Genomic DNA, 57671 nt, shown 5'->3' on the forward strand with positions numbered 1-57671 from the left:
AAACACTAGAAAGTGAGTTGCCATTTACCCCCGAAGAATTACAAGGTGATGATTTAGACGGTGAGGCGCAGGGAGTCGCTTCCAGCCAAGCTGAGCAGGACTTATCAAATGCGCTTTCTGAAAATAATGATTTAGATAGTTTAGAAGACGATTTTGATGATGAAATTTTAATTGAAGACGATTTTTCTGACTTAGATGTTGAGTTTGACGAAGATATTTTAGAGCAAGCGCTAACTGATGAGTTATCAGACGAGCAGCAAGAGCAAACAAATGCAGAGCGCGAAGCACAGTTAACAAACTCAGATGAAGCAGGTAGCACTAATATTAGCTCTGACGATGAACTTGATGAAGAGTTTATGTCAAATTTGACGCAAACTGATTTTGATTCATTACTTAGTGAGTTAGCGGAGCCTGAAGAATTAAGTGCTGAGGATAGCAGTGAATTTGATGTCGACTTTGACAGCTTGCTAAAAGAAGAATTAGAGGAAGATGACTCATTAACTACAAAAGAGCCACTTGTTGAAAGTAGTGATATTGAGCAACTTGATAATGATGAATTTGTAGATATAGATTCATTATTAGAAGAAAGTGAAGAGGCTGAACTTGAACACGAACCTTACACCGACGTTAATATGGATGTCGGTTTGAGTGAGTTTGATGCATTACTTGCTGGTGATAACCCAACCGATGTTGATGCTGAAAGTGGTGGTTATTCAGCTAAACTAGATTTAGCGCGTGCTTATATTGAAATTGATGATTTTGATTCTGCGCTCAAGGTCATTGAGGATGTCATCAACAAAGGCCCAGAAGAAGTTCAAGAAGAGGCACTTAGTTTAAAAGCGAAACTAAAATAACAAATTGTTAAAAAAACCCTTAATTGGTTATTCTAATTAAGGGTTTTTTTTATGGATGTTAGTTTAATTATAACAAGGGAAAGCAACGCATTAATGAAGCGGATTTTATAGTATGTAATTGTTATAAAAGAATAATTTACATCGTAATTATTAAGTTATTTGATTCATTAAAATGCTCATGTTTTTAATAAAAAGGGTATTACCGCACACCTCCTTTTATTGCGTCGAGAGATAGCATAAAATGCCGTGTTCATTAGCACAGTAGGTAAAGCAGTAATTATGCGAGTAGCACTTGGAGTTGAATACAACGGCGTACGCTATAGTGGGTGGCAACGTCAATCACATGTTAATAGCGTACAACAAGAAGTAGAAAAGGCATTGTCGCGTATTTGTAATCACCCAGTTGAAGTAGTATGTGCGGGGCGAACTGATGCGGGTGTGCACGGTACAGGTCAAATAATACATTTTGAAACTGAAGCTTCGCGTGACATGGTCGCATTTACAATGGGTATGAATACCTTATTGCCTAAAGATATTGCTATTCGCTTTGCACAACCAGTTGCTGTCGATTTTCATGCTCGTTTTAGTGCAACAGCTCGCCGATACCGCTATATTATTTATAACTCTCCTTTTCGAGGAGCGGTGTTAAACGAAGGGGTTACGCATTTTCATCACCCATTAGATGAAGTTAAAATGCAGGAAGCCTGTCAGTATTTGATCGGGACACACGATTTTACATCTTTTCGAGCGATCCATTGTCAAGCAAATACACCGACTCGCACTATTCATCATTTATCGGTACAGCGCCAAGGGTGTTACGTTATTATTGATATTAAGGCGAATGCGTTCTTACATCACATGGTACGTAATATAACGGGGAGCTTGATGGATATTGGCATACATAAGCAACAGCCCATTTGGTTGAAAGAATTACTTGATTGTAAAGAGCGTGCTAAAGCAAGTGCTACAGCTAAAGCTGCAGGTTTATACTTGGTTGATGTCGATTATCCTGAAGAGTTTAATATTCCTAAAATGCCTTTAGGTCCATTGTTTTTACCTGACGCTGAAATTTAGTTATGGTTGCCGTTAGTGTTTTTTATGAACACTTTTAACTACTAAGACCAGTTTTTTATACCGCGTTAGTGTAATTCATGTTTTAATTGAAAAAATTTGTCTGCTAATTGCTATTGGCAGGCTCGCGACACAGAACAGCATTAAGAGAGTTGCAAATGAGTTGGCTAGAAAAAATCTTACCTAAAACGACAAAATCATCAGGTCGTAAAGAAATCCCAGAAGGTGTTTGGGCTAAGTGCACATCGTGTGATTCAATTTTATATAAAGCTGAATTAGAAAAGTCATTAAACGTATGTCCTAAGTGTGACCACCACATGCGTGTTAGTGGCCGTAAGCGCCTGGAGCACTTTTTAGATGAAGGTGACCGTCAAGAGCTTGGCACACAACATGAGCCTAAAGACATTCTTAAGTTTAAAGATTCTAAAAAATACTCTGATCGTATCAGTGCAGCCCAAAAAGCAAGTGGTGAAAAAGATGCACTTGTAGCTATGAAAGGCCGATTAAAAGGTATTCCAGTTGCAGCAGTAGCATTTGAGTTCTCATTTATGGGTGGCTCAATGGCTTCTGTTGTTGGCGCTCGCTTTGTTGATGCTGTTGATCAATGTTTAGAGCATAACATGCCGCTTATTTGTTTTTCTGCATCAGGCGGTGCACGCATGCAAGAAGCGCTTATGTCGCTTATGCAAATGGCTAAAACAAGTGCTGCACTTGCAAAAATGACTGAAAAAGGTCTTCCGTTTATTTCAGTCATGACTGACCCAACTATGGGTGGTGTATCTGCATCGCTTGCTATGCTGGGCGATATTAACGTTGCAGAACCTAAAGCATTAATTGGTTTTGCGGGTCCTCGTGTTATTGAGCAAACTGTTCGCGAAACACTACCTGAAGGCTTTCAGCGTAGTGAATTTTTGCTTGAACACGGTGCAATTGACATGATTATTGACCGCCGTGAAATGCGCGATACCCTTGCACGCATTTTAGCTAAATTTATGAACTTGCCTTCTACGGAACAAGAGCATAGAGTAGCGTAAATTTCAGCTTTACTGATTACACGCTATGACAAAAAAAACTCCTAGCCAATCATCAAGCCTTGATGATTGGCTTTTTTATTTAGAAAGTGTTCACCCAGCTAACATTGCTATGGGCTTAGAACGAGTTGCTAATGTTGCTAACAATATTGGCCTGTTAAACACTCCAAGTAAAATTATTCTTATTGCCGGTACAAACGGTAAGGGCACCACAGCACGCTGCTTAGAGTCGCTATTGCTAGCGCAAGGTTTCAATGTGGGTACTTACGCATCTCCACATTTAATTCGTTATAACGAGCGTGTACGAGTTAATGGGGAAGAATTGGCAGACCAATTTCATATAGATGCTTTTCACCAGCTTGAGCAAGGCCGTAAAGACACTGCTCTGACTTATTTTGAATATGGTACTTTGGGGGCGTTGGCAATTTTTAAACGCTGTAACGTCGATTATGTATTACTAGAGGTTGGTTTAGGTGGACGCTTTGACGCTACAAATATAGTCACTCCCTTTGCAAGCGTGATCACCACTATAGACTTAGACCATAAAGAGTACTTAGGTGATACCCGTGAGTTAGTGGCTTATGATAAAGCCGGTATTTTTCGTGAAAATACGCCCGCTATTATAGGGGATTTAAATATTCCTCACACAATGACTGATTACGGCAAAGAAATTAATGCCAACATGACGCTGTCGGGCAGTGACTTTATTTTTAAAGAAAATGCTGAGAGCTTTAATTGGCAATATAAAGAACATAATCTTGAAATAGATAAGCCTGCAATACCGTGTCAAAATGCAGCTACCGCATTAACTACGCTAAGTGTTTTAAACTTATTACCTAGTGAATCAATTATACGAAGTTGTTTAGCTAATTTAGTTGTCGAAGGGCGCTTTCAACAGTTAAGTGTTGAGCCTTTAGTCTTTACCGACGTAGCACACAACCCTGAGTCGGCGCGTTATTTAGCCAATAAGTTATCAAGCTATAAAGATAAAGGCTTTAAAATTCATGCATTAGCCGCTATGCTTGCTGATAAAGATAAAGCGGGTGTATTTAAAGAAGTAAGTCACTTGGTCGATGAGTGGTCATTAGCGAGCTTAAGTGGTCCGCGAGGCGACACTGCAAGTAATTTACAAAATGCACTGCACGAATTGTCTCATCATAATACTATTAATAGCTATGATAGTGTGGCACAAGCACTGAATGTAATTTTACCAGAACAACAAAGTGATACTATGTTGATTATATTTGGTTCATTTTTCACAGTTGCTGGCGCTATTAATTACTTTAAAAAATAGAGAGGATGTCGGTGAACTCAAGTTTTATTAATCGCTTAGTCGGAACAAGTATAGTGGTGATCGCAGCAATTGTGTTTATCCCTAATATACTCGATGGCGAAAAAGTGCATTATAAAGAAGGCTTTAAAGCGATCCCAGACCGCCCTGAGTTCAAAACAATCGATCTTCAAGAGTCAATTGATGAAAATATGGCTAATGCTGAGCCACTAAAGCAAGATGAAATTGAAGACATTCAAGCTGACGATGAAGCTTTTGAGCAGCAAAGCGCGATGGATGAGAGTGATTACGCTGTGGAAGATAAAGTTGTTGAAGCAACTATAGAACCCAAAGCTACACCAATTACAAAAGCGCCTGTTCAAGCTAAGCCAGAGCCAATTGCACCACGTAAAAGTGATGAAAACCTAACGAGTATGGCCTATGTTATTCAATTAGGTAGTTTTTCACATGTTGCAAACGTTAAAGCATTACAGGCTAAATTAAAGGCTGAAGGGTTTAAAACGTTTACTAAACCGATTAAAACCCCAAATGGGACACTAACCAAAGTATTTGTTGGTCCTTCGCTTGATAAAAGTGAATTACAAAAGCAGCTCCCCCAGCTCAAAGAGCTTACTAAATTAAATGGTAAAGTTACGCAGTACGAAGTAACAAAATAATTTTAAAAAGGCTTGTATAACAAGCCCTTTTTTTATTTATTTATTTTTTTTTCATCATTATCTTTATCTCACAATACCTACACTAGAATGTTAATTTTTTGTATTAACTACAACCCAGTAATCTCCCGTTTAAACTTGCATACTAACGATGTTTGGGTATAGAATGCGCCCCAAATTAGCGACTAATTGGTTCTTATGATCTGGGTTGATTACGCCATTATTGGCATCATTGTATTGTCTACCATCATCGGTTTAATACGCGGCTTTGTAAAAGAAGCAATGTCATTAGCGGTATGGGCTGGCGCCTTTATCATCTCTAGCTTATTTTACCAATATTTAGCTTCCTTCCTAACAACCATTTCTGAACCCCTTTTAAGAAATGCGGCGGCCATAGCCATATTATTCTTTGCGACGCTACTGTTAGGCGGTTTACTAAACTACATTTTAGGTGAACTTGTACATCGTACTGGTTTATCGGGTACCGACCGTGTCTTTGGCATAGTGTTTGGTGCTCTACGAGGCGTGTTGGTCGTGAGCGCGTTACTCTTCTTTCTTGATGCTTTTACTGGTGCACCCAATACGCACTGGTGGGGCAATTCTATTTTGATTCCAGAATTTGGCTTTGTTGTTGAATGGTTCTTTTCGTACCTAGAAAACAACTCGAGCTTTTTAAATTCAGTAAACCGTTAATCGGCGAGGATAAATTACATGTGTGGTATCGTTGGAATAGTCGGAACATCCCCTGTCAATCAGGCGATTTATGATGGCTTAACTGTTTTGCAGCACCGTGGTCAAGATGCCGCGGGTATCATTACCATTGAGAATAATACGTTCAGCTTACGCAAAGCAAATGGCTTAGTGAAAGATGCCTTTCACACTCGTCATATGAAACGACTACAAGGTACGATTGGTCTTGGCCATGTGCGCTATCCTACAGCAGGGTCTTCAAGCTCATCTGAAGCACAGCCTTTTTATGTTAACTCACCGTTTGGTATAGCACTTGCCCATAATGGCAACCTTACTAATGCAGAAGCTTTAAAAGAGCAGTTATTCTCAGAAGCACGTCGTCATGTAAATACAACATCTGATTCAGAAATCTTACTCAACATCATGGCACATGAACTAAGTAAATCTGATAAGTTGCATTTAGACCCTGAAGATATATTTACTGCGGTAACCGAGGTAAATAATAAAGTAAGCGGTGGTTATGCAACAATTGCTATGATTATTGGTCACGGTATTGTTGCTTTTCGCGACCCTAATGGTATCCGTCCACTTGTATTTGGCAAACGTGAGACTGCAAAAGGCACTGAGTACATGTTCGCCTCTGAAAGCGTTGCGTTAAAACCGGACGGATTTGAGTTTGCACGTGATGTTGCCCCTGGTGAAGCTATATATGTTACAGAAGAAGGTGAATTTCATTCACTTAGTTGTGCAGATAAAGCATCTTACTCGCCGTGTATTTTTGAATTTGTTTATTTTGCTCGACCTGATTCAACAATAGACCGTATGTCTGTTTATGCAACACGCGTAAACATGGGGACAAAACTAGGCGAAAAAATTGCACGCGAATGGGCTGATAAAGACATTGATGTAGTTATCCCAATCCCAGAAACTTCATGCGATGTAGCACTGGAAATTGCACGTGTACTTGATTTACCGTATCGCCAAGGTTTTGTTAAAAACCGTTATATCGGTCGTACATTTATCATGCCTGGCCAAGAGATGCGTAAAAAATCAGTGCGTCAAAAGCTAAACGCAATTGATCGCGAGTTTAAAGGTAAAAACGTATTATTGGTTGATGACTCAATTGTTCGTGGTACAACATCAGCACAAATTGTTGAAATGGCTCGAGAGTCTGGTGCTAAAAATGTTTACTTTGCATCCGCAGCGCCTGAAATACGCTTCCCTAATGTGTACGGTATTGATATGCCTTCAGCAGCTGAGCTTATTGCTCACGGACGTGAAGTTGAAGATATTAATGCAAGTATTGGTTCTGACGGTTTAATCTTTCAATCGTTAAAAGATTTAATAGCTGCGGTTAGCCAAGAAAATCCTGAAATTACTAAGTTTGAAACCTCAGTATTTGATGGGCAATATATTACAGGCGACATTGATCAAAACTATTTAAATCGTATTGATGAGCTACGTAACGATTCAGCAAAAAGCACCCGCGAAAGTGCGATGTCTTCAAGTTTAGAGATTCACAACCAAGACGAAAACGAAGCTGATTAATAATTAGTTAATAAAAAGTCGTTACATAAAAAAAGGAGCTAATTAGCTCCTTTTTTGCGAAGGAAAGAAAGGGAACATTTCTATCAAACACGACTCTTTTTTAGCTAAACTTTATTAAGTAAACATTGGACTAACAATCCCATTTGTCCAAAGCATAGCTGTTACAGCTAAAATAATAACTAATAATATTAATCCGCACGTTACAACCGAGCTGGCATAAATAAAACCACGCTCTTCTGGAATATGCATAAGTATTGGTACGCCGGTATAAAGTAAGTAGACCGAGTAAGCTAGTGCAATAATTCCAATACACACTACAAACCAAAGTACAGGCCAAAAGGCGGCAAGCGCCGACATAAACACAGGTGTTGCAGTATAAGCTGCAAGTTCAAGTGTTTGTGTAAATGTAGGCTTAGAGCCAAATGTAACGGCCATCCAATGAGCCAAATACGCCAATGCAAAAACACCAGCTATTAAAGCAAAATACATTGCAACTGCAATTAATAGCGCACTATCGTGCGTTAAAAATACAGGATCGCCTGCGCCTATACTCCATCCTAAATAAACAGATGAGTAATAACCCATTATTGAAGGAAACAAAGCAATCAGTAAAATATGCGACAAACTATAGGTTAGACTTTCATGGCGATTATCTATTGTTTGCCATTCTTCAAGTGGGTGAGCATAAATGCCCCAGAGGTGATTTAGTATCATAGTGCTTACTCCATAAAAGGAACGTATTACTGTTTTGGTTGGTTTATTTTTATACAGTCTACGTACAGTTATGGTTCACTTATTTTGCAAAGTCAAGTTAACTCACTATTAACATTTTTGCACAGGTTAGGGCTTTGATTTATCCCAAACAAAATTTCGTGTTAAAATAATGGCATATCAAATTTATTTAGTAATGAGCAGTCAACGTGCCACATAGCCAACTTTTAGAGCCGATCAATAACTTTTTAGTGTGTACAACCCCACAGCAGTGGGTGGAGCAGGCAATTAAAAAAGAGAACTTATCAGTAATCTTAATCGATCACTTAATTTGTGAGTTAAAAGCGGCTCAAAGTGCGATGTTTTTAATACGTAAATACGCTGTTGATAAAGAGGGCAGTGATGCCTTACTCGAGTGGCTAAAGCCATTTGAAACGCTTATTTATAAGCGTGAAGGAAATTGGCGTGATCTCGCCGCTAAAAATAAGCTAACTAAATCAATAATTCCTAAATCTAATTCGCCATATGGACAAGATTTAATTGATAAAATGGTATTGTTGATAAAAGAAGAGTTGCATCATTTTTACCAAGTGCTCGAAATTATGGACGAGTACGGTGTAGAGTACCAAAGCATTACACCATGTCGTTATGCAAAAGGCATGCTTCGTCATGTTAAAACGTTTGAGCCAAACGCCCTTGTTGATAAATTAATTGTAGGCGCTTACATTGAGGCGCGTTCATGTGAGCGTTTCGCAAAGCTTGCGCCGCATGTTGACAAACGTTTAGGTGATTTTTATATTTCGCTGCTGCGCTCTGAAGCCCGTCATTACCAAGATTATCTAACTTTAGCGCAAGAAATTGCTGATTTTGATATTACCGAACGAGTTAAAGAATTTGGCGAGATTGAAGCCGAATTAATTTCATCACAGGATGAAGATTTTAAGTTTCATAGTGGCCTGCCAATAGCAGAAAGCTAATTTTCTTTTAAAAAATTAATGTATTCAGCTGTTTTTTGATTGCTGAAATTGTGTTTCTTCATGATTTCAGCAATGCTTTCGTTTTCAATTATTATATCAATCCCTCTATTAAACTTTTGTAAGTACTCTTTTGCCCTGTAATTTGATTTAGAGACAACTAAATATAGTTTATGAGAAGCAATATCTGGCAATAAGTACTCAATTTTATTCTTATCTAAATCAACTTCGTTATTGTGCTCAAGCCAATACTTCCCTACTTCTTTAGTGCCTGCGACCAAATCAATACGTCCTTGTTGTAGCAGGTATAAACTTGTAGGAAGGCTTTTAGTGGATGTTATTGCCAGCTCAGTATTTCTTGTAAACTCTTGGCTTACAAAGGCATTGTCTTCTGTACCAATACTATAAGGTATTAATGATTTAACTGTACCATCGAAGTTAATAGCACTCTCTTTGCGTTTAAAAATTCCTGAATGAGCAACTGCAAGTGGGCGAGAGTAGTAAAAAACTTCATTTCTTTTTATTGAATAAAAAGCGCCTAAAATAGCTGTTTTTCTCTTTTTTTCTAATAGCTTTAGGGCGCGGTCCCATGTCGTAAACTCGGCTTCGCTATTAATGCCTTGAGTTTTAAGGGCTGATTGAGTGATTTCATATAACCAACCGTTATCAGGAAGGTTTTCGCTAAAATAGGGAGGGTAGTTTTCAGTAACAATTTGCCATGTTTGCTCGCTAAATACTTTGGTAGGAATGGCAATTACTACGATGAAAATTAACAGCTTAATCATTAAACCTCTCACTATTATTCAAATATATAGTTAAATAATAGTCAGGATTTTAAATTATGCGAAAGGCGTGCTAATTAATTCTTGTGATTGAGGGGTAACGACTAAATAAGAGCCTTGGGTATACCAGTCACCTAGCACTGTACGAGTAAGCGTTTGTTCATTAACTTTATAGGTATGAACATTAGGGCGGTGAGTATGACCATGAATCATATTAGTAACGTTATGTTTGGCAAAGGTGGCAAGCACGGCTTCATCTACAACGTCTAAAATTTCGATAGGTTTATCAGCTTGGCTCAACTTACTTTTTTCACGGGCATTACGCGCTATTTTTTTACGATACCAAAGTGGCATTGCAAGCATTAATTTTGGCCACCACCAACCACGGCTTTTTTTACGAAATTTTTGATACTCAGTATCTTGAGTACACATTTCGTCGCCATGTAAAATAACGGTAGGCGTACCATATAAATCAATGACTGTTTGTTCATCGAGTAAAGTCATTGCGGCCATGTCTGCATATTGCTTGCGCATGATGAAATCACGGTTGCCATGTATAAAATAAACAGGTGTCCCACCATCATTAACGGCGCTTAAATGCTTTGCTACATCGGCACTCAGCGCTGTAATGTAGTCATCTCCAACCCATACTTCAAAAAAATCACCCAAAATATAAAGTGCATCTACATCTTTATTTAGTATATGCGTATTTAAAAAGTCAAAAAATGCAGCGCTAATGTCGGGGCGGTTTTCGCTTAGGTGTAAATCTGCAATAAAGTAAGTTTGGCGAGTCATAGGTCAGTCTTTTCGATATAAATAAAGCGGGCGTATACACATTGGTAAATGCCCGCTGATACTCCACATTACGCGGGTAAACTTACTATTAGCTAACAGTAACGCTTTCGATGATCACATCTTCAAGAGGCACGTCTTGGTGAAAACCAGTACTACCTGTTGCTACGCCTTTTATTTTATTTACTACGTCCATGCCTTCTACTACTTCAGCAAAAACACAGTAACCCCAGCCTTGCGATGTTTCGCTGCTGTGGTTTAAAAAGTCGTTGTTATTCACGTTAATGAAAAACTGCGCTGTAGCTGAATGAGGATCAGGTGTACGTGCCATTGCTAAAGTACCTATCTTGTTAGATAGGCCATTATTAGCTTCATTTTTAATTGGGTCGTTAACTTCTTTTTGTTCCATACCTGGTACAAAACCACCGCCTTGAACCATAAAACCATCGATTACACGATGAAAGATAGTGCCGTTGAAAAAATCAGCATTTGCATACTCTAAAAAGTTTTTAACAGTGTTTGGAGCTTCTTGCTCAAACATTTTAATGGTGATGTCACCAAAATTGGTGTGTAGAACAACCATGTGTTTTCCTATATCTGGTTTAAATATTGGCGCTATTTTATCGTAGTTGGCTAAGATTAACAAAGTAGATGTTTGGTTTGTTATAAAGCGCTAGAGCAGGGGCTTTTCAAGTGGTAACATAACTGTTCAAGTAAATAGTCAAGGACTCAAAGTAAATGGTAAATATATACAACACACTCACGCGACAAAAAGAGCAATTTAAACCTATGGTCGAAGGCAAAATCGACATGTATGTGTGTGGTATCACCATTTATGATTACTGCCATATTGGACACGCTCGTACTTTTGTTGGTTTTGACGTTATTGTGCGCTACTTACGTCATATTGGTTACGATTTAAAATATGTACGTAACATTACAGATATCGACGATAAAATAATTAAACGTGCAAATGAAAATGGTGAGTCAATAAACGACTTAACTGTGCGCATGACTAAAGCGATGCATGAAGATTTTGATAGCCTAAATATGCTACGCCCAGATGTTGAACCAACAGTTACAAGCCATATGGATGAAATTATCGTTATGGTTAAGCGCTTGATTGAAAAAGGCCATGCCTATGTTGCAGCTGATGGCGATGTTTTGTTTGATGTATCAACGTTTGAGCAATATGGTGCGCTTTCTCAGCAAGATTTAACTATGTTGCAATCGGGCTCTCGCGTAGAAGTGGCTCAAGATAAAGACGATCCGCTTGATTTTGTGTTATGGAAAAAAGCCAAAGCAGGTGAGCCATCATGGTCATCACCGTGGGGTGAAGGGCGTCCTGGTTGGCATATTGAATGTTCGGCAATGAGCTCAAAACACTTAGGTGAGCATTTTGATATTCACGGTGGGGGGTCTGATTTACAGTTTCCACATCATGAAAACGAAATTGCCCAGTCGTGCTGTGCAAACAACGGCAAGTATGTAAATACATGGATACATACTGGCATGGTGCAAGTAAATAAAGAAAAAATGTCTAAGTCGTTAGATAACTTTTTTACTGTGCGTGAAGTTTTAAAAGCATACGATGCCGAATCTGTTCGTTACTTTTTAATTTCAGGGCATTACCGCAGCCAATTAAATTACTCACAAGAAAATTTAGACCAAGCGCGTTCATCACTTGAACGCATTTATACAGCGCTTCGTGATGTCGTACCGGTAGAGTGCGACTTAGAAGGCAATGAGTTTGTTGCTAAGTTTAGAAAAGCAATGAATGATGACTTTAATACACCAGAAGCACTACCTGTGTTGTTCGAACTTGCTAAAGAATTAAACCGCGTAAAAGAAAGTGACGCAGGTCAAGCTGGCAAGTTAGCGTTTATACTGCGTAGCCTCGGTGAAGTGTTAGGTGTTGCTCAACAAGCACCGGAAGCTTTTTTACAAGGTGGGCAAGATGACGACGAAGTTGCGACAATTGAAGCATTAATTGTAAAACGTAATGAAGCACGTGCTAGTAAGGACTGGGCTGCTGCTGATGAAGCACGTGATGCACTTAATGCATTAGGTGTAATACTTGAAGATTCAGCTGGTAAAACAACGTGGCGTAAAGCGTAAGCGTTTAAAGTTATTCAGGTCAAACTAAAAAAGGGTTGCCAAATGGCAACCCTTTTTTGATTTTTTAACAGCTTAGCTGTGATACTTTTCACACGCTTCAAGTGTGTTTTCAATTAAGCTTGCGACAGTCATCGGGCCAACGCCACCTGGTACAGGTGTAATAAAATGCGCTTTTTGTTCGGCCACACTGTATTGAACATCACCGACTAATTTACCCGTATCTAAGCGGTTAATGCCCACATCGATAACAATAGCGCCTTCTTTTATCCAATCTCCCGGTATAAATTCAGGTTTACCGACAGCCACAACTAATAAGTCAGCGCGGCGAACATGTGTTTCTAAGTCTTGAGTAAATTTATGGCACACAGTGGTAGTACAACCTGCTAATAAAAGCTCTAACGACATTGGACGACCAACAATATTTGACGCGCCAACGACAACTGCATGCATCCCTTTATAGCGTACACCCGTTGAATCAAGTAATGTAATAATGCCTTTAGGCGTACATGGGCGAAGGGCAGGCATACGCTGTGCTAATCGACCAATGTTATATGGATGAAATCCATCAACATCTTTATGTGGGGTAATACGTTCTAAAATCTTTTCAGCATCAAGACCTTTTGGCAGTGGTAACTGCACTAAAATTCCATCAACTTCGGCATCATTATTTAGCTCGTCAATTAAATCTAAAAGAGTTTGCTCTTGTGTGTCTGCTGGTAAATCAAATGATTTAGAGATAAAACCGACTTCTTCACAGGCCTTACGTTTTGAACCAACATAAACTTGGCTTGCTGGATCAAGTCCTACAAGTACTACTGCAAGTCCTGGTGCACGTAAACCATTTGCTACACGTTCACTTACGCGTTCTGCTACAGCGCTACGTACTTGTTTTGCGATTGCCTTACCATCAATGATGTTTGCCGTCATGGGTGACCTTTAATTGGGGTTAATTAACTAGATACCGATACTCTAAAAACGAATGCATAATAAAATAGGGGTAAAAATGCTAATAAAGAAAAATACGCTCTTTATTTAACTCGTTTTATAATGTGCCTACTATTTTCGCAGAAAAGCATAGCAGCGCCAAGTTGCTTTTAAGGTATATAACGTTTGAGCTGTTAAATAGTTTAAAATTCAGCCGACTATTGTAATATTTAACCATTGTGCACTAAAAATGAGCACTTGATTGGTTTTCTTAAAAAAACGTTTGACCTAACCCCGTCAAATCACTATTATGCACCCCGTTGTCAACGAGGTCACTCGCTAGCAATAATAAGTTTCGGCGATTAGCGCAGTTTGGTAGCGCACTTGGTTTGGGTCCAAGGGGTCGCAGGTTCAAATCCTGCATCGCCGACCATTTTTTTATAATTTTTTATAATCGAATAGCTTATTGGTAAACTATGAAGTTTTCGATGCGCCCATAGCTCAGCTGGATAGAGCAACGCCCTTCTAAGGCGTCGGTCGAAGGTTCGAATCCTTCTGGGTGCACCATTTGAAAACATGTAAATATAGCGGTGATTGTAGCTCAGTTGGTAGAGCCCCGGATTGTGATTCCGGTTGTCGTGGGTTCGAGCCCCATCAGTCACCCCATTTACAACGAATATCGGCGATTAGCGCAGTTTGGTAGCGCACTTGGTTTGGGTCCAAGGGGTCGCAGGTTCAAATCCTGCATCGCCGACCATTTTCTTAAAATGGTCTTAAACTCTCAGTTTAAGTGTTCAGTATGAAAAAAGAAGTTAACTCTTCAATGTCGGCGATTAGCGCAGTTTGGTAGCGCACTTGGTTTGGGTCCAAGGGGTCGCAGGTTCAAATCCTGCATCGCCGACCATTTTCTTATCCAATAAGAACAATAAGTAAACTCCTCTAAGTTATAAATCTAAATCTGTTAGCCTATAATTCTATTAAATAATTTCTATTTTATTCTATTTAGTCCGTAGTTAGCCTGTTTTTTATTCAGTTAGTCTTTATAGTCCCTTATCTAGTCCAAATAATTGCCCCCTATACTCGACTATCATAAATATTAGGTTATAATGCCGCGTCTATTGTTTAACATAGTGCCCGAAGGGCAAAGCAGCAATGGTGTCTCATGGTAGCGACGGATGCTTTTAAGTGTGGAAAACCGCTTAAACTTTATCAAGACTCATGCAGAACACTTTGTTTGTAAAGGAAGGCGAACAGTCGCCAAAATTGAATATTGAGGTAAATCATGCAAGTTTCTGTTGAGACGACCCAAGGCCTTGAGCGCCGTATAACTATCACCGTTCCTTCAGAGAACGTTGAGACCGAAGTAAAAAAACGCCTACAACAACTGTCAAAAACACAGCGTATAGATGGTTTCCGTGCTGGTAAAGTTCCAGTATCTGTAATTAACAAGCGTTTTGGCCCTGCAGTTCGTCAAGAAGTTGCTGGCGAAGTAATGCAACGTAATTACATTGAAGCAATCGTTTCTGAAAAAATCAACCCAGCTGGCGCGCCTACATTCGCTCCTAAATCACTTGAAGCAGGTAAAGATTTAGAATTCTCAGCAACGTTTGAAGTTTACCCTGAAGTTGAAGTTCAAGGTTTAGATAAAATTACTGTTGAAAAACCAGCAGTAACAGTAACTGACGAAGATTTAGCTAACATGCTAGAAACACTTCGTAAGCAACACGCAGCGTGGGCTGATGTTGATGCAGCTGCTGGCGAAAACGACCGTGTAACAGTTGATTTCGTAGGTACTATCGACGGTGAAGTATTTGAAGGCGGCAAAGCTGAAGACTTCCCATTAGAACTTGGCCAAGGTCGTATGATCCCAGGTTTTGAAGATAACATCGTAGGTAAAAAAGCAGGCGAAGAAGTAGTTGCTGATGTAACTTTCCCTGATGATTACCACGCTGAAAACTTAAAAGGTAAAGCGGCTCAATTCACTATCACAGTGAAAAAAGTTGAAGCGCAAGAATTACCAGAATTAAGCGAAGAGTTTGCAACTAAATTCGGTGTTACCGAAGGCGGCGTAGACGCGCTTAAAGAAGAAGTTAAAAAGAACATGACACGTGAGCTAGACCAAGCGGTTAAAGCAAGCGTTAAAGACCAAGCAATCAAAGGTCTTTTAGCTAACAACGAAATCGAAGTGCCTAAAGCACTTGTTGATCAAGAAGTTGATGCTCTACGTCAGCAAGCAGCTCAACGTTTTGGCGGCGACGCTCAAAACATGCCAGAGCTTCCAGCTGAATTGTTCCACGAGCAAGCTGTAACACGTGTAAAAACTGGCCTTTTATTAGGTGAAGTGATTAAAGCTAACGACATCAAAGTTGATGATGCTAAAGTTGAAGCATTAATCGCAACAGTAGCTTCTGCATACGAAGATCCAACTGAAGTAGTAGAATACTACAAAGGTAATGATCAACTTATGCAGCAAATGCGTAATGTAGCAATGGAAGAGCAAGCTGTTGAAGCTATTTTAGCTAAAGCAGTTGTTACTGATGTTGAAAAAGCATTTGATGACATCATGAATCCACAGCAAGGTGCTTAATAAGTCATTGACTTAAGCTCTCGCTAACGATTAAATGGCTCGTGTTACTCTGTTTATACAGCGTGCCCGGGCCATTTTAGTTTTTGGCTCTAAATTTGCGAAAAACGATAACTATGCTTCCTTATAATAAGGATAAGTATAAGCGCATAAGGAATTAAATAAGTATGAATACTGGTATTACAGATCCCCTAAATGCATTGGTCCCAATGGTTGTTGAACAAACACCAAAAGGCGAGCGCTCGTATGATATTTATTCGAGATTATTAAAAGAGCGTATTATCTTTTTAACAGGTCAAGTTGAAGACAACATGGCAAATCTGATCTTAGCGCAAATGCTATTTTTAGAATCAGAGAACCCTGATAAAGATATCTTTTTATATATCAACTCACCAGGTGGTTCAGTAACTGCGGGTATGGCTATTTACGACACAATGAACTTCATCAAACCAGATGTAAGTACAATATGTGTAGGTCAAGCTGCAAGCATGGGTGCTTTTTTACTTACTGCTGGTGCTAAAGGTAAGCGTTTTTGCCTACCAAACTCACGTGTGATGATTCACCAACCATTAGGTGGTTTCCAAGGTCAAGCATCTGACTTTGAAATACACGCTAAAGAAATTCTGTCTATTAAAGATAAGCTTAACCGCTTAATGGCTGAGCATACAGGCCAACCATTAGATATTATCTCTAAAGACACTGATCGTGATAACTTCATGAGTGCTTCGCAAGCTGTAGATTACGGCTTGGTAGACTCTGTGTTTACAAATCGCGACAAAAAGTAAGCGCTTGGTAAGCAGGACTACCTGTTTGCCACTTTGAGTTACTATGCGAAAACCAATAAATTTTGGTATAGTTAAAGCGTATTGAAATAGCCGCCAATAGTTTTGGTGGCCAACGTAATAAAATGAGGTAGCTGAATGTCTGACACTCCTACAGACGGCGACAAAAGTAATAAATTGTTATACTGCTCTTTTTGTGGCAAAAGCCAACATGAAGTGCGTAAATTAATTGCAGGCCCTTCAGTATACGTTTGTGATGAATGTGTAGAGTTGTGTAACGATATTATCAGGGAAGAGATCAAAGACATTGCTCCTAAGCATGATACGTCTGACAAACTACCTGTACCAAAAGAAATTCGTAAACACTTAGACGATTATGTTATTGGTCAAGATCATGCTAAAAAAGTATTGTCTGTTGCCGTTTATAACCATTATAAACGCCTACGTAACCAGTCGACTAAGCAAGACATTGAATTAAGTAAAAGTAATATTTTGCTTATCGGCCCAACAGGTAGTGGTAAAACATTACTTGCAGAAACATTAGCGCGCCTACTTGACGTGCCGTTTACTATGGCCGATGCCACTACATTAACCGAAGCAGGTTATGTAGGTGAAGATGTTGAAAACATCATTCAAAAGCTTTTACAAAAGTGCGATTACGATGTTGAAAAAGCACAGCGCGGTATTGTCTACATCGATGAAATTGACAAGATTTCTCGTAAATCAGATAACCCTTCAATTACGCGCGACGTATCAGGCGAGGGCGTTCAACAGGCGCTACTTAAACTGATTGAAGGCACCGTTGCTTCTGTTCCACCGCAAGGTGGTCGTAAACATCCACAGCAAGAGTTTTTACAAGTAGATACATCTAAAATCTTGTTTATTTGTGGTGGTGCATTTTCAGGCCTAGATAAAGTAATTGAGCAACGTAGCCATAAAAACACCGGTATCGGTTTTGGCGTTAGCGTAAAAGAGTCTGCGGCGAGTCGTTCTTTAAGTGAAACATTTAAAGATGTAGAGCCAGAAGATTTAGTTAAATATGGCTTAATTCCTGAGTTCATAGGCCGTTTGCCGGTAGTGGCTACGTTAACAGAACTTGATGAAGCAGCTCTTGTACAAATATTGAGTGAACCTAAAAACGCGATTACTAAACAGTTTTCAGTATTGTTTGGTATGGAAGACGTTGAACTTGAGTTTCGCGATGATGCCTTAGCTGCAATTGCCCACAAAGCAATGGAGCGTAAAACAGGCGCACGTGGTCTTCGTTCAATTGTTGAAGGCGTATTACTTGATACTATGTACGAGCTTCCTTCAATGGATGATGTAAGCAAAGTAGTTATTGATGAAACCGTTATTAAAGGTGAGTCAGATCCAATCTTGATTTATGAAAATAATAAACAAGATAAAGCTGCATCAGAATAGTTTTTAAGCTATTTGAATGGAAAAAGGAGCCTTAGGCTCCTTTTTTTATAATTAATTTAATCGAGTTAGGGAAAATTGTTGAACTTTAATTAGGTTATCCCCATATACTTGAGTAATCTTTAAAATAAATGAAGTGCGAAGAGAAACTATAATGACGCTTGAGAGAACCGACCGAGTCGAAATCCCAGTCCTTGCACTGCGCGATGTTGTGGTATACCCGCACATGGTGATCCCGCTTTTTGTTGGCCGTGAAAAATCAATAAAATGCCTAGAAGCGGCAATGGACAAAGACAAACAAATTTTCTTGGTTGCACAAAAAGATGCAACTGTAGATGAACCAGAGCAAGATGATATTTATCGTATCGGTACTATTGCCACTGTACTTCAGTTATTAAAATTACCAGACGGTACAGTTAAAGTTTTAGTCGAAGGTACACAGCGCGCACAAATTGAAGAATTTGTAGATAACGATGACTTTTTTGTCGCTAATGCTCAATTTATTGAATCTGATTCTGTAGATGAACAAGAGCAAGATATTTTTATCCGAAGCGCAATTAGCCAGTTTGAAGGCTATGTAAAGCTAAATAAAAAAATTCCACCTGAAGTACTAACTTCGGTTTCAGGTATTGATGAGCCAGCACGTCTTGCCGACACAATGGCAGCGCATATGCCGCTTAAAGTACCTGAAAAACAAAAAGTGCTCGAAATTTCAAGTGTCACAGAACGTCTTGAATATTTAATGGCACTAATGGAAGGCGAAATAGACTTATTGCAAGTTGAGAAGAAAATTCGTACCCGCGTTAAAAAGCAGATGGAAAAATCTCAGCGCGAGTATTACCTCAATGAGCAAATGAAAGCCATTCAAAAAGAACTTGGTGAGCTTGATGATGTGCCTGATGAATTTGAAGCGCTTAAAAAGCGTATTGAAGATTCTGGCATGCCTGATGAAGCTAAAGAAAAGGCAACTACAGAGCTCAATAAGCTTAAAATGATGTCGCCAATGTCTGCAGAAGCGACTGTAGTGCGTTCATACATAGATACATTAATTAATGTGCCATGGAAAAAACGCTCTAAAGTGAAAAAAGACTTAGCAGGCGCACAAAAAATTCTTGATAGCGATCACCACGGCTTAGATAAAGTAAAAGAACGCATTATTGAGTACCTCGCAGTACAACAGCGTACTAATAAGCTCAAAGGGCCAATTTTATGTTTAGTTGGACCACCAGGTGTTGGTAAAACATCACTTGGGCAATCTATTGCACGTTCGACTGGTCGTAAGTATGTTCGTATGGCGCTTGGCGGCGTACGTGATGAAGCTGAGATTCGCGGTCATCGTCGTACATACATAGGTTCAATGCCAGGTAAGCTAATTCAAAACATGACAAAAGTGGGCGTTAAAAACCCATTATTCTTATTAGATGAAATCGATAAAATGTCATCAGACATGCGCGGCGACCCAGCATCAGCATTGTTAGAGGTGCTTGATCCGGAGCAAAACAGTCATTTTGCCGATCACTATCTTGAAGTCGATTACGATTTATCTGACGTTATGTTTGTAGCAACATCAAACAGCTTTAACATTCCTGGCCCATTATTGGACCGTATGGAAGTTATTCGCTTGTCGGGTTACACCGAAGATGAAAAGCTAAACATTGCAAAAGAGCACTTAATTACTAAACAAGTTAAACGTAACGGCTTAAAAGAGTCTGAAATAGTTATCGAAGACAGCGCAATTATTGGCATTATTCGTTATTACACACGTGAAGCGGGTGTACGTAACCTAGAGCGCGAAATTTCGAAACTATGTCGTAAAGCAGTTAAAAATATCTTACTTGAAAAGGACACTAAAATAGTGACCATCAATCAAGATAACCTAGAAGACTTTTTAGGTGTGCAGCGCTTTGACTATGGCAAAGCTGAAGATGGTGACCGTATTGGTCAAGTTACAGGCTTAGCATGGACAGAAGTTGGCGGTGATTTGCTAACAATTGAATGTGCGGCAGTGCCAGGTAAAGGCAAGTTAAGTTACACCGGCTCTCTTGGCGATGTAATGCAAGAGTCGATTCAAGCGGCAATGACGGTTGTGCGTAATCGAGCAGATACTTTCCGTATTAACAGCGACTTTTACGAAAAACGTGATATTCACGTACACGTACCTGAGGGCGCAACACCAAAAGATGGTCCTAGTGCGGGCGCAGCAATGGTAACGGGTCTTGTATCTAGCTTAACGGGTAATCCTGTACGAGCAGATGTTGCAATGACAGGTGAAATTACACTACGCGGTGAAGTACTTCCGATTGGTGGTTTAAAAGAGAAGTTATTAGCGGCGCATCGTGGTGGAATTAAAACAGTGATCATTCCAAAAATTAACGAACGTGACTTAAAAGAGATACCAGACAACGTGCTGGCAGGTCTTGATATTCACCCAGTTACTTGGATTGACGAGGTGTTAAAGCTTGCTTTAGTGCATCCTGTTGAGAGTTTTTCGGTCGAAACACCTAAAAACCAAGAAAAAACATAAAAAAAGTGCTTTTTAGGGCTTTTCAAATCTAAACGGTATGATAAGTTAAGCACTGGTTTTCAAGCCTAGCCCTTACGGGGCCTAGGCTTAAGAAAAATATAATCATGTGGGCATTAAAAGTTTGCTCTAAAATTTTCAAAAAAGTGATGTTAGTTTAAAAAACCATCGCTCTTGATAATAACAATGAAAGAGGATGATATTGTGAATAAATCTCAATTAATCGATCAAATCGCAGCTGATGCTGACATTTCTAAAGCGGCTGCAGGTCGTGCACTAGATTCATTCATCGAATCTGTATCTGGCGCGCTAAAAGATGGCGACTCAGTTGCACTTGTAGGTTTTGGTACTTTCTCAGTACGTGAACGTGCTGCACGTTCAGGCCGTAACCCGCAAACTGGTGAAACTATCCAAATTGCTGCTGCAACTATTCCAGCTTTCAAAGCCGGTAAAGCGCTTAAAGACGCAGTAAACTAATCACTGTTTTAAACACATTAGTTATGGCGAGTGTAAAGTTACTGATTCACCACAACAGATGAGTTAAGTAACTTTTCCGCCAGTTACTTCAAGTGAAAAAGCGTATCTGGTAAGATACGCTTTTTTTACATGTGACAAGGTAAAATACCTTGATCAAAAAGAGATAAACAAATGCTTGAGAAAATCAGAGAAGGTTCGCAAGGACCTGTAGCCAAAATAATTTTAGGCGCGGTGATTTTATCTTTTGCCTTAGCAGGGATCGGTAGTTACTTAGGTCAAACCACAGAACAACCCGTTGCTGAAGTAAATGGAATTAAAATTAGTCAAACCGATTTTAACCGTGCTTATCAAAATGAACGTAGCCGTTTAGAGCAACAATTTGGTGAATACTTTACACAAATTGCAGCTGATCCAAATTACATGGCACAAATTCGTCAAGGTGTAGTTGACCGCTTAGTACAACAAGAATTGCAATCACAGCTAGCGGCTGATTTAGGCCTTCGCGTAAGCGACGAAAGTGTACGTAAAACAATTTTAGAATTACCGTACTTTCAAATTGGTGAAAAATTTAATAACGACCGTTACCTACAAGTAATTCGTCAAATGAATTTTCAACCAGATGCTTTTCGTGAATATTTACGTAAAGATATGACACGCAGCCAGGTAGTATCTGCTGTTGCAGGTACAGACTTTGCTCTAGAGAGCGAGCTGAAAAGCGCAATTGCTCTTCAGCAGCAAACTCGTAGTATTGATTACGTAGTTTTAAACAAAGAGGCACTTGCCGCGAATGTTGAAGTATCAGATCAAGAAGTATCTGATTACTACGACTTAAACGCATCTCAATTTTTATCTCCAGAGCTTATTTCAGTAAGTTACATTGAGCTTAAAGCAGCAGATATCAATGTTGAATCGGTAACCGAGGATGACGTTAAAGCGTATTATGAGCAAAACAAAGCACAATACGTTGAGCCAGAAAAGCGTCGCGTATCACATATCTTAATTGATAACAGTGAAGACGATGATGCAGCAAAAGAAAAAGCCAATGCTCTTCATGCACAGCTAGAGCAAGGTGCAGACTTTGCTGAGTTAGCACAATCATCGTCTGACGATATCGTTAGTGGCGAAATGGGCGGCGATCTTGAGTGGATTGAGCGTGATGTAATGGACCCTGCATTTGAAGACGCGGCTTTCGCGCTTGAAAATAAAGGTGATATTTCTGACGTTGTTACTTCTGAGTTTGGTTATCACATAATTAAACTTACTGACATTCAACCACAACAAGTTAAAGCGTATGACGATGTTAAAGCTGACTTACGTGCTGAATTAGAACAAGCTGAAAAAATAGATGCATTTTACGAAAAGCAAACTGAAATGGGTGCACTTGCATTTGAAATTTCAGACCGCTTAGATGATGCTGCAGAAGTTGCTGAAGTGGAAGTTAAATCTACACCTCTTTTAGCACTTAATGCTCTACCAGAGCCGTTAAACAGCCCTGCAGTTGTTACAGCATTAACATCAGTTGATTTACTTGAAGATAAAGTAAATTCTGAAGTTATTGAGCTTGGCGATGAGCATGCAATCATTGTTCGTATTAACGAGCATAAAGCTGCTGCTACTAAGCCGTTAGACGAAGTAAGCGAGGAAATTAAAGCGCGTTTAGTGAATGAAAAATCATCTGAGCTTGCTAAAGAAAAGGCACGTAGCTTATTTGCAGAAGTACAAGCAGGTAAGAGCTTAAACGATGTTGCTAACGAGCAAAGCTTAACACTTCGCCAAGAAGCGCAGTTAACACGTCAAAGCTACACTGTTTCACCTGCTATTGTGACTCAAGCTTTTAAAATGGCTCACCCAGCGGATTCTGCGGTAGTCGATCTCGTTAATTTAAATAATGGTGATGCAGCAATTGTAGCGCTTAAGTCGGTAACGGATGCACAAGTTGCAGCTAATATTGACCCTCAAGCAAAACAAAGCATTACTATGGCGCAAGCTAATAAAAACTACATGGTATTTATTGAAGCGCTTAAAGCCAATGCTGAGCTTAACTTACCAACGGCTACACAAACTGTTGAGTAATTAATTTTAGCTCATAAAGAAAGGCGCTTTTAAAGCGCCTTTTTTATTGTCTTTTAATTACCTCTGGCAATAAACTCAATCCGATTGCCGCTAGGCTCTCTTATCATCATATGTTGGGTTGGGCCGCTACCTAAGTTTTCGGGTGCAAACTCTATAATAATATTATTTTGCATTTTTAAGTGTTCATGTAGCTCGCTTAACTTTTTGATACTTTCAACACTGAGTGCTAAATGGTGTAAGCCCACATTTTCTGCTCGATTAAACTCCACACGTTTTGCATCGCTTTTCACGCGCCATAATGTAATGGTTATTTTATTGTTTGATAAAAAATAAGCAGGATAGGCTGGGTCATTCCCTAGCGTTTTAAAGCCAAGTACATCAGTAAAAAATGCTTTGGATGCATCTAAGTTTGATACGGTTAAACCTAAATGATCAACGCCACCAACCCAATTTGTATCAGCAATAGCTGAGGCTGATAGAAGGAGTAATGGGGAAAGGCTAAGTAGTAACTTTTGTTTAAGCATGAGATCTCTTGTTAATTAAATACAATTAACAAGAAGACCTAGTTAAATACGGTTACCTTACAAAAAAGTTAGGTATTTATAATCTGCTTTAGCAGCTTAATAAACGCTGCGTTACTTTTGATTGAGGGTTTTGAAAAACATCTTCAGTAGGACCGTATTCAACCACTTCGCCTTTATCAAGAACAACTACAAAATCACTAATGTGGCGTACTAAACTTAAATGATGAGTGATCATCACATACGTAAGGCCTGTATCGCGCTGCAGCTTAAGTAACAAGTTTACTATTTGCGCTCGTATAGAGGGATCTAAAGACGAAACAGCTTCATCAAGTACAATCACCTTAGGATCTAAAATTAATGCACGAGAAAACGCTACACGCTGTAACTGCCCCACGCTAAACATATGCGGGTAGTAGTGTTTATGATCGATTAACAAACCCACCTTAGAAAGCGTTGCATCAATCTTTTCAGTGCGTTCACTAGCATCAAGCTCAGTATTATATTGCAGGCAATCATCAAGCATTTCGCCAATGGTTAAGCCCGGGTTGAGCGATGCAGCTGAATCTTGAAAAATCATACGAATATGGCGACATTGATTATCGCGTACGCCATTATCTTCGATAATATTATTCTCGAGCAAAATTTGCCCGCTATCAGCGCTATCAGCTCCTGAAAGTAGTTTTGCCAACGTACTTTTACCTGCGCCTGTTTCGCCAATTATGGCAATGCTTTCACCTTTACCTACGCAAAATGAAATGTTTTTAAGGACTTCAAACTTTTTACGTGAAAAAAGCCCAGCTCGTACATTAAAGGTTTTACAAAGCGCTTGTACTTTTAACAGTGGCTGCATTACTTCATGTCCTTAATTAACGGAAAGTGACACGCATAACTATGCCCATGATGTTTAGTCAGGGCTGGTGTAACCACGCAGGCTTTTTGTGCTTGTGGGCAACGCGGCCCAAGGCGACAGCCAATAGGCAAATGTTGCAGGGTAGGGATAGTCCCTTTAAGTGCATAAAAAGGTTCTTTATGTGCTAATCCTTGCTCGTAGTCTGGCAAGCTTTTTAGTAATGCTTGCGTGTATGGATGGCGAGGCTGTTTAAATATTTCATGGGTTGGGCCTGCTTCAACCATTTGCCCGCAATATAAAACATGAATGCCATGCGACCAATGTGCAATCTCTTCCAGTTCATGAGAGATCATCAAGATAGACATGTTTTTAAGTTGGTTTAAGCTTTTTAGTAACCTAAATACTTGTGCGCGAGTTGTGCTCTCAAGCGCTGTAGTGGGCTCATCAGCGATTAAAAGTTTAGGCGTGCGAGCAATGGCCATCGCAATCATTACTTTTTGACATACGCCTTCAGAGAGCTCATGAGGGTAACTACTTAGTACCGCTTCGTGGTTTTTAATACCCACCTTATGAATAAGCGCCTTTACTCTGTCTTTTCTCTCTCGGTTGCGTTTTAAAAAGAAACCTTTAGTTGCGACCTCTGGGAGTGTTTCGGCAATTTGGTCAAATATTTTAGCGGTTGGGTCAAGGCAGCGACTTGGGTCTTGATAGATCATCGCTATATCTTGGCTTACTATTTTACGGCGTTTCTCTGGGCTTAAACGCATTAAGTCTACGCCGCGCCAATGAATACGGTCGGCAGTAATATCCCAGCGCTCGTTTAATACACCAATAATCGCTTTTGCTATTAAGCTTTTGCCAGAGCCAGACTCGCCCACAAGCGCATGTACTTCACCTTCTTTTAAGCTAAAGCTCACTCTGTCTACAGCTCTAATTACAGTTTCAGAGGTACGTAGTTCAATTGTTAAGTTACGAACATCGAGTAATTGCATTTAATCAGCCTTACGTGCTTTTAGCACTTGTCGCAGGCCATCGCCTACTAAATTAGTAGATAACACGGCTAAAAATAACAGTACACCAGGTAGCGCTACAGTCCACGGCGCTAAATAAATAAGGCCTAGATTTTCGGCTAATATTGCGCCCCATTCGGTCGTTGGTGGCTGAGCCCCTAATTTTAAAAATCCCAGTGCTGAAATATCTAATATCGCAGTAGAAAGCGCCATCGTGAATATAACCACAATATGCTCATAAATATTAGGGAAAATACCGCGCGATATTATATGCCAATTAGATGCGCCATCGAGTCTAAACGCAGTAATGTAATCTTTACTTAATTCATCAACAATTAGGTTGCGCACCGAGTGAATAAATTGCGGTAGTAACGCTAAAATAATTGCCCATACGGTATTCATTAAACCAGGACCGAGTATGGCGATTATTATTATGGCCAATAACAAAGAAGGAATAGAAAGTGTTATATCAAGTAAATGATTTAAAAAGCTTGAACGCAACCCTTTACTAATCCCGGCAAAAGTCCCCACTAATACACCAAACAGGGTCGTGATTAGGGCAGCTACAACAGAAAGTCCAAACGTATATGTTGCACCATTCATTAAGCGCGAGAGTACATCACGGCCTAAATCATCGGTGCCTAAAATAAAGCGTACATCGCCCATTTCTCGCCATGAGGGCGGTATGAGTAGTGCATCACTATGCTGTTGGTTTACGCCATAGGGCGCTAAAAAAGGAGCTGTGGCGGCCAATAATGCAAACGCCATAAATATCCATAAACCAACCAAAGCTGGGTGATTGTTTTTAAATTTGCGCCAAAATCGCGCAAGTGGCGATTTATTCGACTCTTCAGAAAATAAATTAAACTTTGCCATGGGCCTGATTCCGCGAGAGTGGATCGAATAAAGTGTAAGTAAGCTCAGCTGTAATAGAGGCTAAAATAACAAATAAAGACACCGCCATTAATCCGCCTTGAATTGCAGGAAAGTCGCGCTGATAAATACTATCGATTAACCATCGGCCAATACCCGGCCAAGAAAAAATAACTTCAGTAATCATCGCAAGTGTTATCAAGGTGCTAAATTGCAAACCAATTTGCTTAATTACCGGTAGTAGAGCATTACGCAGTGCATGGTGCATGATAAGTTGACGGCGGTTAAGGCCTTTTGCCCTAGCTGTTTTAATAAAGTTTTGATCCATTACCTTAAGCATAGACTCGCGAGTAAAGCGCACTAATACCGTGGTTGGATACATGGCCAATACAATAGTAGGGAGTGTTAAATGACGCAGCGCATCAACAAAGGCCATCCCTTTATATGGAAATCCAGCTAGAGCAATATCAATTAATATAAACCCTGTACTGGCGGGTATTTCGTAAAGGAGGCCCATTCTGCCCGACATAGGAAACCAGCCAAGCTTTAATGAAAAAACCATTATTAACAACAATGCGAGCCAAAACACAGGCATTGAATAACCTACCATAGTGACAGAGTTTATAAGTTTGTCGGGCCAGCGTTTATGATAGCCAGAGCCTAAAATGCCAGTAGGTACACCAATAACAACCGATACAATTAATGCATATACGCTTAGCTCTAAAGTAGCCGGTAGTAAGTCAATAATATGGCTAAACACGCTGTTACCAGAGGCAAATGAAAGCCCCCAATCGCCTTGAAATATTCTCCCTAAAAAGGCAATGTATTGCATAAAGTAATTGCTGTTGTATAAATATTTATCCTCAAGCTCACTATGCTGTGCAAAGTTACCACTTGGTATGCCACTTAAATTACTTAGCGGATCACCGGGAAATAAATACGCCAGTGAAAACGTAAATACGCTGAGCATTAGTATCATAAAAAAGAACAAACCAAGGCGACGTAAAATATAATCTAAGATCATTATTTTTTCCTCGCATTAGCAAGCGAAATAGCACCAAACGGGCCAAGTGTTATGCCTTCCACATCAGCGCTACTTGCTTGAAAGCGCAAGCCATGAGCAATTGGTAATAACGGCAACTCTTTAATAATTAAGCTTTGTGCATCTTCGTAGTATTTTTTACGTTTGTTTAAATCAGTGGTGTCTAGTGCTTTAGTAAGCAATAAATCAAATTGGGGATTACACCAGTTTGCAGGGTTTTTGCCACTAAAAGTAGCGGTGCAACTCAGCAGCGGGCTAAAAAAGTTATCAGGGTCGGGTGTATCTGCGGCCCAACCAAGTAATACACTGTCGTGCCTATGCTCGCCAATACGTTGAATAAACGTATTCCACTCATATTCTACAATACTGACGTTAACGCCTACTTTGCGTAAATCACTTTGCATAAGCTCAGCCATTTTACGTGCGTTGGGATTATAAATACGACTCACAGGCATAGCCCATATCGTCATATCAAAGCCATTAGGCAACCCTGCTTCAATAAGTAATTTTTTAGCAAGTTCTGGATCAAACGTAGGTATATCTTCTTGTGGCTCAAATGCCCAAGAGGTTGGCGGCAAAATAGATTGTGCGCGAGTACCGTTACCGTAATAAACCGCCTGCATTATTTTATCTACATCTATTGCGTGCGCAAGCGCTTGGCGTACGCGTAAGTCGTCAAACGGAGCACGCTCTGTATTAAATGCCCAATAACCTATGTTTAAGTTTGTTTCTTTTTCGACGTTTATATCATCACGTTGCGCTAAAATGCTCAATTGCGCACTACTTGGATGAGCCGTTACATCGCACTCTTTAGTCAGCATTTTTGCTATGCGCGTAGTGCCGTTAGGGGTTATATCGTAAACCAATTGCTCAAGTGCAACGTCATGCTTCCAATAAAGTGGGTTACGGTAAAAGCGCACAAGATGATCTCGGCGGTATTCTTTATAAATATACGGGCCGGTGCCAATAGGGTACTGATCAAATAAGTTCTTTTGATTATTTTTCTTAAGTTTCATGGCGTATTCTTCTGAAAGCACCACGGCAAAGTCGGTAGCCATATTAGCTAAAAAACTACTTTCAGGATTAAACAATTCAAAACGGACTTGGTAGTCAGACACGCGCACAATTTTGCGAATAAGTTGATCAATTCCTACACTTTGAAAATACGGGTAATCGGCATCGCCCACAAAGTGATATGGATTATATACATCGAATAATCGGCTAAAGGTGAATATAACGTCGTCGGCGTTAAAGTCCCGCGATGGGGTAAAATAAGAAGTTGTATGAAACTTTACATCTTTACGCAGGGTAAAGGTAACCGATTTACCATCTTTGCTAATTTTCCAATCGGTCGCCAGCTCACTTTGAAACTCTGCCGTAACAGGGTCAATGCTAATTAAGCGGTCGTATAATTGGTTAGCAATTATATCAATAGTTGAACCGGTGGTCGTGACTTGCGGATTAAACGACACAGGGTTAGCTTCAGCGCAATAAACTAAGCCTTGGTTTTTTTCTTCTATGATTTCTTCTTTGCTATCAAGGCAACCAACTAAAGTGGTGGTAAGCAAAACAAGTAATAATTTATGCACCCGCATAACCTCTGACTATTGTTGATCCAACAAGTTGTATTTTTTAAGATAACCACGTAATTGATGATACGTTAAACCAAGTACTTCTGCAGTTTTCTTTTGATTAAATTGGCTATGTTCGAGTGCTTTATTAATCATGTTTATTTCAAAGTCGTTTGAACGCTCTTTTAAGCTGCACGGAAATTGAATATCAACGGCTGAATCATTGCTTGTTTGAGTAACCGGCGGCGTAACAACAATAGGCTCGGCATTAACCGTTTGAGCCGCTACAGGTGCTTTAATACGCGCTTTTGGTCTAAATGGGCTATCGAATGGGTCTAAAATAATCTGGTGAACGGGAATGTGTTCACTACCGTGGCGATACAAACTGCGTTCAACCACATTTTTAAGTTCACGAATATTACCAGGCCAATCATAACTAAGCAGTGTTTCTGTTGCGCTTCGGGTAAAACCGCTAAACAGTTCCCACTCTAAATCGCGCGCCATATTCATCGCAAACTGCTCAGCAAGAAGCATAATATCGTCTTGGCGTTCGCGCAGTGGTGGCAGGGTAATTACATCAAAGGCAAGGCGATCGAGTAAATCACTTCTAAATTCACCTTGCTCGGCCAAATAAGGAAGATCTTCGTTTGTCGCACACACTAAGCGGGTATCTACTTTTACAGTTTGTTTGCCGCCAACACGTTCAAACTCACCGTATTCTATAACGCGCAGCAGTTTTTCTTGTACCATAGCTGAGGTATTAGCTAATTCATCTAAAAACAGTGTGCCGCTGTTAGCGCGTTCAAAACGACCTTCGTGACGTTTACTTGCCCCCGTAAAAGCACCGCTTTCGTGGCCAAATAACTCACTTTCGAGTAGGTTTTCGTTAAGCGCTGCACAGTTAAGCTTTACGTAGTTTTGATCCCAGCGTTTTGATAAAAAGTGTAAGCGTGCTGCTATTAGCTCTTTACCTGTGCCGCGTTCACCAATAATAAGTACCGGTTTATCTAAATTAGCCAGTTGCGATACCTGATCTAATACAGACAGAAAGCTATCTGATTGGCCGAGTAAATTATCCTGTTGGCGATATTGGCTCATATTTCCTAACTCTTGGTCATTTTTACTAACAGTTAGTGTATTTCATAATTAGGGATAACTAAAGAAATTTGTATATTTAGTTTAACGTAATGAAAATAAAGTGTATTTTAACTTTTAAAAAGTTGGCAAGCATATTGATACTAGTTATAGCAGACTAACTAAGTTTTAATTACAGAGGTAAATGTTATGGGAATTTTTTCACGTTTTGCAGATATTGTTAATTCTAATATCAACGCCATTTTAGATAAAGCAGAAGACCCAGAAAAAATGGTTCGTCTGATTATTCAAGAAATGGAAGATACGCTTGTTGAAGTACGTTCTACATCAGCTAAAACATTGGCTGAGAAAAAAGAAATTGTACGCCGCTTAGATACACTTAAAGCACAGGTAAGTGATTGGCAAGATAAAGCCGAACTGGCTTTAAGTAAAGACCGCGACGATTTAGCGCGTTCAGCCCTACTTGAAAAGCAAAAGTCGGCAGATGCCGTTGCTTCAGTAGCGAGTGAACTTGAACATGTAGAGTCTCATATTGAGAAACTACAACAAGAAGTCACGACGCTACAAGAAAAGCTAGCAGATGCTAAATCTCGTCAAAAAGCGATTATACTTCGCCAACGTTCGGCTGAGTCGCGCCTTGAAGTGAAAAAGACACTTGATAGCTCAAAAGTAGAAGAAGCACTTAACCGCTTTGAACGTTACGAAACCAAAATTGATGGACTAGAATCTCAAATTGAGTCGTACGATTTAGGTAAAAAGACGTTAGCGGATGAAATTGCTAATCTACAAAAAAATGAAAAGATAGATGATGAGCTAGCCAAACTTAAAAAGAAGTTAGCTGATAAATAATTACATATAAAAATATATGGGGCCCTTGTGCCCCAGCTTAAAAACATCAAAACGGATTGTCAGGAGAGGATTATGTTTGATCCAGAGATATTAGTTGCACCATTTATCTTGTTTATGATTTTTGTTGCTCCGCTGTGGCTAATTTTGCACTACCGTAGCAAAAAACAAGTAAGCCAAGGTTTAAGTGAGCACGAACATCGCCAATTACTTGAGCTTGCACACAAAGCTGAAAAAATGGCTGATCGATTAGAAACACTTGAAGCATTGCTTGATCAAGAGTCACCACAATGGAGACGCAAAGTATGAGTGCCAAACGCGAATTATTAAGAGACCCACAACGCGGTAAAATAGCCGGTGTATGTGCGGGATTAAGTGACTACTTTAATATGGAGTTATGGTTAGTTCGCATTATATTTGTTAGTGCGGTACTGCTAACGGGTGGCCCATTATTTGTGGTAGCGTATATTGCAGCCTGGTTCATTTTAGATAAAAAAGAGCCCGCAACAGCGCAAACTAAAAACTCAACTAAAACTGACGATCCGCTAGAAGTGAAATTTAAAGTATGGCAAAAAGGCGAGCCGCCGCGCCGCGCATTGCAAGACTTAAAAGAGCGTTTAACGCGTGTAGATACTCGCCTTCAAGATATGGAACGCCATGTAACTTCAAGCGAGTTTACGGTGAGCCGTGAAATTAACAAACTTTAAAGGATTTAATAGCACCTTATTTGCAGCGTGATAAATTACGGCAAATTAGGTGCAAGACACTTTATGAGCCAATCATTTGCAAAAAAGACCTTTAAAAGCATTAAAGGCAAAGCACAAAAAGCCCTTCATCGCAGTTTAGACCAACACGTAAAGCTTGCCGTAACTGGCCTAAGTGGTAGTGGTAAAACTGCCTTTATTACCGCGCTTGTTAAACACTTAACAACCCAAGCGGACGATAAAAACTTACCTTTTTTTGATGTAATGCGCGAGCACCGCCATGTGGCCACTAAAGTTGTGCCGCAAGAGGCGTTAAAAGTCCCTACGTTTAATTACCCTCGAGCACTCAATGCTTTATTACCAAGCGATGGGGTGCCTACATGGCCTGCATCTACCGAGCGTATTAATACGCTACGCTTAGCAATAAAGTATCAAAGTAATGCAGGGCTGCGCGGCCACTTTTCACCGCAATCAACGCTTTATTTAGATATTATTGACTACCCGGGTGAATGGCTCCTTGATTTACCTATGCTTGAGCAAAGCTATTCTCAATGGTGCGAGCAGCAATATCCGTTATTAACTCAGCCTTCGCGCGTAAACACATCAAGTGATTTTTTAATGGCCGTTGAGCAACTTGACTTAAACGCTCCCGTTGATGAAAACGCACTTGCTCATATTGCTCAGCTTTATCAAAGCATGTTAGTCGGGCTTAAAAAAGACACCAAACTTGCCATGTTGCAACCTGGGCGCATGCTTATGCCTGGCGACCTACAAGGCGCGCCATTGTTATTGTTTTTTCCGGTATCAGGTGAAATAAACAGTGACGATGTCGTTGCGGGTTCTAATTTAGCGCATTTAATTAAGCGTTTTAACGCCTATATAAAAGAAGTTGTAAAACCATTTTATAATGAGCATTTTAGGCACTTTGATCGCCAAATCGTACTTGTAGATGTACTTAGTGCATTAAACGAAGGGCACGAAACACTCCAAGAGCAAAGCAGTGTAATAAACCAATTACTCGCACATTTTAACTATGGCGAGTCGGGCTTTTTTAAACGTTTATTTAAGCCCAACATAGACAAAATATTATTTGCAGCTAATAAATCAGATCACATAAGTGCTAAGCACCATAAAGATTTAGCACTGCTACTTGATTCGCTCGTGCATGAGCAAAGCAATCATTTAAAGTTTGATGGTGTAAAAATAGAAACCATGGCCATGTCGTCAATTACAGCAACGCAACCGCGCCAAATTACCGACAAAGGCCAAACGCTTGACTGCATTTACGGTAAACCATTACACGAGCCTGATTGGCTTACGTATCTACCGCCGCAACCACCCTCGCGGATGCTTAATAAAAATGAGTGGCCAGCACAGGGATTTGAGTTTTTATCGTTCTCTCCAATGCCGAGCCCCGATAAACAACTAAAACATATTCGATTAGATCATGTCATGCAGTACCTGCTAGGAGACAAATTAACATGAGTGAGTCAAACCAACCATTTCAAGCAGGGCGTCGTATAGATACGCAAAGCATTGAGCAAAACGAACCCGTTTTAGCACCTGCAAAAATTATTCAGCACGGACAAAGTGGTTACGAAGAACTTGAAGATGAAGCACTAGAGCCAGAAATAGATCTGGAACCTGTGTACAAAAAGTCAAAGTGGCAAACGCTTAAAGGTGTTTTTGCTATTAGTTTTATAGTACTGGTGCTTTTAGAGTTTGCGTACTCGTTAGTATTTGCTTTCGAGCAGTCAATTATTTTAGGCAGTGTTTATTTAACCGCGGTTGTAAGTGGCGTGCTGCTAATTGGGCGCTTATTGTGGCGAGAGTACCGAATGCTGCGCAGTTTAAAGCGGAACCAACTGCACAGAGTTGAAGCCGACAGGCTTTTAAACAGCGAGCAAGTAGGCGGTGCATTACCTTGGCTCGAAAAGCTTAATAAACACCAAGAGCTTGATAACTTTGAAACCTTTAAAAACCAAGTAGCGATGCATCACAGCGACAAAGAAATAATGACGCTGTACGCCAATAGTTTATTAATAACCCAAGACACCAAAGCTAAAAAGCTTATAAATCGTTTTGCGACTGAATCTGCACTGCTAGTTGCCCTAAGCCCACTTGCGCTGGTGGATATGATGGCTGTGCTTTGGCGTGGTACTAAGTTAATAGAACAAATTGGTAAAATTTACGGCATTGGTTTTGGCTACGCGAGCCGTATAAAGCTTTACCGTATGTTGATAAAACAAGTAATGTTTGTTGGCAGTGCAGAGCTTGTATCTGACCTTGCTGCAACTGCACTAAGTGCTGAGCTTTTAGGTAAGCTTTCGGGACGAGCTGCGCAAGGGGTCAGCGCCGGTATTTTTACAGCGCGTATTGGTTACAAAGCAATGGAGCTTAGTCGCCCATTACCACGGCTTGAAAACAAACGCAGCTTACTAAAAGGCACTGTGCAAAGCATCGCAGGTAAAATTATGAGCCGTAAAAAGGCGGAGTCAACGTAGTAAAGGTAGTGGCAATATTTGTGTACAAACGTGCGCTGCACGGTTTTTGCACAAATAGCCATCTGAGCATCCGGCATGCTTGCTGTTTGTAAGCGCATACGTTTTGATTGTTGAATCGCAAAAACATAATAATCAAAAAAATGAGCCTACAATGAGCAAGCATCATATAAACACCCAGTGTATTCACGGACCACAAAAAGCAAACGACCCGCACGGGGCACTCACTTCTCCTTTGTATCAAACCTCTACCTTTCATTTTGAAAACGCCGCACAAGGTGCTGCGCGTTTTGCAGGCGACGAACCTGGCTATATTTATACGCGCTTAGGAAACCCCACAACCACAGAGCTTGAACAAAAAGTTGCTCAACTAGAAAGTTGTGAAGCAGCAGCTGCAACCGCAACAGGTATGGGGGCTGTATCTGCCTCAGTACTGAGCTTTTTATCGCAAGGAGATCATCTTGTTGCCTCAAGTGCTTTATATGGTTGTACCTTTGCGTTTTTCTCGCATATGTTGCCGCGCTGGGGAATCGAAGTCACTTTTGTTGATATGACCAACGAGGACGAACTACGCGCTGCCATCAAACCTAATTCAAAAATGATATTTGTAGAAACGCCAATCAACCCCACTATGGCGGTTATTGATTTGGCACTTATTGGCGCAGTTGCTAAAGAGCACAACTTAATTAGTGTGGTCGACAACACCTTTTTAACGCCGCTCCTGCAATCACCAAAAAAATACGGTATCGACATTATAATGCACAGTGCGACCAAGTACTTAAATGGTCACGGAGACGTAGTCGCCGGTATTGTATGTGGATCGCTTGAGCACATAACACACATTAAAATGACCGTACTAAAAGACATTGGTGCAACCATAAGCCCGCACGATGCATGGCTAATTAATCGAGGCCTAAAAACACTCGCCATTAGAATAGAACGCCATTGTCAAAGTGCACAAACAATAGCGCAATATCTAGAAGCGCACCCACAAGTAAGTACCGTATATTACCCAGGGCTTAAATCGCACCCAGGTCATAAGTTTATTGGCAACCAAATGAAAGCCGCTGGTGGTGTTATTGCATTTGAAATAAAAGGCACGCTACAAGATGGCGCACAATTTATTGATAGTATGAAACTTTGTACACTTGCAGTAAGCCTCGGCGACGCTGAAACACTGATTCAGCATCCTGCATCTATGACTCACTCGCCTTATACGCCAGAGGAACGAGCCGCCGCTGGAATAAGTGATGGGCTGATCAGACTCTCGGTTGGGCTTGAAGATGTTAACGACATTATTAGTGATTTAGACCAAGCTTTTACTGAAATTGGTTAGGTGTAATTAATTGTATACACATAAAGACAAGCTACAGGCCTTTATTTAAAGGTCTGTATTTTTAGATTGCCATAGGTGTAATTATAAATTTACGATAGTGGTGATCATCCCAAATACTGATGTTAGTCTATCTATTAAACTTTTCTTCACTTTTGCATAGTATGGGGTCATTCGATATTCAATAGATTTGAGTATCACACTGACACCGATTTAGGGCTCACACCCAAGAAGGTACTTATGGCTAAAGCAAGTAAATACACATCCAAAACACCAGACGAAAATGGTGTTATACACTGGAGTGATGAAGAAAATAAAATTTGGTCTGAGCTTGTAGCGCGTCAACTTGCATGCATCGAAGGCAAAGCCTGCAACGAGTACATGCAAGGGTTAAAAAAGATTAACCTGCCGCACGATCGTATTCCGCAGTTAAGCGAACTAAACGAAGTGTTACTAGCCACTACCGGTTGGCAAGTCGCGCCAGTACCTGCGCTTATCGACTTTGATGAGTTTTTTAGATTACTGGCAAACAAGCAGTTTCCGGTAGCTACATTTATTCGTAGCCGCGAAGAATTTGACTACCTACAAGAGCCAGATATTTTTCATGAAATATTTGGCCATTGCGCCATGCTAACTAACCCTGACTTTGCCGAGTTTACGCACAAGTACGGACAATTAGGTTACGCAGCGCAGAAAAAGGACCGTGTATACCTTGCGCGTATATACTGGTTTACAGTTGAATTTGGTTTAATGCAAACCGAAGACGGCCTGCGTATTTACGGCGGCGGTATTTTATCAAGCCCAGGTGAAACTCAGTACGTATACTCAAACACGCCAGAAATTAGCCCAATGAATGTGCTTGATGTACTGCGTACGCCGTACCGTATTGATATTATGCAGCCACAGTACTACACCATAAATTCGATTCATGATCTGTTTGATATATCGCAAATGGATATTATGACTTTGGTTGAGCGAGCTAAAGAGCTTGGTTTGCACGACCCAAAATTTCCACCAAAAGAAAAATTAGCCAGTTAAATATTAATGCTAAAAAAGCAAAAGTAAGGATTTAGAATGTCTTCATTAAGTGCACAAAAATGCGAAGCCTGTCATGTAGATGCGCCAAAAGTATCTGACGAAGAGTTAGCGCAATTAATTACTAAAATCCCAGACTGGGTACCAGAAGTACGCAACGGCATTATGCAGCTTGAGCGTGTTTATAAATTTAAAAACTTTAAGCAAGCTATCGCGTTTACTAACAAAGTAGGCGACATGGCAGAAGATGAAGGCCATCACCCAGGTTTATTAACCGAGTGGGGCAAAGTAACGGTTACATGGTGGAGCCATTCAATTAAAGGCTTACACAAAAACGACTTTATTTGCGCAGCTAAAACAGACGACGTATTTAACGCGCTGTAAACTTTTTAAAGGTTTAACCTTCGCAACAAAAAGCCCGCTAAAGTTATTTAGCGGGTTTTTTTATATACCGTTGTCACTGGCATTTATAGAAATTGAATGAACTTTTAGTTGCTTATCTGAAAACTTACTTTTAAGCATGTCGATGGTTTTTTCTTGTTGCCTACAAGGCGGACAGGGGCCTACATCTTCATCTATTGAGGTGTAAAACAACGTATACTTTTGCTGGGTAAAATCGGGCAATGTTGTTAATAGCTGCTCTAAATTACTTTTAATTAAATCAGAATCAGGATGGCTTTGTTTATTTTTAAAAATGGATAAAATATTTGGTAAATATTTATCAGAGTAATGCATCAACTCGCCTTTGCTGTTAAATAAAAACATTTGCGGTGCGGTATTATTAATGGGCGATTTAACCATTTGGTAATGAGAGAAACTGTACTGCTCAGCGTATGTATTTCCACCATATATAAGTAGTGTAGCTAGTAGTAATTTATACATGCTTATCCTTAAGTTAAGTTATTCCACGAATTGTTAAGTGTTTTTTTAATCTCTATAGCAATAATACATATAACCGCTAACAAAATGACTAAATGCACTGTAAGTATCGTGTTTAGGTCAAAAACGGATTGTTGAAATAAAAAAGTTTGTAGTTTTTCATGTTGGGTGAAAAATAGCGCAATAATAACTATGTGGGTTATCACAAATGCAGTGAAAAATAGCTTTAAAAATAAATAGCATATTTGGTAGCTGCGAGCGCCCATAGCACGTCTTAATGCAAGCTCTGTAGATGATTTAGCAGTAAGCTGTTTAATACTGCTGTAGTTGTATAAAAACGCAGAGAGTAGAAGAATTGAGGAACACACAACGGTAATTATTAGTAATGCATTTCTAGGGGCTTGCTCATTTTTTACTAAAGATGAAAGGGGGGTAAGTGATAAATCGTTAAAGTTAACACTTAATGCTCTTACTGCCCTTTGGAGTTCACTTTCAACTTGTGTGATGGGCGCATGAGTTTTAATTATAATTGTTTCAAAACCTGTCAGGGCACTTATTACATTATATACAGTTGGCTGAACCGGTGTGTCGGCCCCTTCATTATAAATATCATTAACAACGCCAACTACTTTATGTTTTACTTTTCCAGTATCAAATTGGGCTAATAAATAAGCTTGGCTTAGTTCTGTGCCTGCAAAGTATTGATCCCATAAAGCGCTGTTAACGACAATGTTTTGGTACTGTTGCCATTGCACACTTTGCCCAAAAATAAGCTTAGCGCCAATAGTTTTAAAGTAATGCGGGCTCACTCTATGGCTTGCGGTACTGGCGCTTTTAACCGAACTGATAGCTTGTCCGGTAACGGTGTACCATGCACTAAACCCACTGCGATCTGATAGTGGCGGGGCAGAGCTAAGTGATACTTCTTCAATAATGGGCAGTGAATTTAATTGCTGAATTAATTGTTGAGCAGAGTTATTTGCATTAAAGGCCTCGCTAGGTGATTGTGGAAAACTAAAGCTGGCAATTAGAATATTATCTGCATTAAAACCCATACTTTTATTATTTAAATTAATCTGGCTGTAAATAACCAAACTACTAATGTAAACACTTGTAATAGCAAGGCTAGTAAGTAACGAAAGCAATGAGAACACTTGTACTTTTTCGCTTGTTGTTGCACTTTGGCCGCGTCCAATACTGCTGTGTACCCACCTTCGCTGAAAATAACTAAGCGCCGATAAAAAAGTAATAATAACTATGTAAAATACCGCCAGCGTAAATAATGAAAAAGAGCTGCTTAGCTTATTCAGGCTTGGTAATAAAATTGCGCTAATGCGGTCGCTCAGTGGATACAAAACGCACATTACAATAATAAGTAGTAGGCTTGTGAGTGCAATATCAATAATTTGCTGCACAAAAATGTGTGTGTTATTGGCTCCACATAGTTTGCGTATAGTTTCTTCTTGTTGCTTTTTAATTGACTCTGCACAGTAAAATGCACAAAAGGCAATAAAGCTAAATGAGAGTAAAATATAATAAAGTAACTGCAATAAGTTTAGGCGCTTTATTATTTTATTAAAGTGAGTAGGGCTAACGCCAATACCATCACTAAACTTAAGTTCGGTGTTATCAAATATAAACATTTCGTTTTGTAAGTGCTTATTTAGCAAGCTTAAAAAGAGTGTTTTATTTTTAACGTTTCCTAAAATATACGTAAAAGTATCTGGGGTCAGGCTACTTTCTTGAGGCAAAATGCGCTTGAGTTGCGAGTAAGAAATAAGGAGTTTAGGTTCATAGGCACGTTTAAAGCTTTTAAACTCTTTTGGCATTACAGCAACAATGTTTATGCTTTTATTATTAACAACAAGCTGTTTGCCAATAATATCAGTGACACCTTTAAAATGAGTATGCCAAAACGAATAGCTAATGGCGGCACTTAGTGCGCTGCCTTGTTTTGGGAAATCTAGCTTCTCAAAGCTGCCTAAAGCAGGAATGATACCTAATTGTTTATAACCCCCGATATAAAGCTTACCTTAACAGGCTCGCTATCATGATTAACCGAAAGCTTTAATGATAAATCAATAGAGCGTTCAAAAACGCCGACTAAATCTTGGTGCAATAAGGTTATTTCATCAAAAATGTACTCATCAACGGGTAAGTCATTTTGAGTGTCACTTAAGTAAACTTGTTTAATGTTGTGGATGTTATTTATTGCCGTGTGATCGGCTGATAAAAACTGACTATGAATATTATTTATATTTAAAATTAAACACAAAGGAATACTCAGCAACAAACAGCTAAGCCATAATTTAGTATTTTGCTTAGCATATTTTAGCCAGTTTAAGGTCAGATCAGTAATTAAGTTCAGCATCAAAAACCTTGCGCACTAAGCTGTCCGTCTTGAATATACAAACGCGTTTTTGCTGTTTTAGCATGGTTTTCATCATGTGTTATTAAGCAAATTGTTTTGCCATCGTCGTTTAGCTTATTGAGTAACTGATATATTTGTTCGCTATTACTCGAATCTAAATTACCCGTTGGCTCATCGGCTAAAATAATAGAAGGCTCATTTATTAATGCTCTAGCAATAGCAACTCTTTGTTGTTGCCCGCCTGACAATTGGCTTGGCTTTCTATCAATAAATTCAAGCATATTTACTTTATTAAGCGCAGCTTCTACTTTTTTTTGGTAATCCTTCCTAGGCACCGATTTGTTGTAACTGAGTGGCAAAGCCACGTTATCAAATACGCTTAAATGATTTAATAAATTAAAGTTTTGAAATATAAAACCAAGTTCTCTGTTTTTAATGGCTGCAATAGAGTCGGGTGTTAAGTCTGCTGTGTTAGTGCCTAAAATAGTGTATTGCCCTTGGCTAGGTAAGTTTAGTAAACCTAAAATAGAAAGTAGGGTACTTTTACCACTGCCAGAAGTACCAGTTATTGCAATGTAGTCACCACTGTTTATTTTAAAACTTACAGCTTTGAGGGTATCAATTTTGGTATTAGGGTATTGATAAAAAATATTATTAAACTCTATTAACGGATAACTCATAACTGACACCTCATTAAAATACTTCTTTCAAATCAAGGTAACTTTGAGTGGCATAAGCTGCTGGTAGTAATAAAACATAGTTACCTTGTAGCGACTCATCAAAGCTTAAAGTGTCTTGCTCAGTCGTTTTGTAATTTATATGAGTAAGAATAGCTTTGCTGGAGGGCGTTATTTCATATACTTTCCACAGACTGTAGTTATCAAAATCATTCGGTTTTTTAATGTTTTGAGCTACTAAAGATTGCTCCAAATAAATATGAGCTTCTATTGCTTGGCTGCTTCTAAGCCATGATGGAGGGGAAGCGTCTAATACTAAAAATACATTAATAGCGCCATTTCTTATTACCGTATCAATATAATCAACCTTAGCTGCAATTGTGCCACTGGGTGTAACTATGTCTGCTTTTTGGCCAATTTTTAACTGAGTGGATGAATACTGAGGGACTTGTATTTTAGCCAGTAAGTTGTCGGTCTCTATTAACTCAAACAGCGATTGCCCTTGAGTAACCGCTTGACCTAATTTAGCTAAGTTTTGGCTTACGGTACCGTCAAAGTTTGCTGTGAGTGTTAGTTGCTCTTGACGCCTTTGTAAATAGCTAAGTTTGTTTTTTGAGATGTTTACTTTGTTATCAAGCGCAATTAATTGCTGATCAAATGCCTCTTTAAATAGACTAAGTTCACCATTTTTGGCATTAACTTCAAGTTCACTTTGCTTGTAAAGCATTTCGCTTTGCTTAAAGCGAATTGCAGAAATAATACCTTGTTCCATTAAGACTTTATTAGCATTTAATTCAAGCGCTTGCTGCTGCAATGCCATTTTAGCTTTTGATAAGTCGACTTTAATTTGCGAGAGCTTAATTGCTAAATTACTTTTATCAATAGCTACTTGGGATTCTAAATTAAGCTGCTCATAACTCGCATTATGTATATCTTGTTCCAATTCGTAGTTAGTTAGCTTTGCTAATACTTGGCCTTTTTTTATAGCTTGCCCTTCACGAATTGTAAGTGTGTTGATATTGCCTTTTAGCGGCGCAGACAAAAGCTCTCTTTGTGTAGGCTCTATTGTACCAATCCCTTTTAATACATTGGGTAATGATACTTGAGAGACTAATATTGGCTTTAAATAACGTTCAGGAATATCATTTGAGAAAAGTAGTATCTTAATTAAATAACCCAAAGCCAATAACAACAATAAAGCCGCAATAGCGATAGGGTATCTACTTTTTTGTTTAACGATTAAATACTCTTCCATTAGTACAACCTACTTGTGCTTTTGTTATTTTAAAATGTGGTAAACGCTGTTTTAGTTAGGATTTTTATTTTCCTTAAGTAAAGGGTGTAAGGGTAAGCTAGCTGAGTAATATTTTTTAGCTGGCAGTTAATGGTTTGATTTATCACCAACTCCGTTCCCAAAACACATTCAGTTATATCACCACTAAGTTAACTATGTAAATTTTATTTTAATGGAATTTAGTGGAAGAAAGGTTTGATTATCTTGTTTGTTGATGAAGCAGGGCAAGGTAATTACTACGTTGCTACATAAAAGCACTTTTTTTATAAGTGATCTTAGGTTTAGGGGGGTATTGCTAACAATGAGCAGTAGCTCGGGATTAATTTTATCGACGTAGGTAGGGTTGAGTGAAACGAAACCCAACGGTTATCTGAAAGTTGCCTTTGAACTTAAAACTTTAGGCTTATATGGGTTAGTATCAACTCCTAACTCGTAGAGTTTTTTATTAAAAAATAAATTGTCTAACATATCATTAAAGACGGGGTCATTAGCTGCAAATTTACAACACGGTCCAAGTATAATTGTGTCAATTATATTTATTCGAAAACTTACTTCAAGATAGCTTTTAATAAAGCCATTAGAGTTTATGAATTTCACATCTTGAGGTGGTGGCAGTTTTTCAATGAAAGAAACTAACCTTACTTCACCTTCGTCTATAAAAGCCTCATTTTTACCTGTTGTTATAAATGCGATAAAGTTATCAAGAAAGTTACTTCTAGCCTCAAATTCAAATTGATCACTATCAAAAGTTGAGGCTAATTTTAATAAGTTTTGTGCTTCTGTGTTTAATTCTCCTTGTTTGTAAACGCAATTCCCAGCAATGCGGTAAGTATTATTTAGACAGTGTCGTAATGCTGATAAATTGATACTAAAACATATTCCTGTACCGTTATCTGCATATCCCCGCCACTGGCTTAAAGAATCTGGGTTTTTACTAAAGCTCATTATATGTATATAGTGATTTTCAATATGCTTTTTGAAAAACTTAATATTTTTAATGCCTTTATTAAACCCTTCATTTGAAATATTTAATTTTTTCATTAACTCAGGTTTTTGTTTTTCTAAATTTAAAAGAAGATTAATATTATGATCTATCTTTGTATAGTCATTCATTGCTCTTGCGTCGCCAAACCGAAAGGTTCTGCTATTCACAATAGAGATAAAAGCATCCAAAGATGTGTAGTGATAGACTAGCTCGTTACTTTCTTCAGTATCCATATGATCAACTCTCCATTTAATAATAGAAAACGTTCAGATAACAAAAAAAGCTCTAGACCCAAAGGGCTTAGAGCTTTTCTATATACAATTAAAGTTTAGCTAAAACACTTAACTTCAACGTATCGTTGGGTTTCGTTTCACTCAACCCAATCGACTATTACTCATCAATTGAGCGTAGTAGGGCGTTTATACCTACTTTTTCACGTGTTTGCTTATCTACTTTTTTTACGATGATTGCAGCGTATAGGCTGTGAGTACCATCTTTTGACGGTAGTGCGCCTGGTACAACTACTGCGCCTGCTGGTACGCGGCCGTAGTGAATTTCGCCAGTTTCGCGGTCATAAATACGGGTGCTTTGGCTGATGTAAACGCCCATTGAAATTACTGCGCCTTCTTCAACAATTACGCCTTCCACAATTTCAGAACGAGCGCCAATAAAGCAGTTGTCTTCAATGATGGTTGGGTTAGCTTGTAGAGGCTCTAAAACACCGCCTATGCCAACGCCACCCGATAAATGTACGTTCTTACCAATTTGTGCACACGAGCCTACAGTCGCCCATGTATCAACCATGGTGCCATCGTCAACGTATGCGCCAATATTTACATAAGATGGCATAAGTACTACGTTTTTACCTACAAAGCTGCCTTTACGTGCTACAGCGTTTGGTACTACGCGCATACCGCCTTGTTGAAATTGCTCTGGCGTGTAGTCGCTAAATTTAAGCGGTACTTTGTCGTAAAACTGATTTACGCCGTCGTTCATTGGTTGGTTGTCGCGAATACGAAACGACAGTAACACTGCTTTTTTAAGCCACTGGTGTACAACCCATTCACCTGATATTTTTTCAGCAACGCGTGCTGCGCCGCTATCAAGTAAATCAAGTGCGTCGATAATAGCTTGTTTTACGTCGCTTGATACTGTGCTTGGGCTAATGCTATCGCGGTTGTCCCATGCGTTTTCGATCATCGTTTTTAAATCTGACATGTGTGTCCTCTATTCTGTTTCGGCGTTGAATTTTTTACGTAATGCCTGATGAATTTTTGCTTGCTCTTCATCAGTCAGCGCTTGGTATTCGTTATTAGATACAACAAAGAAATCCTCTGCACGTTCACCTACTGTTGTAATACGGGCAGCGTGAATGTGTAGTAAATGCGCTTGGAAAACTTCGGCTATTTTGGTTAGTAAACCTTGTATATCGACGGCTTGAATTTCTATTAAGCTACGGTCTTTGCGTGCATGTGGGCGCAACACAATTTTAGGTTTAATATTAAAATCTTTAAAGCGTTGAGAGCGGCTCTTTTTAAAGCGAATTTTTTTACGTGGATCGCTAAGTGCTTGCTCAAGCCCGCGTTTAATTGATTGCGCTCGACCACTTGCAATAGGGTCGCCACTTACTTCAAGTATTACAAAACTAAACAGGACGTAACCATCTTTTGTGGTCAGTACTTGCGCGTGCTGTATTTGTGCTTTTTTAGAGCCAATTACACTCACTAATCTCGCAAATAGCGCACCAGAGTAGGGGCTGTATACAAATACTTGTGTACCACCATGCATTGCTTTGTTAGATACAATTACACTGGGTTGGCTTAAATCGGTGCTAGTTAATAAATGCTCACTTTGCCACGATATTTGCTGTTCGCTAAAGGCGGTAAAGTAATTGGCTTTAAAGCGACTCCAAATTAAATCAATTTTATTCTCAGGGTAACCTAAGTTGAGTAGACGTTGTTTAGCTTGGTGCTTTTTATCGCGAATTTGGTCGCGTTGATCCATTGGGTTTTCGAGCCCTAAGCGCAACGCGCGTTGCGTGTGCAAGTACAATTCACGCAGTAGGGTGTTTTTCCAATCGTTCCATAAGTTGTCGTTGGTTGCACGGATATCGGCAACGGTTAAACAATATAAATAGTCGAGTTGGCGCTCTGTTTTAATACGTGTTGCAAAGTCTTTTATTACAGCAGGGTCGTTAATATCTTTACGCTGCGCGGTAACCGACATAAGTAAATGGTTACTTACAAGCCATGCTACTAATTTTGCATCAGAGGATGAAAAACCATGTAGTTTAGCAAAGGCTATAGCATCAACAGCGCCAAGTTCAGAGTGATCTCCCCCTCGTCCCTTAGCAATGTCGTGAAATATACCGGCTAAATAAAGTAGCTCTGGTTTGTCCATTCGAGTGACTATTTCACTACAAATAGGAAACTCGCTAATGCCAGTTTTATCAAAGTATTCGTAAATATTTTTGATTAATTTGTGAGTATGCTCATCTACGGTGTAGGCGTGAAACAAATCGAACTGCATTTGTCCAAATATATTACGCCACTGCGGTAAGTAGGCGGCAAGCATGCCGTGTTTGTGCATTAACGTAAATGCGCGGCCCATACCATTAGGGTGTTTAACTAAGCGTAAAAAAGCTTCACGACAGGCTGCATAATCTTGTAAATCCCCCAATAAACGGCGGCGTACTTGGCGGATTGTACGAATAGTGCTTGGGTAAATATGCGTTATTGCAGGGTTGTCTGCTATGTGCTCAAACAATACAAAAAGTTGGTCACGTCTAAAAAATACAGATGGATCTTTTACGCGTATTTGATGGCCCACTTGCTCAAAGTTTCTGTCGAGTACTATCACCGTTTTTTCACTACTTTCGGGCATGATACTTTGCTCAAAGTATGAAAGTAGCATTTGGTTAAGTTCGCGCACGCGGCTCATTATTCTAAATAAGCGCTTCATCATACGCTCAACAGAGGCTTTACCGTCGCTACCAAAACCTAAAATTTCGGCGGCTTGTGGTTGATGATCAAACAATAAGCGGTTTTCAGCCCGACCTGCGGCTAGATGCAGTGCAAAGCGAATATTCCATAGGTTCTCTAGGCACTCTGAAAGCTCTTGAAACTCTTCATGGGTTAAGTAGCCGTGACTTATTAACTCTTGCAGGGTTTCGGTTATAAAGTGCTTTTTTGCGACCCAAATAATGGTTTGCAAGTCGCGCAGGCCACCGGGGTTTTCTTTAATGTTTGGCTCAAGATTATACGCGGTGCCATGGCACTTTTTGTGACGTAAGTTTTGTTCTTGAACTTTGGCAGTAAAAAACTCACCGGAGCGCCATACGGGGGTTTCTAGAATATGCGTTTTGAGTTTTTCAAACTCAATATGATTACCAAAAATAAGGCGGCTTTCGAGTAAACTGGTGGCAAAAGTAACGTCTTCACGTTTTTGCTCAATGGCTTGTTCTATCGTGCGCACGCTGTGGCCAATCTCTAAGTTGAGATCCCATAGCATGGTGACAAACTGGCCTATTTTTTCGCATATTTCTTCGCTTGGTGGTTTAGTTACAAGCAATAAAAAATCGATGTCGGAGTAGGGATGTAGCTCGCCACGTCCGTATCCGCCTACTGCTATTAGTGCTAAATCAGGTTCGCGCGCTAAGTCGTAAACATGAAAAAGCTTAATTAGTAGGCGGTCAATAAACTCAGCCCGGGCATTAATTAAATTCCCAACCGGTTGTTTAGAAAATTCGTTATGTAACCATTTATAAAAATAGCTAGAACAATCGCGATAATCACTAAGTTGCTCTGCATCGCTGAGCAACTTTTTTACTTTGTTGGGTAATGCCACGTGGGCTGGCTCCTAATTTCTTATTTATTATTAGTGTTCTATGATCCTGTCGATAGTATCATCTGATCGTAGCGTTAAAATTTCAACACCATTTTCAGTCACTAATAAAGTATGTTCCCACTGTGCAGACAAGCTGCGGTCGCGAGTTACTACAGTCCAATCATCTTTAAGTAGCTTACATTGGCGTTTACCCGCATTAACCATTGGTTCAATTGTTAAGCACATGCCCGCTTTTAAAGTTTCGCCAGTACCCGCTTTACCGTAGTGCATTACTTGTGGTTCTTCATGAAATCCTGCGCCAATACCGTGGCCGCAATATTCACGAACAATAGAGTAATTAAAACTTTCTGCATATTTTTGAATAGCAGAGCCAATATCACCTAAGCGCACACCTGGTTTTACCATTTTAATAGCAAGGTATAAGCTTTCTTGTGTTACTTCTGCAAGACGCTTAGCTTGGATGTTTGGTGTACCAACGTGGAACATTTTAGAAGTATCGCCGTGGTAGCCATCTTTAATGACAGTTACGTCAATATTTACGCTGTCGCCTTCTTTTAATGCTTTGTCATTTGGAATTCCGTGACAAATAACATGATTAACTGACGTACAAACTGATTTTGGAAAGCCATGATAATTTAACGGAGCAGGGATTGCTTGTTGCACATTAACAATATAATCATGACAAAGTGTATTTAGCTCATCGGTGGTAACACCCGGCACTACATGAGGGCCGATCATTTCAAGTACATCGGCCGCTAAGCGCCCAGCTACGCGCATTTTCTCTATTTCTTCAGGGGTCTTGATAATAGCGCTCATTGAGGCTCCAAAGTTGAGTTTCTAACATTTATCGCCGAACAAATTTTGCACGCGACGTTGAGTATTTAATTTTAATATGGTATAAAGCGCGCCGTCTTTTTACAAATAAATTCTTAAATGATTTTTTGTATTTAAGGCAAACACAATTTTATTTTAACACACACACGTATCGTCACATACACTTGGGTGCATTTGAAGTTTAATTACTTCGGTGTTGGTGCTATGGGATATGTGGAGGCCTAACCCTAAACAACTATAGAGGATCTATAAAATGGCAAACGTTTCAATGCGCGATATGCTTCAAGCTGGTGTTCACTTTGGTCACCAAGCACGTTACTGGAACCCTAAGATGAAGCCTTTCATCTTCGGCACACGTAACCGTGTACATATCATCAACCTTGAGCAAACTGTACCAATGTTCAACGACGCACTTAAGTTTTTATCAAGTGCTGCAGCTAACAAAGGTAAAGTTCTTTTCGTTGGTACTAAGCGCGCAGCAAGCGACGCAGTTAAAGCAGCTGCTTTAGAAAGCGATCAGTTCTTCGTAAATCACCGTTGGTTAGGTGGTATGTTGACTAACTGGAAAACTGTACGTCAATCAATCAAGCGTCTTAAAGACCTTGAAGTACAAAGCCAAGACGGTACTTTCGAGAAATTAACTAAGAAAGAAACGTTAATGCTTAACCGCGAAATGGAAAAGCTTGAAAAGAGCCTTGGTGGTATCAAAAACATGGGCGGTCTTCCAGACGCGCTTTTCGTTATCGATGCTGACCACGAGCACATTGCTATCCGTGAAGCAAACAACCTAGGTATCCCTGTTGTTGCAATCGTTGATACTAACTCTAACCCAGACGGCGTTGATTACATCGTTCCTGGTAACGATGATGCTATCCGTGCTGTAAGCCTTTACACTAGCGCTGTTGCAGCTGCTATCACTGAAGGTCGCGAGAATAACATCGTTGCTCAAGCTGAGAAAGACGATTTCGTTGAAGCTGAGTAATTAGCTATCATCAAGTCTTCATCTTTTTAAGGTGAAGACTTGTTATTCTTGTAGAGCGGGTAACCCGCTTATCTAAACCAGATTTCAGATTTGAGGATTTACTAATGGCTGTAACTACTGCCCTAGTTAAAGAATTACGCGAGCGCACAGGCGCTGGCATGATGGATTGTAAAAAAGCGTTAACTGAGACTGATGGCGACATCGAGTTAGCGATTGAAAACATGCGTAAAAGTGGCGCTGCTAAAGCTGCTAAAAAAGCAGGTAACATTGCTGCTGAAGGTACTATCATCATCAAGCAAAACGCTGGTGTTGCAGTACTAGTAGAAGTTAACTGTCAAACAGACTTCGTTGCAAAAGACGTAAGCTTTTTAGCATTTGCTGATAAAGTTGCTGAAGCTGCAATTGCTGACACTCTTACTATCGAAGACTTACAAGCTAAGTTTGAAGAAGACCGTGTTGAGCTAGTAACTAAAATTGGCGAAAACATCAACGTACGTCGTCTGCAGTACATCGCTGGTGAAAACCTAGTTGAGTACCGTCATGGCGACCGTATCGGTGTTGTTGTTGCAGGTGTTGCTGATGAAGAAACACTTAAGCACGTTGCAATGCACGTTGCTGCTTCACGTCCAGAGTACTTAACTCCTTCTGACGTACCAGCTGACGTTGTAGAAAAAGAAAAGCAAGTACAAATCGAAATCGCGATGAATGAAGGCAAGCCTGCTGAAATCGCTGAGAAGATGGTTGTTGGTCGCATGAAAAAATTCACTGGTGAGGTTTCTCTTACTGGTCAAGCTTTCATCATGGAACCTAAAAAATCTGTTGGCGATATTCTTAAAGAGAAAAACGCAACAGTTACTGGCTTTGTACGTGTAGAAGTTGGTGAAGGTATCGAGAAGAAAGAAGAAGATTTTGCTGCTGAAGTTGCTGCTCAAATTGCAGCTGCTAAAGGTCAGTAAGATTAACTATTTGTGATGCAAAAGGAAATTAGATGCAATTAAAGTACTATTTGGTTTTGCTTCACAGCTAGAAATTCTTTAAAATAACCGCGCTTTTATGTTTAACATAAGCGCGGTTATTTTTTATCCATAATTCAATAAAAGTTGGCCCCTATACTATGACTATCAATCGCAAACCTATTTTTAGACGTGTTCTTCTCAAATTAAGTGGTGAAGCTTTAATGGGAGACGAAGGCTTCGGCATCGACCCTAAAGTTTTAGACCGTATGGCACAAGAAATTAAAGAGCTAGTAGAGCTTGACGTAGAAGTGGGTTTAGTTATTGGTGGAGGTAACTTTTTACGCGGTGGTTCACTTGCAGAAGCAGGTATGAACCGCGTAGTAGGCGACCACATGGGTATGCTTGCAACGGTTATGAATGGCCTTGCAATGCGTGATGCGCTACACCGTGCATTTGTAAACTGTCGTTTAATGTCGGCTATTCCGCTAAATGGTGTATGTGACGCTTATAACTGGGCTGAAGCAATTAGTTTATTGAAAACTGGCCGCGTTGTTATTTTTGCAGCGGGCACCGGTAACCCATTTTTTACTACCGATTCTGCAGCGTGTTTACGCGGTATCGAAATTGAAGCGGATACAGTAATTAAAGCGACTAAAGTGGATGGTGTGTACAGTGATGATCCTGTTAAAAACCCAGAAGCGACGCTTTACAGCCACTTAAGCTACAATGAAATCATTGAAAAAGAATTAAAAGTTATGGATTTAGCGGCATTTACTCTAGCCCGCGATCACAATATGCCATTGAGCGTATTTAATATGAATAAATCAGGCGCGCTAAAACGCGTAATTATGGGTGAAGAAGAAGGAACACTTATTTCTTCACAAGCCTCAGATGAAATAATCAAATAATTAGGATTAAACCGTGATTAACGATATTCAAAAAGACGCGCAAGCGCGCATGCAAAAAAGTGTAACTGCACTAGGTAGCCAATTATCTAAAATTCGTACTGGCCGTGCACATCCTGCAATCCTAGATGGCATTATGGTGTCGTACTACGGTGCACCAACGCCTTTAAACCAAGTTGCTAACGTAACAATTGAAGATTCTCGTACACTTGCTATTGGTGTATTTGATAAGTCTTTAGCGCAAGCTGTTGAAAAAGCAATTATGGCGTCTGACTTAGGTTTAAACCCTATGTCGGCAGGTACTGTTATTCGTGTACCTCTTCCTCCACTTACAGAAGAGCGTCGTAAAGACCTAATCAAAATTGTACGTGGCGAAGTTGAAGGCGGTCGTGTTGCTATTCGTAACATTCGTCGTGATGCTAATGGCGATGTAAAAGGTTTATTAAAAGATAAAGAAATATCTGAAGATGAAGCGCGTCAATCAGATGATGCGATTCAAAAACTTACAGATAAGTTTATCAAAGAAATGGATACTCTATTAGCTGCTAAAGAAGCAGAGTTAATGGAAATCTAAGTAAGTCCCTGTTTATCTTTTGAGGTTAAATTTGCAGTAGTGTGTTTGGCTTTAAGGCAAGGCAGAGCCTACGTAGTGTGGTTATTTCCCATTATTAGGCGATAGCAATGCATAAAATCTAAAAACGCGCTGCCCAAAGGGTTCTGCCTAGATTGAATAAATTACAATCCTGAAAGGTCGACAGGACCTATTAAAATTATTAGTTTTGAAACGCCGTCTAGGGTATACTAGGCGGCGTTTTTTTATGGAATACTCGATATTTATGGTTCTAGATGCTGACACAATTTCACAGCAATGTTTACCCAAACATGTTGCTATCATCATGGATGGGAACGGACGTTGGGCACAAGCTAGAAATAGACCTCGTGTGTATGGGCATAAAAAAGGCGTAGACGCAGTTCGTCAATCTGTTCAGTTTTGTACTAAATTAGGGATACAATCGTTAACCTTATTTGCTTTTAGTAGTGAAAACTGGCGCCGCCCTGAAGACGAAGTAAACACTTTAATGGAGCTTTTCTTATTTGTTTTAACAAAGGAAGTTAAAAAGCTTCATAAAAACAATGTAAAACTGACCATTATTGGAGACTTATCACGATTTTCTGAAGGATTACGTAGCAAGGTAGACGCTGCGCATAAGCTGACTGAAAATAATACCGGATTGCGCTTAAATGTTGCAGCTAATTACGGTGGTCGTTGGGATATGGCTAACGCGGCTAAACAACTTGCTTTGCAAGTTGCGCAAGGCACACTCAACGCAGAAGATATTACAGAAGAGCGCTTAGCACAGCATATGAGCATGGCAGATCAGGCAGAACCTGATTTACTTATTCGCACTGGTGGCGATGTTCGTATTAGTAATTTTTTACTATGGCAAGTTGCTTATGCAGAACTTTACTTTACCGAAACACTTTGGCCTGATTTTAATGAAGCAGCATTTGCTGAGGCTATAGCGTGTTACGTTGCCAGAGAGCGACGTTTTGGTTGTACGGGCGAACAAATAAAACAATTACTCGCTCAAACCTAAATAGAATAAGGGTCACATTTTGTTAAAACAACGAATTTTAACCTCACTTGTGCTTGCACCATCGGCATTAGCTTTGGTTTTTTATACACCGCTTACGTTATTTAGTTACTTTGCCGGTGCAATAGTATTATTAGGCGCATGGGAATGGTCTGCGTTTATGGGTTTATGCGATAAGCTCAAACGTGGTGCTTTTGTTGTATTGATTGCAGCCTTACTTGGCCTGCTTAATTTACATTGGCCTATTGAATCACTATGGGAAAGTGGCAAGCTAGTAGGTGATGCGAATTACTTATTTACGCTTTCGTTTGCTTGGTGGATTGTTGCTAGTTATTTAATTTGGCGCTATCCAGAAATGGCTAAAGCGTGGAATGAAGGTCTAGTAATGCGCGGCATTGCAGGTTTATTAACACTTGTGCCGTTATGGCTTGCACTAAATACGCTGCGCAGTGCGCAATATGCTGAATCAACACATTTTGGCTCTGTACTTATTTTAGTCGTATTGGGTATTGTGTGGAGTGCAGACGTTGGTGCTTATTTTTCAGGTAAGAGCTTTGGTAAGCATAAACTTATGCCAAAAGTGAGCCCTAATAAAACAATTGAAGGGTTAGCAGGCGGTGTAGTCGCTTCTATCATTTTTGTTTTAGCATTTTGTCACTTTACCGATGTTGATTTAGGTGTTTGGCCTATCTACGCGATAATGACTGCATTTATTGCATTGTTCTCTGCGGTAGGTGATTTACTTGAAAGCATGTTTAAACGTGAAGCTGGTTTAAAAGATAGCGGCCGTTGTTTACCTGGGCACGGCGGTATTTTAGATCGCATTGACAGCTTAACGGCTGCAGCTCCAATGTTTGTAATGTGCTATGCGTGGACTCTTAGTTTATGAGCCAAAAGCAATTGCTGGTTATTTTAGGCGCAACAGGTTCAATTGGTTTAAGTACACTAGATGTTGTATCGCGCAATAAAGAGTTATTTGATGTTTTTGTTTTAGCTGCAGGGCAAAACGCAAAAAAAATGGCTGAGCTGTGTATTGAACACGAACCACTTTATGCGATTATGGCTACCCAGCAAGCCGCTGAGCAGCTATCTGCTTATTTAGCTAATACACCATGCCAAACGCTTGTTATGCACGGCGAGCAAGCAATGTGCGACTTATGTGCTCACCCAGATGTTGATGTCGTGATGTCGGCAATTGTAGGTGCAGCTGGTTTACTGCCAACATTAAGTGCAGTCGAAGCAGCTAAAAAAGTACTCCTTGCTAATAAAGAATCGTTAGTTATGTCAGGTCAGTTGTTTATTGATAAAGTTAAACAACATAAAGCGACCTTGCTGCCAATTGATAGCGAACATAATGCTATTTTTCAATGTCTACCTTCTTCGTTACAAAATGCCAAAGGCGATCAAAATTTACAGCAACATGGCGTAAGTAAAATTTTGCTTACCGGTTCTGGTGGCCCGTTTTTAACGCGCGATCTAAACACACTAAAAGATGTAACTGTAAGTGAAGCCGTGGCGCATCCTAACTGGTCGATGGGTCAAAAAATATCAGTAGACTCGGCCACTATGATGAATAAAGGTTTAGAGTTTATTGAAGCTAAGTGGTTATTCAATTGCGACACCAGTGATATAGACGTAGTGATTCATCCACAAAGTATTATTCACTCAATGGTGCAATATCATGACGGTTCTATTTTAGCGCAAATGGGTAACCCAGATATGCGCACGCCAATTGCCCATGCACTTGCATACCCGGAGCGAATGAATGCAGGCGTTAAACCGTTAAACTTCTCTGATATATGTGATTTCTCATTCACCAAGCCTGACTTTTCTCGCTATCCAAATTTACAATTAGCGATTGATGCGTGTAGTGCAGGGCAGGGCGCTACTACAACGGTTAATGCTGCAAATGAGATAGCAGTAAGTGCATTCTTAAACGGTAAAATTAGTTTTACTGATATATACAAAATAAATGCACAAACGCTTGAAGCTGCAACGTATACCAATGTACAAAGCTTAGATGAAATTTTAGAGTGCGATAAATTAGCGCGTATTAGCGCTTCAGAGTTTATAACAAAAGTGGCGCATTAATATGTTTGATTTTTTTTGGAATCTTGGCTCATTTATTTTAGCGCTTGGCATTTTAGTGGCCATACATGAATATGGCCATTTTTGGGTTGCACGAAAAATGGGCGTTAAAGTGCTGCGTTTTTCAATTGGTTTTGGTAAGCCACTGTTAAAATGGCACGATAAATATAATACCGAATACGTGATTGCCGCTATTCCATTAGGCGGTTATGTAAAAATGCTTGATGAGCGTGTTGATGACGTGCCGGCAAACCAACGTCATTTATCGTTTAACGCTAAATCTGTACAAGCACGTATTGCCATAGTTGCAGCGGGTCCAATGGCCAACTTTTTGTTTGCCATTTTTGCTCTTGCTGTAATGTATATGGTGGGTGTGCAGTCGGTAAAGCCTGTGGTAGGTAGTATTACCGAGGGTAGCCGGGCAGAGCAAGCGGGCATTATGCCTTCTCAACATATTATAAAAATTGGTGATGATGATATAACGACCTGGCAAGATGCCACGTTTGCACTTATGTCTAATTTAGGTGAAGAAAGCGTTGAAGTGATAGTGCGCGATAAAAACCTTCAACCACGTGTTAAAACGCTTAATTTAGAGGGGTGGAAATTAGATCAGCAAGACGTGCCACCATTAAGCTCGTTAGGTATTGTACCGTTTAGACCTCAAGCAACTTTAACAATTGCCGCCGTAACTAAAGACTCAGCTGCAGAACACGCTAATTTACAAGTTAATGACACAATTTTGGCTGTAAACGGTGAAACAATAAGCAATTGGCAGCAATTAGTTAATCTTATTACGCAATCAGCTAACAAATCTTTACAATTTAGTGTAAAAAGACAAGATACTATAAAAGCCATTACAGTAACCCCTAAAGGGCGCATTGATAATAACGGTATTGAGCAAGGCTTTTTAGGCGTAGCTCCTGTTGTACAGCAATGGCCTGATGGTTATGTAGAGACTAGACATTACGGTCCGCTCGATAGTATCTTGCGAGGCACAAAAGAAACGTGGCGCTTAATTACACTCAGTTTTGATATGATTGGTAATTTAATTACAGGCCAGGTTTCGGTTAAGAATTTAAGTGGCCCTGTGGGCATTGCAGTAGGCGCTGGAACTAGCGTAAGCTATGGGTTAGTGGCCTTTTTAAGCTTTTTAGCCTTAATAAGCGTTAACTTGGGTGTATTTAATTTATTACCCTTACCAGTGCTTGATGGTGGACACTTAATGTATTACATAATTGAACTTTTTCGTAAAAAGCCGGTCTCTGAAAAGACACAAGAGTTTGGTTTTAAAGTGGGCGCCTTGTTGCTCATTTTTCTAACATGTTTCGCTTTGTTCAATGATGTATCGCGTTTGTAGTTTTACAGCGTGGCAAATTACTAATTAGAACACGATTGTAAAGCACCACTTTAGTAGGGTGTTATGCGGTAATACAGTTGTAAAGGATAAAGATAATAAAATGGCTATAAAAAAACATTTGGCAGTAACAAGTTTATTGGGTGCAAGTTTTGCAGCCCTAGGCCAAAACTCCTTTATTGTTGAAGACCTGAAAGTTGAAGGTTTGCAGCGTGTAGCACTTGGTGCAGCGCTAACACATATTCCTATTAACGTAGGCGATAATGTTGATGACTATACGATTTCAAAAACAATAAAGTCACTTTATCGTTCTGGGCACTTTGATAACATAAAAGCCCTTCGTGATGGCAACAACGTTATTTTTAAAGTAACGGAACGTCCTACCATCAGCTTCATTGAGTTTGAAGGCAATAAAGACATTAAAGACGAGCAGCTTAATGAGTCTCTTGATCAGCAAGATATTCGCCAAGGTGAACCACTTGATAAAACCGTTATCGATAGTATCGAAAAGGGCTTAGTTGAGTTTTTCCACAGTATTGGTAAATACAACGCTAAAGTAGATATCAGCATTACTAAATTGCCTCGTAACCGCGTTAAACTTAAATTAGAGTTTGATGAAGGTGATGCAGCTTCTATCCGACAAATTAACTTAGTGGGTAATGAACTTTTTTCTAATGAAGAGCTTCTTAAACTTGCTGAATCGCAGCAAGATTTACCTTGGTGGCAGTTTATGGGTAGCGATCGCTACCAAAAGCAAACCATTGAAGGCGACTTAGAAAAAATTCGTAGTTATTATTTAGACCGTGGTTACCTACGTTTTAATATCGATTCAACGCAAGTATCAGTGAGCCCTGAACGTGAATCAGTTTACGTTACAGCTAATTTAACTGAAGGTGTAAAATATACCGTTAAAGGCTTTGACTTTATTGGTGACTTGCTTGGCCGTGAAGACTTAATTAAAAGTGTTATCCCACTTAGAGCGGGTGAGCTTTACAATGGCTCAGTCGTTACTTCGTCAGAAGAATTTATTAAAAGCTACTTAGCACGTTTTGGTTACGCTAATGCTGAAGTACGTACAATTCCAGAAATTGACGACGAAAAGCAAGAAGTACAACTAACACTATCGGTTAATCCAGGTAAGCGTGTATATGTTCGTCGTATTATTGTTGGTGGTAACCAAAATACAGCTGATGAAGTACTTCGCCGTGAAATGACACAACTTGAAGGCGCCTGGTTATCTAATCAAAACCTTGAGCGTTCAAAACTACAAATTCAACGTTTGCCTTACATGGAAACTGTTGATTTTAACGTAGTGCCTGTACCAGGTGTGGATGACCAAGTAGATGTAGATTTTACTGTAAAAGAGCAATCAGCGGGTAGCTTTAATGCTGGTCTTGCTTATGGTTCTTACTTAGGTCTGCAGTTTAATATTGGTGTAACAGAATCTAACTTTTTAGGCACAGGTAACCAAATTGGTTTAAACCTTAACACGTCTACAGGTTCTGAAAGCTTAAGCTTATCGTACACAGACCCATACTTTACGCCAGATGGTGTATCGCAAGGCAGTAGCATCTTTTACAGAAACTACGATGCAAGTAAATTCAGTCTTGTTGAGTACAAATCAAAAAGTTATGGTTTAGGCACAAATATTGGTTTTCCAATTGATGCTGTAAATCGTGTTAACTTTGGCGCCCGTTGGATTAAAGAAGAGCTTTCGGATATTGCAGAGTACGAGCAAACGCGTGTACTTCGTGAAACATTCTTAGATCCAGACAACCCAGATGCAGGCTTTGACTTTACTAAGTATGAGCTGAGTGTTGGTTGGTCGCGTATTACAGTTAACCGTGGTTTATTCCCAACAGCGGGTTCGCGTCAAACTCTAAACTTAACAGCAACAACGCCTAACTCAGATCTTCAGTACTTTAAACTGAATTACGATTCGCGTTTTTACTGGCCTATATCAAATGACCACCGTTGGGTATTTTCAACGCGTGCAGCGCTTGGTTATGGTAATGGTTATGGTTCTACAAACGGGTATGAGCAAACACTTCCATTCCAAGAGTACTTCCGTATAACGGAAATGGAACTTCGTGGCTTTGACCGTAATACAATATTACCACGTGCTGTATCGCGTATACCGCAGTCTATTCCAGGTACGCCAGGTGCAGACGGTACTACAACCGGTAGCATTGGTGGCGCATCAGAATTTGATATTCTAGTGCCGCA

Annotated in this window: 53 protein-coding genes and 5 tRNA genes (1 of these 58 only partly in view); 37 read left to right on the forward strand and 21 right to left on the reverse strand. The window is 39.7% G+C overall.

Annotated features, from left to right (window positions below; translation table 11 throughout):
* The 7 genes from H5157_RS20910 to purF all read left to right on the forward strand — a co-directional run.
* The coding region (locus H5157_RS20910; protein WP_310735998.1) for a FimV/HubP family polar landmark protein at positions 1-854 on the forward strand (854 nt) is incomplete at its 5' end.
* A 279-nt stretch (positions 855-1133) separates the two neighbouring features.
* On the forward strand, positions 1134-1928 hold the full coding sequence (gene truA / locus H5157_RS08420) for a tRNA pseudouridine(38-40) synthase TruA (protein ID WP_165724236.1): 795 nt from the start codon (positions 1134-1136) through the stop codon (positions 1926-1928).
* Positions 1929-2083: 155 nt separating this feature from the next.
* The gene (gene accD, locus H5157_RS08425; protein ID WP_007376856.1) at positions 2084-2959 is read left to right on the forward strand and encodes an acetyl-CoA carboxylase, carboxyltransferase subunit beta; all 876 of its coding nucleotides are present in this window, start codon (positions 2084-2086) and stop codon (positions 2957-2959) included.
* 25 nt (positions 2960-2984) lie between these two features.
* Positions 2985-4250 (forward strand): bifunctional tetrahydrofolate synthase/dihydrofolate synthase, encoded by a 1266-nt coding sequence (gene folC, locus H5157_RS08430; protein ID WP_182724523.1) that lies wholly within the window; start codon positions 2985-2987, stop codon positions 4248-4250.
* Between the two features lie 11 nt (positions 4251-4261).
* Entirely contained in the window at positions 4262-4903 is a 642-nt protein-coding gene (locus H5157_RS08435; RefSeq protein ID WP_002958357.1) for an SPOR domain-containing protein, read from the forward strand.
* 195 nt (positions 4904-5098) lie between these two features.
* Positions 5099-5593, forward strand: a complete 495-nt coding sequence (locus H5157_RS08440) for a CvpA family protein (protein ID WP_002958356.1) — start codon at positions 5099-5101, stop codon at positions 5591-5593.
* An 18-nt stretch (positions 5594-5611) separates the two neighbouring features.
* A complete protein-coding gene (gene purF / locus H5157_RS08445; protein WP_182721380.1) occupies positions 5612-7138 on the forward strand; it encodes an amidophosphoribosyltransferase in 1527 nt (508 codons plus the stop codon).
* Positions 7139-7252: 114 nt separating this feature from the next.
* Here the strand turns inward: purF and H5157_RS08450 are convergent, their stop codons facing one another.
* The gene (locus H5157_RS08450) at positions 7253-7852 is read right to left on the reverse strand and encodes a Yip1 family protein (protein ID WP_024596370.1); all 600 of its coding nucleotides are present in this window, start codon (positions 7850-7852) and stop codon (positions 7253-7255) included.
* 206 nt (positions 7853-8058) lie between these two features.
* On the opposite strand from H5157_RS08450, the gene miaE reads away from it, so the two are divergent.
* Positions 8059-8826 carry a tRNA isopentenyl-2-thiomethyl-A-37 hydroxylase MiaE gene (gene miaE / locus H5157_RS08455; RefSeq protein ID WP_182696375.1) on the forward strand — a complete coding sequence of 256 codons (768 nt, stop codon included), beginning with the start codon at positions 8059-8061 and terminating at the stop codon, positions 8824-8826.
* On the opposite strand, the gene H5157_RS08460 is transcribed toward miaE, so the two are convergent.
* From H5157_RS08460 to H5157_RS08470, 3 genes are all read right to left on the reverse strand, one after another.
* Entirely contained in the window at positions 8823-9608 is a 786-nt protein-coding gene (locus H5157_RS08460; protein WP_182724524.1) for an ABC transporter substrate-binding protein, read from the reverse strand. The two genes, miaE and H5157_RS08460, sit on opposite strands and share 4 nt — an antisense overlap.
* A gap of 54 nt (positions 9609-9662) precedes the next feature.
* Complete coding sequence (locus H5157_RS08465) at positions 9663-10400, reverse strand: UDP-2,3-diacylglucosamine diphosphatase (protein ID WP_002958351.1); 738 nt, start codon at positions 10398-10400, stop codon at positions 9663-9665.
* 88 nt (positions 10401-10488) lie between these two features.
* Positions 10489-10980 carry a peptidylprolyl isomerase gene (locus H5157_RS08470; RefSeq protein WP_002958350.1) on the reverse strand — a complete coding sequence of 164 codons (492 nt, stop codon included), beginning with the start codon at positions 10978-10980 and terminating at the stop codon, positions 10489-10491.
* A 155-nt stretch (positions 10981-11135) separates the two neighbouring features.
* On the opposite strand from H5157_RS08470, the gene cysS reads away from it, so the two are divergent.
* Positions 11136-12515 (forward strand): cysteine--tRNA ligase, encoded by a 1380-nt coding sequence (gene cysS / locus H5157_RS08475; RefSeq protein ID WP_024596371.1) that lies wholly within the window; start codon positions 11136-11138, stop codon positions 12513-12515.
* Between the two features lie 72 nt (positions 12516-12587).
* Here cysS and folD read toward each other — a convergent pair whose 3' ends face one another.
* On the reverse strand, positions 12588-13442 hold the full coding sequence (folD, locus tag H5157_RS08480; RefSeq protein WP_002958348.1) for a bifunctional methylenetetrahydrofolate dehydrogenase/methenyltetrahydrofolate cyclohydrolase FolD: 855 nt from the start codon (positions 13440-13442) through the stop codon (positions 12588-12590).
* 353 nt (positions 13443-13795) lie between these two features.
* Here folD and H5157_RS08485 point away from each other — a divergent pair.
* The 11 genes from H5157_RS08485 (at position 13796) to H5157_RS08535 (ending at position 23295) form a co-directional block, all read left to right on the forward strand.
* Positions 13796-13872 (forward strand) — tRNA-Pro (locus H5157_RS08485).
* Positions 13873-13929: 57 nt separating this feature from the next.
* A tRNA-Arg gene (locus tag H5157_RS08490) sits at positions 13930-14006 on the forward strand.
* Between the two features lie 23 nt (positions 14007-14029).
* A tRNA-His gene (locus H5157_RS08495) sits at positions 14030-14105 on the forward strand.
* A gap of 14 nt (positions 14106-14119) precedes the next feature.
* Positions 14120-14196: transfer RNA gene (locus tag H5157_RS08500), tRNA-Pro, on the forward strand.
* A gap of 70 nt (positions 14197-14266) precedes the next feature.
* Positions 14267-14343: transfer RNA gene (locus H5157_RS08505), tRNA-Pro, on the forward strand.
* Positions 14344-14721: 378 nt separating this feature from the next.
* Positions 14722-16026, forward strand: a complete 1305-nt coding sequence (gene tig, locus H5157_RS08510) for a trigger factor (protein ID WP_002958347.1) — start codon at positions 14722-14724, stop codon at positions 16024-16026.
* Positions 16027-16190: 164 nt separating this feature from the next.
* On the forward strand, positions 16191-16808 hold the full coding sequence (gene clpP / locus H5157_RS08515; protein WP_002958346.1) for an ATP-dependent Clp endopeptidase proteolytic subunit ClpP: 618 nt from the start codon (positions 16191-16193) through the stop codon (positions 16806-16808).
* 135 nt (positions 16809-16943) lie between these two features.
* Positions 16944-18227 carry an ATP-dependent protease ATP-binding subunit ClpX gene (gene clpX, locus H5157_RS08520; RefSeq protein ID WP_002958344.1) on the forward strand — a complete coding sequence of 428 codons (1284 nt, stop codon included), beginning with the start codon at positions 16944-16946 and terminating at the stop codon, positions 18225-18227.
* Between the two features lie 151 nt (positions 18228-18378).
* The gene (lon, locus tag H5157_RS08525; RefSeq protein ID WP_024596372.1) at positions 18379-20748 is read left to right on the forward strand and encodes an endopeptidase La; all 2370 of its coding nucleotides are present in this window, start codon (positions 18379-18381) and stop codon (positions 20746-20748) included.
* 183 nt (positions 20749-20931) lie between these two features.
* Positions 20932-21222: an HU family DNA-binding protein gene (locus H5157_RS08530; protein WP_158000827.1), complete on the forward strand. Its 291-nt coding sequence runs from the start codon at positions 20932-20934 to the stop codon at positions 21220-21222.
* Positions 21223-21393: 171 nt separating this feature from the next.
* Positions 21394-23295 carry a SurA N-terminal domain-containing protein gene (locus H5157_RS08535; protein ID WP_182724525.1) on the forward strand — a complete coding sequence of 634 codons (1902 nt, stop codon included), beginning with the start codon at positions 21394-21396 and terminating at the stop codon, positions 23293-23295.
* Positions 23296-23348: 53 nt separating this feature from the next.
* Here H5157_RS08535 and H5157_RS08540 read toward each other — a convergent pair whose 3' ends face one another.
* The 7 genes from H5157_RS08540 to pspF form a co-directional block, all read right to left on the reverse strand.
* A complete protein-coding gene (locus H5157_RS08540; RefSeq protein WP_182724526.1) occupies positions 23349-23819 on the reverse strand; it encodes a VOC family protein in 471 nt (156 codons plus the stop codon).
* 88 nt (positions 23820-23907) lie between these two features.
* Positions 23908-24669, reverse strand: coding sequence for an ATP-binding cassette domain-containing protein (locus H5157_RS08545; RefSeq protein ID WP_002958339.1), 762 nt, complete (start codon positions 24667-24669; stop codon positions 23908-23910).
* Positions 24669-25661 (reverse strand): oligopeptide/dipeptide ABC transporter ATP-binding protein, encoded by a 993-nt coding sequence (locus H5157_RS08550; RefSeq protein WP_002958338.1) that lies wholly within the window; start codon positions 25659-25661, stop codon positions 24669-24671. The genes H5157_RS08545 and H5157_RS08550 overlap by 1 nt, the downstream gene beginning before the upstream one ends.
* Complete coding sequence (locus H5157_RS08555; protein WP_002958337.1) at positions 25662-26555, reverse strand: ABC transporter permease subunit; 894 nt, start codon at positions 26553-26555, stop codon at positions 25662-25664.
* Positions 26542-27576: an ABC transporter permease subunit gene (locus H5157_RS08560; RefSeq protein WP_002958336.1), complete on the reverse strand. Its 1035-nt coding sequence runs from the start codon at positions 27574-27576 to the stop codon at positions 26542-26544. The genes H5157_RS08555 and H5157_RS08560 overlap by 14 nt, the downstream gene beginning before the upstream one ends.
* Positions 27576-29183 (reverse strand): ABC transporter substrate-binding protein, encoded by a 1608-nt coding sequence (locus tag H5157_RS08565; RefSeq protein ID WP_024596506.1) that lies wholly within the window; start codon positions 29181-29183, stop codon positions 27576-27578. The genes H5157_RS08560 and H5157_RS08565 overlap by 1 nt, the downstream gene beginning before the upstream one ends.
* A 15-nt stretch (positions 29184-29198) precedes the next feature.
* Positions 29199-30263 carry a phage shock protein operon transcriptional activator gene (gene pspF, locus H5157_RS08570; protein ID WP_182724527.1) on the reverse strand — a complete coding sequence of 355 codons (1065 nt, stop codon included), beginning with the start codon at positions 30261-30263 and terminating at the stop codon, positions 29199-29201.
* A 186-nt stretch (positions 30264-30449) separates the two neighbouring features.
* Here pspF and pspA point away from each other — a divergent pair, with 186 nt between their 5' ends.
* From pspA to H5157_RS08610, 8 genes are all read left to right on the forward strand, one after another.
* Positions 30450-31109, forward strand: coding sequence for a phage shock protein PspA (gene pspA, locus H5157_RS08575; protein ID WP_182724528.1), 660 nt, complete (start codon positions 30450-30452; stop codon positions 31107-31109).
* 72 nt (positions 31110-31181) lie between these two features.
* The gene (gene pspB / locus H5157_RS08580) at positions 31182-31415 is read left to right on the forward strand and encodes an envelope stress response membrane protein PspB (protein WP_024596504.1); all 234 of its coding nucleotides are present in this window, start codon (positions 31182-31184) and stop codon (positions 31413-31415) included.
* Positions 31412-31813, forward strand: a complete 402-nt coding sequence (gene pspC / locus H5157_RS08585) for an envelope stress response membrane protein PspC (protein ID WP_165742976.1) — start codon at positions 31412-31414, stop codon at positions 31811-31813. The genes pspB and pspC overlap by 4 nt, the downstream gene beginning before the upstream one ends.
* A gap of 63 nt (positions 31814-31876) precedes the next feature.
* Positions 31877-33295, forward strand: coding sequence for a YcjX family protein (locus H5157_RS08590; RefSeq protein WP_182724529.1), 1419 nt, complete (start codon positions 31877-31879; stop codon positions 33293-33295).
* Positions 33292-34314 (forward strand): TIGR01620 family protein, encoded by a 1023-nt coding sequence (locus tag H5157_RS08595; protein WP_182724530.1) that lies wholly within the window; start codon positions 33292-33294, stop codon positions 34312-34314. Before H5157_RS08590 ends, H5157_RS08595 begins: the two co-directional genes overlap by 4 nt.
* Positions 34315-34465: 151 nt before the next feature.
* The gene (gene megL / locus H5157_RS08600; protein WP_182724531.1) at positions 34466-35647 is read left to right on the forward strand and encodes a methionine gamma-lyase; all 1182 of its coding nucleotides are present in this window, start codon (positions 34466-34468) and stop codon (positions 35645-35647) included.
* 237 nt (positions 35648-35884) lie between these two features.
* Positions 35885-36682 (forward strand): phenylalanine 4-monooxygenase, encoded by a 798-nt coding sequence (gene phhA, locus H5157_RS08605; protein ID WP_002958327.1) that lies wholly within the window; start codon positions 35885-35887, stop codon positions 36680-36682.
* Between the two features lie 36 nt (positions 36683-36718).
* On the forward strand, positions 36719-37063 hold the full coding sequence (locus H5157_RS08610) for a 4a-hydroxytetrahydrobiopterin dehydratase (protein ID WP_182724532.1): 345 nt from the start codon (positions 36719-36721) through the stop codon (positions 37061-37063).
* A gap of 60 nt (positions 37064-37123) precedes the next feature.
* On the opposite strand, the gene H5157_RS08615 is transcribed toward H5157_RS08610, so the two are convergent.
* The 9 genes from H5157_RS08615 to map all read right to left on the reverse strand — a co-directional run bounded on the left by H5157_RS08615 (position 37124) and on the right by map (position 47547).
* Complete coding sequence (locus H5157_RS08615; protein ID WP_138682913.1) at positions 37124-37561, reverse strand: hypothetical protein; 438 nt, start codon at positions 37559-37561, stop codon at positions 37124-37126.
* Between the two features lie 8 nt (positions 37562-37569).
* Positions 37570-39387: a hypothetical protein gene (locus H5157_RS08620; protein WP_182724533.1), complete on the reverse strand. Its 1818-nt coding sequence runs from the start codon at positions 39385-39387 to the stop codon at positions 37570-37572.
* Positions 39388-39557: 170 nt separating this feature from the next.
* Positions 39558-39929 (reverse strand): hypothetical protein, encoded by a 372-nt coding sequence (locus H5157_RS08625; RefSeq protein WP_182724534.1) that lies wholly within the window; start codon positions 39927-39929, stop codon positions 39558-39560.
* Positions 39929-40609, reverse strand: coding sequence for an ABC transporter ATP-binding protein (locus H5157_RS08630; protein WP_182682336.1), 681 nt, complete (start codon positions 40607-40609; stop codon positions 39929-39931). Before H5157_RS08630 ends, H5157_RS08625 begins: the two co-directional genes overlap by 1 nt.
* 13 nt (positions 40610-40622) lie before the next feature.
* Positions 40623-41861, reverse strand: a complete 1239-nt coding sequence (locus H5157_RS08635) for an efflux RND transporter periplasmic adaptor subunit (RefSeq protein ID WP_182716211.1) — start codon at positions 41859-41861, stop codon at positions 40623-40625.
* 405 nt (positions 41862-42266) lie between these two features.
* Positions 42267-43118 (reverse strand): DUF2971 domain-containing protein, encoded by an 852-nt coding sequence (locus H5157_RS08640; RefSeq protein ID WP_182724535.1) that lies wholly within the window; start codon positions 43116-43118, stop codon positions 42267-42269.
* A gap of 157 nt (positions 43119-43275) precedes the next feature.
* Positions 43276-44103: a 2,3,4,5-tetrahydropyridine-2,6-dicarboxylate N-succinyltransferase gene (gene dapD, locus H5157_RS08645; RefSeq protein WP_002958324.1), complete on the reverse strand. Its 828-nt coding sequence runs from the start codon at positions 44101-44103 to the stop codon at positions 43276-43278.
* A 9-nt stretch (positions 44104-44112) separates the two neighbouring features.
* Positions 44113-46731: a [protein-PII] uridylyltransferase gene (gene glnD, locus H5157_RS08650; protein WP_182724536.1), complete on the reverse strand. Its 2619-nt coding sequence runs from the start codon at positions 46729-46731 to the stop codon at positions 44113-44115.
* 30 nt (positions 46732-46761) lie between these two features.
* Positions 46762-47547 carry a type I methionyl aminopeptidase gene (gene map / locus H5157_RS08655; RefSeq protein ID WP_002958322.1) on the reverse strand — a complete coding sequence of 262 codons (786 nt, stop codon included), beginning with the start codon at positions 47545-47547 and terminating at the stop codon, positions 46762-46764.
* Between the two features lie 271 nt (positions 47548-47818).
* On the opposite strand from map, the gene rpsB reads away from it, so the two are divergent.
* From rpsB to bamA, 9 genes are all read left to right on the forward strand, one after another.
* Positions 47819-48547, forward strand: a complete 729-nt coding sequence (gene rpsB, locus H5157_RS08660) for a 30S ribosomal protein S2 (protein WP_024596499.1) — start codon at positions 47819-47821, stop codon at positions 48545-48547.
* 104 nt (positions 48548-48651) lie between these two features.
* The gene (gene tsf / locus H5157_RS08665; RefSeq protein ID WP_002958320.1) at positions 48652-49503 is read left to right on the forward strand and encodes a translation elongation factor Ts; all 852 of its coding nucleotides are present in this window, start codon (positions 48652-48654) and stop codon (positions 49501-49503) included.
* A gap of 158 nt (positions 49504-49661) precedes the next feature.
* Positions 49662-50411 carry a UMP kinase gene (pyrH, locus tag H5157_RS08670; protein WP_024596498.1) on the forward strand — a complete coding sequence of 250 codons (750 nt, stop codon included), beginning with the start codon at positions 49662-49664 and terminating at the stop codon, positions 50409-50411.
* Positions 50412-50460: 49 nt separating this feature from the next.
* Complete coding sequence (gene frr, locus H5157_RS08675; RefSeq protein WP_206013162.1) at positions 50461-50982, forward strand: ribosome recycling factor; 522 nt, start codon at positions 50461-50463, stop codon at positions 50980-50982.
* A gap of 244 nt (positions 50983-51226) precedes the next feature.
* A complete protein-coding gene (locus H5157_RS08680; RefSeq protein WP_024596497.1) occupies positions 51227-52006 on the forward strand; it encodes an isoprenyl transferase in 780 nt (259 codons plus the stop codon).
* A gap of 19 nt (positions 52007-52025) precedes the next feature.
* Positions 52026-52892 carry a phosphatidate cytidylyltransferase gene (locus H5157_RS08685; RefSeq protein ID WP_024596496.1) on the forward strand — a complete coding sequence of 289 codons (867 nt, stop codon included), beginning with the start codon at positions 52026-52028 and terminating at the stop codon, positions 52890-52892.
* A complete protein-coding gene (gene ispC, locus H5157_RS08690) occupies positions 52889-54094 on the forward strand; it encodes a 1-deoxy-D-xylulose-5-phosphate reductoisomerase (protein WP_182724537.1) in 1206 nt (401 codons plus the stop codon). The genes H5157_RS08685 and ispC overlap by 4 nt, the downstream gene beginning before the upstream one ends.
* 1 nt (position 54095) lies before the next feature.
* Entirely contained in the window at positions 54096-55448 is a 1353-nt protein-coding gene (gene rseP / locus H5157_RS08695; RefSeq protein WP_182724538.1) for a sigma E protease regulator RseP, read from the forward strand.
* 100 nt (positions 55449-55548) lie between these two features.
* A protein-coding gene (gene bamA, locus H5157_RS08700) for an outer membrane protein assembly factor BamA (RefSeq protein WP_024596248.1) crosses the window boundary here: on the forward strand, positions 55549-57671 show its 5' portion. The gene runs 349 nt beyond the window's last position; only the first 2123 of its 2472 coding nucleotides appear in the window; it begins with the start codon at positions 55549-55551; its stop codon lies off the right edge, out of view.

Origin of the sequence: Pseudoalteromonas sp. SG43-3 (genome assembly GCF_014164385.1) — a bacterium.
GTDB lineage: Bacteria > Pseudomonadota > Gammaproteobacteria > Enterobacterales > Alteromonadaceae > Pseudoalteromonas > Pseudoalteromonas distincta.

Excerpts from the sequence above, each read along its gene's own strand:
- clpP (WP_002958346.1), top strand. The coding sequence starts at position 16,191 with ATGAATACTGGTATTACAGATCCCCTAAATGCATTGGTCCCAATGGTT.
- accD (WP_007376856.1), top strand. The coding sequence starts at position 2,084 with ATGAGTTGGCTAGAAAAAATCTTACCTAAAACGACAAAATCATCAGGT.
- H5157_RS08550 (WP_002958338.1), bottom strand. The coding sequence starts at position 25,661 with ATGCAATTACTCGATGTTCGTAACTTAACAATTGAACTACGTACCTCT.
- dapD (WP_002958324.1), bottom strand. The coding sequence starts at position 44,103 with ATGTCAGATTTAAAAACGATGATCGAAAACGCATGGGACAACCGCGAT.
- H5157_RS08625 (WP_182724534.1), bottom strand. The coding sequence starts at position 39,929 with ATGCTGAACTTAATTACTGATCTGACCTTAAACTGGCTAAAATATGCT.
- lon (WP_024596372.1), top strand. The coding sequence starts at position 18,379 with ATGACGCTTGAGAGAACCGACCGAGTCGAAATCCCAGTCCTTGCACTG.
- H5157_RS08635 (WP_182716211.1), bottom strand. The coding sequence starts at position 41,861 with ATGGAAGAGTATTTAATCGTTAAACAAAAAAGTAGATACCCTATCGCT.
- pspF (WP_182724527.1), bottom strand. The coding sequence starts at position 30,263 with ATGAGCCAATATCGCCAACAGGATAATTTACTCGGCCAATCAGATAGC.
- H5157_RS08630 (WP_182682336.1), bottom strand. The coding sequence starts at position 40,609 with ATGAGTTATCCGTTAATAGAGTTTAATAATATTTTTTATCAATACCCT.
- pspA (WP_182724528.1), top strand. The coding sequence starts at position 30,450 with ATGGGAATTTTTTCACGTTTTGCAGATATTGTTAATTCTAATATCAAC.
- folD (WP_002958348.1), bottom strand. The coding sequence starts at position 13,442 with ATGACGGCAAACATCATTGATGGTAAGGCAATCGCAAAACAAGTACGT.
- H5157_RS08555 (WP_002958337.1), bottom strand. The coding sequence starts at position 26,555 with ATGGCAAAGTTTAATTTATTTTCTGAAGAGTCGAATAAATCGCCACTT.
- purF (WP_182721380.1), top strand. The coding sequence starts at position 5,612 with ATGTGTGGTATCGTTGGAATAGTCGGAACATCCCCTGTCAATCAGGCG.
- H5157_RS08640 (WP_182724535.1), bottom strand. The coding sequence starts at position 43,118 with ATGGATACTGAAGAAAGTAACGAGCTAGTCTATCACTACACATCTTTG.
- H5157_RS08460 (WP_182724524.1), bottom strand. The coding sequence starts at position 9,608 with ATGATTAAGCTGTTAATTTTCATCGTAGTAATTGCCATTCCTACCAAA.
- rpsB (WP_024596499.1), top strand. The coding sequence starts at position 47,819 with ATGGCAAACGTTTCAATGCGCGATATGCTTCAAGCTGGTGTTCACTTT.
- tig (WP_002958347.1), top strand. The coding sequence starts at position 14,722 with ATGCAAGTTTCTGTTGAGACGACCCAAGGCCTTGAGCGCCGTATAACT.
- pyrH (WP_024596498.1), top strand. The coding sequence starts at position 49,662 with ATGACTATCAATCGCAAACCTATTTTTAGACGTGTTCTTCTCAAATTA.
- H5157_RS08615 (WP_138682913.1), bottom strand. The coding sequence starts at position 37,561 with ATGTATAAATTACTACTAGCTACACTACTTATATATGGTGGAAATACA.
- H5157_RS08540 (WP_182724526.1), bottom strand. The coding sequence starts at position 23,819 with ATGCTTAAACAAAAGTTACTACTTAGCCTTTCCCCATTACTCCTTCTA.
- H5157_RS08590 (WP_182724529.1), top strand. The coding sequence starts at position 31,877 with ATGAGCCAATCATTTGCAAAAAAGACCTTTAAAAGCATTAAAGGCAAA.
- pspC (WP_165742976.1), top strand. The coding sequence starts at position 31,412 with ATGAGTGCCAAACGCGAATTATTAAGAGACCCACAACGCGGTAAAATA.
- pspB (WP_024596504.1), top strand. The coding sequence starts at position 31,182 with ATGTTTGATCCAGAGATATTAGTTGCACCATTTATCTTGTTTATGATT.
- frr (WP_206013162.1), top strand. The coding sequence starts at position 50,461 with ATGCAAAAAAGTGTAACTGCACTAGGTAGCCAATTATCTAAAATTCGT.
- map (WP_002958322.1), bottom strand. The coding sequence starts at position 47,547 with ATGAGCGCTATTATCAAGACCCCTGAAGAAATAGAGAAAATGCGCGTA.
- H5157_RS08545 (WP_002958339.1), bottom strand. The coding sequence starts at position 24,669 with ATGCAGCCACTGTTAAAAGTACAAGCGCTTTGTAAAACCTTTAATGTA.
- H5157_RS08610 (WP_182724532.1), top strand. The coding sequence starts at position 36,719 with ATGTCTTCATTAAGTGCACAAAAATGCGAAGCCTGTCATGTAGATGCG.
- cysS (WP_024596371.1), top strand. The coding sequence starts at position 11,136 with ATGGTAAATATATACAACACACTCACGCGACAAAAAGAGCAATTTAAA.
- megL (WP_182724531.1), top strand. The coding sequence starts at position 34,466 with ATGAGCAAGCATCATATAAACACCCAGTGTATTCACGGACCACAAAAA.
- H5157_RS08470 (WP_002958350.1), bottom strand. The coding sequence starts at position 10,980 with ATGGTTGTTCTACACACCAATTTTGGTGACATCACCATTAAAATGTTT.
- H5157_RS08535 (WP_182724525.1), top strand. The coding sequence starts at position 21,394 with ATGCTTGAGAAAATCAGAGAAGGTTCGCAAGGACCTGTAGCCAAAATA.
- rseP (WP_182724538.1), top strand. The coding sequence starts at position 54,096 with ATGTTTGATTTTTTTTGGAATCTTGGCTCATTTATTTTAGCGCTTGGC.
- truA (WP_165724236.1), top strand. The coding sequence starts at position 1,134 with ATGCGAGTAGCACTTGGAGTTGAATACAACGGCGTACGCTATAGTGGG.
- phhA (WP_002958327.1), top strand. The coding sequence starts at position 35,885 with ATGGCTAAAGCAAGTAAATACACATCCAAAACACCAGACGAAAATGGT.
- H5157_RS08530 (WP_158000827.1), top strand. The coding sequence starts at position 20,932 with ATGAAAGAGGATGATATTGTGAATAAATCTCAATTAATCGATCAAATC.
- folC (WP_182724523.1), top strand. The coding sequence starts at position 2,985 with ATGACAAAAAAAACTCCTAGCCAATCATCAAGCCTTGATGATTGGCTT.
- tsf (WP_002958320.1), top strand. The coding sequence starts at position 48,652 with ATGGCTGTAACTACTGCCCTAGTTAAAGAATTACGCGAGCGCACAGGC.
- H5157_RS08620 (WP_182724533.1), bottom strand. The coding sequence starts at position 39,387 with ATGCCAAAAGAGTTTAAAAGCTTTAAACGTGCCTATGAACCTAAACTC.
- H5157_RS08440 (WP_002958356.1), top strand. The coding sequence starts at position 5,099 with ATGATCTGGGTTGATTACGCCATTATTGGCATCATTGTATTGTCTACC.
- H5157_RS08680 (WP_024596497.1), top strand. The coding sequence starts at position 51,227 with ATGGAATACTCGATATTTATGGTTCTAGATGCTGACACAATTTCACAG.
- H5157_RS08465 (WP_002958351.1), bottom strand. The coding sequence starts at position 10,400 with ATGACTCGCCAAACTTACTTTATTGCAGATTTACACCTAAGCGAAAAC.
- H5157_RS08450 (WP_024596370.1), bottom strand. The coding sequence starts at position 7,852 with ATGATACTAAATCACCTCTGGGGCATTTATGCTCACCCACTTGAAGAA.
- H5157_RS08560 (WP_002958336.1), bottom strand. The coding sequence starts at position 27,576 with ATGATCTTAGATTATATTTTACGTCGCCTTGGTTTGTTCTTTTTTATG.
- H5157_RS08595 (WP_182724530.1), top strand. The coding sequence starts at position 33,292 with ATGAGTGAGTCAAACCAACCATTTCAAGCAGGGCGTCGTATAGATACG.
- ispC (WP_182724537.1), top strand. The coding sequence starts at position 52,889 with ATGAGCCAAAAGCAATTGCTGGTTATTTTAGGCGCAACAGGTTCAATT.
- clpX (WP_002958344.1), top strand. The coding sequence starts at position 16,944 with ATGTCTGACACTCCTACAGACGGCGACAAAAGTAATAAATTGTTATAC.